Genomic DNA, 57,671 nt, shown 5'->3' with positions numbered 1-57,671 from the left:
TGGAGCGAACCCAGGCGTCCGATGCCAACGCGGCGCACCTGCGCCAGTTGGACAACGTTCTCGTCAGCTACGCCGAGCAGGCACTGCAGAGCTATCTCTGCGCGGCGTCGGCACGGGGCCTGCGCGCGGGTGAGGTCCGGGTTCGCTGGCTGGAATCGCTGCCGATTGCCGCCTCCGATGTCGAGCCGACCTCTGTCGCCATCAGTGAATCCTTGCGCGCGACGTCAATGGATCTGGTGGCGTTGTTGCTTGAGCGCGTGAGTGGTCACCGACCTGATCCCCTCGTACACACGGCGCAGGTGCTGGTCTCCTCTCAGGCGGCAGGGGCGCACCTGGATGTCGAACTGATCAACTTCATGCTCAAGCGCATTGCCGAGGACTTCGTCGAACGCTACCTGGATCGGTTTGAGCAGTCACGCGTTGCCCTTGCGCGCCTTGACGACAGGCAGCTGCAGCCGGTTGCGATGGCGCTGGTGCTCAGGGAAGACGCCCTGCGGCTGGACCTGGCCGTGAGGCAGCGCATGGAACAGGTGACGAGCGAGCAGGCGCGCATGGTCATGCAAGTGCTCAACGCTCCGCTCCGTGCGCAGAGAACAGCGTCGGGCCTGTCGATGACCGACGTGTTTTCGCTTTCGCTGGTATACGAGCCCGAGGTCAGGGCCATCCTCAGCGATGCGATGGTGCTCTGGCAGCCGTTTCAGCCCGGCGCAGGTCTGATGTTCTGGAGCAGCCTGCAGGGGTGGGAGTACTTCGCCTCCACGCAGGCATTGATCGACAAACTCAGCAGTCGATTGCGCAGCGGACACAGCGAGCGCTGGCTGGGTTTGTTGGGGGAGCGAGACCGGGCGCTGCTGCGCAATCACCTGCGTACGCAACCGAGCGGGCAACTTCATGTGCGTTTCAATCGTTGCGACGGCCATGCGATCGAGGCGTTACAGCAGAGCGTGTTCAATCGCCAGTTGCAGAATCTTCAGCAGCTGTGCGCCCGGGCCCGGCGTTGTCGGTTTGAAGCCGGGCTCTTTACCGGCGTCGCCCGTGCCACCGAACTGGATACGCAACTGGTCGACATGCTTGACGCGCTCGCGGTCAGGATCGACAACACCCTGTTTGAAGAGCTGTTGCCGGACTGGTTCAAGACCGCCTCGGTCAGCGACATTCGTGCCTATAACGCGATATGGCGTCGTTTTTTTCTCGCCAGCGAAGGCGATGAAGACTTTCTCTTTGGCATCCCGACGCTCTCTGAATACGCGCGCACCAGGCTGCTTGATCAGATGAGCATGGATTTCCCAGGACGCAATCTGGATCCTGACCAGATCAAGGTTACCCAGCGTCGTTACGTGGCCGCGCCTCCCGGCATTGGACAAATTCCTTCAGCGATTCCCGCCGCCACCCTTGAGCACAGCGAGTCACTGACCGATTACGCCATCAATCGCTTCGTTGAATTTCCGGACGCGGCGTTGACCCTCCACTCCACCGAATACCCCGATGTCAGCCGCCTGGTGACACCGGATTATGTGCGCAGGACTGTCCGTCGGCTGGACGTCGGCGCAGGCTTCCGAGCATTGTTGCGGCAGACGTTGAATCCTGCGGATGCCAATTGGGAAAAGCGAAACACCCTCTATGTCAATCAGCTGCCGCCGATGATGCAGGCGGTGGCGATGCAGCATAAGTTGCAAGGAAAACTGAGTTTCAGGGCCTGCGAATTCATCTCGCAGGTGGTTGAAATGCCCGACGGTATCGCCCGCGAACCGTTTGACGGCGAGCGCACGATCATCAGTGCCCTGCGCCTGGTCGCCGATGAAGGCATGACACCGGACCCCGTCAAGGGCGTTTATCTGATCTGCGCCGAGGACCCTGACAGCGGCCCGGTGATTCTGCACGCCGTGTACCACCCGGATTTGGTCTTCCGCGAGTACGCCAGCCTGTCCGCCTTGCTGGCCGATATACGCAGCGACACCACAGTGCAACAGTTGCTGCTCGAACGACTGGACCCGGAAGTACGCAAGCGATACGAACACGGCGGGTTCGTCGAGCCTCATCTGCCGTTCTTTTACCAGGGGCCGGGCGATGTGCCCACCAACACGCCGGGGCCGGTCACGGTTTCGCTCGATGAAGAAAAGGGCAACGCCCTGCAGTTCATGTTTACCGACACCGTCAGCCTGCTGCTGGACATTGGCGCGTCCGACACGGTCACCACCGAGGAGGCCGATCAGGCGTCCCGCAAGTTCCTGGCGTCGCTGGGCCTGGAGCAGGCATTGAGCATCGTGCCCGGCAAGCTCGCCACTCTGGTTGCGTTGTGGCAGAGCCATACGCTGTTTCGTGCATCGGCGGCGTCTGCGGCCGGGCGTCATTGGGGTGAGGCCATCTCGGAGTTTTCCGCGGCGCTGGGCGTGATGGTGACGGCCAGGGAACAGGCCGAAAAGGACGAGTTGATCGGCGGCGACCTGATCACCGACGAGGACTTGAGATCCTCAGACTTTTCCTGGGATGAGGTCACACTCACCGCCCAGCAACTGAAGCGCCTGCAGGCGCTGGAGGCCCGGAACATCTCGCTCAAAAATCTGCGTCGCGATGAATTGTTGAGCCTGTTCATCAACCCGAGCAACGGCAAGGCCTACGCGGCGGTTGCCGGACGGGTATATGAAGTGCGACGCGAGGCCAATAACGGCAGATGGATGATTATCGGCGCAGACCGGACACTCGGCCCGCGCATCAGGCTGGACGACAAGCAGCGCTGGCAGCTGGACATCGAGTCCGGTCTGAAGGGCGGTGGCGGGGCAGTGACCAAGCTGCGCGCACATGCTGCGGACGTCAGCGCCGATGACGTCTTGCTCGTCGAGGCCACTGGCATGCCCGAGATACGCCAGTTCTTCCGCGAACGCGCGCAGCATATCGGCGAGGCTCATCTGCAGGCCAAGCGCTACCTTGAAAACGCGCTGGATAACTTGAACGTGCATAAGCCGGGCGCTCCGCTGCACCCGCGTGTCACGCAAATCATCGGTGACTTTTTTGGCGTCAGTCAGCCCGATCCCGAACTGTTGGTCGAGACCGAGCGCGCGATCAAGGCGCTGTTCGATGAGGTCATGGATGCGTCACTGTCGCCGTATTCATCACCGCGGTTTGTGGTGGGGACCAATCGCGCGGGCCATTCAGGGACCATGGGCTTCGTTATCAAGCGGGACCCGAAAAAGCGCGTGTTCCTGACCGATCGCTATTTCGACGCGCCGCGGTTCCCGCTCACACCCGAGGCGGCCGCCCAGGGTTTCGATTGCCCGGCCCATTACCGTGCCGCGACGTTGATCCACGAACTCTCGCATTTGGTGCTCGATACCCATGACATCGCCTATCTGGAGACCACGGCGCCTTATCCCGACCTGTTACAGGAAAACAACGCCAACAACATCAAGCTGAAAGCGGATATCGAGCGGATGCAAACCTACGGCTTGTCGCACCTGAGTACGCGCAATGAGCTGTTTCTGCAGCTGAAAGAGGACGAGTGGCGTGATTTCGATGAAGATGAGGGCTTTGAACACGGCGCTATCCTCAAGCTTGCGCGCACCAAGACTCTGGACGAGGCCCGTGACGTGTTTCTCAGCGATGCGAGTAAACGAAGCAAGATTCTGCTGGCCAATGCCGATTCGGTGACCCTGCTGATCCTGCGGCTGGGAAGACGCAGCTTTGTCGTGCCTGCCTCTTCGCCGGGCGGCCGCTGAGTGACAAACGCCGAGCTTTGAGGGGCTCGGCGTTCGTTGGGTGGTGAGCAGGCGAGGGCGTGCCGGCGAACCGGCTCACCCTTACAGCGCGTAGAGCCGTAGCTCGCGGGCAATCAGCAAACGCTGGATTTCGCTGGAGCCCTCGTAGATCTGAGTGATCCGCGCGTCCCGGTAGTATCTCTCCACCGGGTAATCTTCCAGGTAGCCGTAGCCACCATGAATCTGCACGGCCTTGGAGCAGACCCACTCGGCCATTTCCGAAGCGAACAGCTTGGCCTGGGACGCTTCCGACAGGCAGGGTTTGCCCGCCGTTCTCAGGCGTGCAGCGTGCAGGACCAGCAACCGCGAGGCGTTGATGCGGGTGTGCATGTCGGCCAGCAGATTGGCGACGCTCTGGTGTTCGATGATCGGCTTGTCGAACTGCACCCGCTCGCGGGCGTACCCCAGCGCGGCTTCGAATGCGGCGCGAGCGATGCCCAGGGCCTGGGCGGCAATGCCGATACGCCCGCCTTCCAGGTTCGAAAGGGCAATCGAAAGACCCTTGCCCCGTTCACCCAACAGGTTCTGCGCCGGAATCCGGCAGTCGTTCAGGGTCACCGCGCAGGTGTCGGAGGCGCGGATCCCCATTTTGTGCTCCATGCGGTCGACGCGGTAGCCGGGATTGTCGGTGGGCACCAGAAACGCCGACAAGCCGCGCTTGCCCAGCTCCGGGTCGGTGACGGCGAAGACGATCGCCAACTGCGCGCGCTTGCCGTTGCTGACGAACTGCTTGGCGCCATTGAGCACCCATTCGCCGTCTTTCAGCTCCGCGCGGGTGCGCAGGTTGTGAGCTTCGGAGCCGGCCTGGGGTTCGGTCAGGCAGAAGCAACCGATGGCCTGGCCACTGGCGAGTTTTTCAAGCCACTGTTGCTTGTGCGCGTCGCTGCCGTAGTTGAGCACCGGCCCGCAGCCCACTGAACTGTGCACGCTCATCAGTGTGCCGGTGGCGCCGTCGGCGGCGGAGATCTCTTCCACCGCCAGGGCGTAGGCCACGTAGTCGATGTAGCTGCCGCCCCATTCGTCCGGAACGATCATGCCAAGCAGGCCCAGTTCGCCCATCTTTGCCACCAGCCCGTCGTCGATCCAGCCGGCTTTTTCCCAGGCCTGGGCATGGGGCGCGATTTCGTTGCGCGCGAAGTCCCGCGCCATGTCGCGGATCATCACTTGTTCTTCGGTCAGTTCAAGATCTTGCATAGGTCAACCCTCATGACCGCTGAAGAAGCTTGCCACCTGCGCGGCATCCAGGGCCTGCACGCTGGAAGGGCTCCATTGCGGTTTCTTGTCTTTGTCGACGATCAAGGCACGAACGCCTTCGATCAGGTCACCGCGTTCAAACCACTGGCGGTCCAGGTGCAGCTCCAGGGCGAAACAGCGCTCCAGCGGCAAGTGCCGGCCGCGGCGCAGTAGCTCCAGGGTCACTGCCATGGCCAGCGGGGAGCGGGTTTGCATCAGGTGAGCGGTGTCGATGGCCCAGGCATGGGTGTCGAAGACGCGCACTTCCAGCAGTTGCTCAATGATGCTCGGGACGTCTGGCAGGGCGAAGAAGTGATCGATGGCTGGCCGCAGCCGAGCCAGCGGCGGGGCGGGCAGATGCTGCACGCCGAGTTTCGCCAGCACGCCCTGCAAGTCCTTGAGCGGGGTCAGGCTCCACTTCAGATTATCCAGCTGCAGATCGAGGTCATCGAGGCGTTCGCCGTCGAGGTACCAGTTCGCCAGACCGCAATACAGCGCGTCGGCGGCCTGGATCTGCACACCGGTGACGCCCAGATAGACTCCCAGCTCGCCGGGGACCCGGGACAGAAAGTAGCTGCCGCCGACGTCAGGGAAATAACCGATCGCCACTTCCGGCATCGCCAGACGGCTACGCTCAGTGACGACGCGCAGGTCTGCACCTTGCGCCAGCCCCATGCCGCCGCCCAGCACGAAGCCGTCCATCAGGGCGACGACGGGTTTGCGGTAACGATGCAGCGTGAGGTCCAACGCGTATTCTTCGACAAAGAAGTCCAGGTGCTCGGTTCGACCGGCGTGGAAGCTGTCGTACAGCGAGCGGATGTCGCCGCCGGCGCAGAACGCCTTTTCGCCGGAGCCGCGCAGGACCACGGCGTAGACGTCGTCATCCTTCGCCCAGGCGTCCAGCTGGAACTGCAGCTGCCGGACCATGTGCAGGTCGATGGCGTTGAGGCCCTGGGGGCGGTTGAGGGTGAGGTGACCAATGTGATTGCGAACGTCGGACAGAACGCTCGCGCAGGCTGATTGCTGGCCCGCGTATTCGGCAGGTAAGACCTGAGCCGTCATCGCTGACTCCCTGTTGATTATTGTTGTGCTCAATCCCCGGCTGAACCGCCGGGGTCCGTGAGGGTGCTAACGGATGCTACCAGCGCCATTTTGCAAATGACACTGGAGAATCCCAAGGGCTTGAACACAACACACCCTTCACGCCTGCAAGCTGAACAACGCCATTTCCGGTGCATCGCTGATCCAGCATTCGCTGACGGTCCACCCTGCACGGGCCGCCAGTTCAGTGAACGACTCGACGGTAAACTTGTGGGAGTTCTCGGTGTGCAGCCGTTCACCGGCAGCGAAACGGAAGGTGTGGCCGGCGACGGTGACGCTCTGCTGTTTGCGGCTGACCAGGTGCATTTCCATGCAGGCTTGATCGGCGTTCCAGACAGCCAGGTGATCAAAGGCGGAAACATCGAAGTCGGCGTGCAGCTCACGACTGATGCGGGTCAGCAGGTTCTTGTTGAACTGCGCGGTCACCCCCTCGGCATCGTCGTACGCGGCCACCAGCGTCTGCTCATCCTTGACCAGATCGACACCGACAATGAAATGGGCGTTTTCACCCAGCACGTCGTGAGCGCTGTGGAGGAAATCCACGGCCTGTTCGTGGCTGAAGTTGCCGATGGTGGAACCCGGGAAGAAACCCACCCGCGTGTGGCCGTCGGCCTCTTCAGGCAGCGTAAGCACCCGGGTGAAATCGTCCACTTGCGGTGCGACGATCAGCGACGGGTAACGCTGACGCAATGACCGTGCGGCCTTGTTCAGCGCGGTTGCACTGATGTCGATGGGCACGTAGACGGCGATATGCGGCGCGGCATCGAGCACCAGGCGCGTCTTTTCACTGGCGCCGCTGCCGAATTCCACCAGCGCTGCGCCGTATGGAATGGTCGCGGCAATCTGCCCGGCGATGCTTTTCAGCAGCCCGGTTTCGGCGCGGGTGGGGTAGTACTCAGGCGTTTCGCAGATGGCTTCGAACAGGTCCGAACCCGCTGCGTCGTAGAAATACTTGGGCGACAGGGTTTTCTCCGGGGCGCCGAGACCGGCCACCACGTCGCGGGCAAACTCGCTGTCGTTGGGGTCAACCACGCCGGGCTGACGGCTGTCACGGGCCAGGCGCAGGCCCGAGACCATCCAGCGCTTGTCGGCGTGGAAGAAGTTGCGGTAGGTCAGGCGGCAGTGATCGGGCGACGTGATGCTGGCACCGCCCCGCAGGACCATCTGATTGACCATGAACTTGCCGTTGTACTCGCCGACGGCGCCCACTGACGGCTTGAAGCCGGGGTAGGCGCTGTAGGCACTTTGGGTCCACTGCCAGGCGACGTCGTCCACTTGCTCCAGCAGACCGGCGCGGGCAGCGGCTTCCCATTCAGCTTCGGTGGGCAGGCGCGCATCGGCCCACAGTGCAAATGCGGCGGCTTCGTAATAACTGATGTGGGTGACCGGCGCCGACGGGTCGATCGACTCAAGACCGCGCAGGCTCATGCGCTTCCAGCCGTTCTCGTCGTGCTGCCAGTACATCGGTGAATTCCAGCCGTGTTCCTGCACCAGCGTCCAGCCTTCGGACAGCCACAACGCAGCGGTGTGGTAGCCGCCGTCGGCAATAAAGCTCAGCCACTCGCCATTGGTCACCAGCCGGTCACTGATCTCAAAGGACTGCAGATAGGTGGTGTGGCGTGGGCCTTCGTTGTCAAACGAAAAGCCGTCGCCGTCGTGGCCGATCTCAGTCAATCCGGCGCTCAGCGGCTTGAAATGACCGCGGCGTCCGGACAGGTCCTTTGGCCAGCGCGGGCTGTAGGCCGGTTTCAGCGACGACAGGCTGAACAGATGAAGGATGTCCATCAGCAGCAATTCCTGATGCTGCTCTTCGTGGGCCAAGCCAAGTTCGATGAGGCTGGTCATTTCGTCGCTCAGCGGCGTCATCAGCAGCGTGGTCATGTTTTCGTCGACGTGCCTGCGGTAGGCCAGGACCTGATCGACGCTCGGCCGGGTCATCAGACCGCGTTGCGGACGCGGATGGCGCGGGCCGACGGCTTCGTAATAGGAGTTGAACAGGTAGCCGAATGTCGGATCGAAGGGCTCGTACGCCGACAGGTTCGGGATCAGCAGAAATGTCTCGAAGAACCACGTGGTGTGCGCCATGTGCCACTTGGCCGGGCTGGCGTCAGGCATCGACTGCACCACCATGTCCTCGGCGCTCAGCGGCTCGACCAGAAATTCGGTACGGTCGCGCACGCTCTGAAAACGCTGGCACAGGGTGTGAGTGGAGGATGTTTCGCGAAGCTGGCGTAATTGGCGCGTCATCAGGTGCTCTCCGGCGTAGCCGATGCCCGGTGGGCCCGGTGGACTGATTCCACGCAGCCAGGCGGTACGGCGATTCAGGGTTTGAGACTCGGGTCGCCCGGAATGTTCAACCGAAATATCCAAACGAAGGATGGCGCTTGTCCACGAGTACGTTGATGCCTTGGATTATCAGCGTTTTGCATGGATTTAACGGCAAGCTTCGAGTGTAACCCCGCCGCCGGCTGATTCGCCCGGTTGGTGACCGATGGCCAACCCGCGCGCCGTCTGCGGTAACCTGCTGGCCAATCGCTGGAAGTGCGCTGCGCACGACGCGTGTTTCGTGGGCAAAACCTGAACCTGCGCGGCGACTCGCAGTCTGCACAACAGCACTTGCGTCACAGACGGCAGTGGCTTTTCAGGCTATGTGTCAGGTGACAAACGAATCACGCCAGATGAATGAACCGGTTTTTGGGGGCGCGCATGAATGATCTATCCAGTCTGCTGGGGGCGCTTGATGAGGCGCAGACCGGGCAGCAGGAAGTGGTGATCGCCACGGTGGTCAAGGTCGAGGGTTCGGCTTACCGACGCCCGGGGGCGCGGATGATCATCGCGCCGATGGGCGAGTCGACCGGTACCGTCAGCGGCGGCTGCCTGGAAAGCGACGTCAGTAAAAAGGCCTGGTGGCTAACGGCCAATGGCAAGCCGTCCATGCGCACATACAGCACGGGCGAGGACGACGACGAGCTCGAAGACGCCGAACTCAGCTTCGGGCTGGGTTGCAACGGCACGGTGCACATCCTTTTCGAGCGGATAGATCCTCACGCCGCGAGTCTGGTGGTCGACGTGCTGCGTGAGGTCAAGGCCAGCGGCTCTGGCGCTGCGCTGGCGACGGTGATCGGCACACAAAGCGAACGTCACACCGCGCTGGGTGAACGGGTGGCGATTCGCTCATCCGGGCAGGTGCAGGTCGAAATGCGCGAACGCTGGCTGGCGACGGCTGTGGCCGAGGACCTGAAAACGGTGCTCGATGCCCGCCGCTCGGCCACCCGTACCTACGACAGCGCGGACGGCGCCGTTGAAGTGCTGCTTGAGTACATCGCAGCGCCGCGTCGACTGGTGGTCTTCGGTGCCGGACATGACGCCATGCCGCTGGTCAGCATGGCGCGGTTGCAGGGCTGGCATATCACGGTGATCGACGCGCGCTCGCATTTCGCCCGGCCCCAGCGTTTTCCGGATGCCGATCAGGTGCTTTCAGCGCCCCTGCAACCGATGCCCGAACTCCATGCGATGGTCGCCGATGCCGCCGTGGTGGTGATGACCCACAGCCTGAGCCAGGACCGTCATTGGCTGGGGCAGGTTCTTGAATCAACGCCGCGCTATATCGGGCAGCTCGGGCCGCGCAGCCGCACCGAGCGTTTGCTCGATGAACTGCCGGAGCGCGCCCGTGAAGCCGCTGCGCAGACCAGCCTGCATTACCCGGTCGGCCTCGACTTGGGCGGCGATGCGCCGCACAGCGTGGCCTTGTCGATCCTGGCGGAGATCAACGCGGTGTTCAACGGCCGCAGCGGCGGGATGCTCAAGCATCGACAGGCAAGCATTCATGCGGTGGATGTGACGTTGGAGCAGGCGCGGGAACTGAGAATGATCAGCTAGTTTTAACGGGGGACCATTCTTGCAGGAATGGCCTCCCTCGCTTCTCAGTGATCTCGGCACGGCATCCATCAGGTTCGCTCAATGAACGACAAGTACAAACCCCACGACTGGGCCCCCCACGAGCGACCAACGTTGCCGGGGTCGCCGTCGACGCCCTTGCACGCAACGCCCAAGCGCTGGGCCTACGCCATCGTCGGCGTGATCGTGGCCTTGACCGGCGGGCTGGGCAACGCGCTGGTGGTCGCCAACCTCCAATACCTGCAAGGCTCGCTGGGCGCCACCCAGGCCGAGATCGCCTGGCTGCCCGCCGCGTACGTCATGACCAATGTGTCGATGAACCTGCTGTTGGTGAAGTTTCGCCAGCAGTTTGGTCTGCGAGCGTTCACTGAAGTATTTCTGGTGCTGTACGCGTTGGTCACCTTCGCCCACTTGTTCGTCAACGACATCGAATCGGCCATCGCCGTTCGCGCTGCCCACGGCATGGTCGGCGCGGCACTGAGTTCGCTGGGCCTGTACTACATGATTCAGGCTTTTCCGCAGAAGTGGCGGATGAAAGCGCTGGTGCTGGGCCTCGGCACGGCGCAACTGGCGACACCGCTGGCGCGACTGGTCTCCGAAGACCTGTTGCAGATTGCCGAATGGCGTGGGCTTTACCTGTTCGAACTGGGCATGTGCCTGCTGTCCCTGGGCTGCGTGCTGATGCTCAAGTTGCCACCGGGCGACCGCTTCAAAGCTTTCGAAAAACTCGATTTTCTGACCTTCGCTTTGCTGGCATCAGGCTTCGCGGCACTGTGCGCGGCGTTGTCGCTGGGGCGCATCGAGTGGTGGCTTGAGGAACCGTGGATCGGCATTGCTCTCGCGTCGTCTATCGTGCTGATCCTGGCCGGACTGTGCATCGAGCACAACCGTACCCGCCCGTTGTTGATCACCCGCTGGCTGGGCAGTGGCCGGATGATCCGCTTCGCCTTCGGCGTGCTGCTGACGCGGATCGTGCTGTCGGAACAGTCCACCGGCGCGGTCGGTTTTCTGCAGGGCATGAACCAGGGCACCGAGCAGTTGCACACGCTGTATATGTTCATGCTGCTGGGCAGCGTCGCCGGCCTGGCGGTCAGCGCACTGACGATCGATCCGCAGCACCTGTTCAAGCCATTGATCATGTCCCTGGCGCTGATGGCGATCGGTTCGAGCATGGACAGCTTTTCAACCAGCCTGACCCGCGGCCCGCAGATGTATTTCAGCCAGTTTTTGCTGGCGTTCGGCGGCACCTTCTTTCTTGGGCCGACCCTGGTACTGGGCATCAGCGGGGTGATGAGCAACCCGCGCAATATGGTCAGTTTTTCGGTGATGTTCGGGATCACTCAAAACGTCGGCAGCCTGATCGGCTCGGCGTTGCTGGGCACCTTTCAGGTCTGGCGCGAGAAATTCCATTCGGCGCATATCGTCGAACACGTCACGCTGATTGATGCTCAGGTGCAGTCGCGCCTGCAAAGCGCGAGCGGGACCTATATTTCCGCCATCGCCGACCCGGCGGCGCGCACCAGTCTGGGCATTCGCTCGCTGGCGACGGCCGCCACCCGCGAAGCCAATACCCTGGCCTATAACGATGTATTCATGCTGATTGCGGTCATCGCGGTGCTGACCATGATCTGGATCACCAGCCGCGCCACCTGGCTGTGGATCACCACCGAGCCGGTCGCGCCGTTTACGCCGGCGACCCCTGCGGCATCTCCCTTAACACCTTCTGGCGCTCAACCTTCATGACAGAACCCGGCAAACCTTCTGGCAACGCTACTGGCGATACAACACCCGGTGATTCGGGCCGCTCCGCACCGTCCTCGGCGATTCCTCCGGCGCCCGCGCCGGCGGTGATGCCGGCCACCACGCAACCGCGTTCGGCGCGTATCCGCCTGGTGTCCTCCATTCTGTTCGGCGGCATCGCTCTGGCGGGCGTTCTCGTCGTGCTCTACGCGTGGCAGTTACCGCCGTTCAGCAGCCCGATCGAAAGCACCGAGAACGCCCTGATTCGCGGGCAAACCACGATCATCGGCCCACAGCTGAGTGGCTATGTGTACGAAGTGCCGGTGCAGGATTTTCAGTGGGTCAAGCAGGGCGACTTGCTGGTGCGCATCGACGACCGGATCTATCAGCAGCACCTGGATCAGGGCATTGCTCAGTTGGGCGTTCAACAGGCCGCACTGGCCAATAATCTGCAGCAACGGCGCAGCGCCGAAGCCACTATCGCCCAGCGGCAGGCCGCTATCGCGAATGCCCAGGCCCAGAGTGACAAGGCCGCAGCCGACCTTCGCCGCGGGCAGGCGCTGGTGACTGATGGCTCAGTGTCGAAAAGCGAATTCGATGTGACCCGTGCCGCAGATGCGCAAGCGAAGGCGGCGCTGGCCGAGGCCAAAGCGGCGCTGGAGATTTCCCGCCAGGACCTGCAGACGGTGATCGTCAATCGCGGCTCGCTGGAGGCCTCGGTGAAGAATGCCGAGGCGGCCATTGAGCTGGCGCGGATCGACCTGACCAACACGCGCATCACCGCACCTCGGGACGGTCAGTTGGGTCAGATCGGGGTGCGCTTGGGTGCGTACGTCAATTCCGGCGCACAGTTGATGGCGCTGGTGCCGCGCCCGCGCTGGATCATCGCCAACATGAAAGAAACGCAGATGGCCAACGTGCGTCTGGGTCAGCCGGTGAGTTTCACCGTCGATGCCCTGGAAAACCTGAAGATGCGCGGCCGGGTGCAGCGCATTTCCCCCGCGGCGGGGTCCGAGTTCAGCCTGCTGCCTGCCGACAACGCCACCGGCAACTTCGTCAAGATCGCCCAGCGCATTCCGGTGCGCATCACCATCGACGACGACCAGCACGACGTCGACCGTCTGCGACCGGGGATGTCGGTGGTGGTCAGCATCGACACCAGCCAGGACGGCGCCGTACCCCCGGACCCGGTGGATGGCAAGGTGGACTCGGTGAACGGTCGCTGAACAGGCCCGCCTGTATCGCCGTGTATCCCGTCCCGTGGCAGATACGTGCCGATTCGTTGACTGATGTTTCCGACACACCGGCGACACCTCCCGCACGTTGAATGGCGGCTGCGAGGCAACACGCCTCGGCCGCTTTTACATCCAACGTGCCCGGAGCCCGCCATGAACTGGAAAAACTTCACCACTGCCTTCCTGTCCGCCACGCTCATCAGCGATGTGGGTGGCCGGCCATGTTTCTGATCGCGTTTCTGGGCGGCATCGTTACGGTGCTCAGCCCCTGCATCTTGCCGGTCATCCCCTTTCTGTTTGCCCGGGCCGATCGGTCGGCGTCGTCGGTGCTGATGACCCTGCTGGGGCTGACCCTGACGTTTGCGCTGGTCTCAAGCCTGGCCGTGGTCAGCAGCGACTGGGTGGTGGCGGCAAACGGTATCGGTCGTGATATCGCGCTGGTCATCCTGACGCTGTTTGCCCTGTCGCTGCTTTCCGCCCGCGTGGGGCACTGGCTGATGCTGCCGCTGGTGGCGCTGGGCAATCGGCTCGACCCGGCTACGCGGCGCCTGTCCGGTCCTTGTGCGTCAGTGGCGATCGGTGTTGCGACCGGTTTGCTGTGGGCGCCCTGTGCCGGTCCGATTCTGGGGATCATTCTCACCGGCGCGATGCTGCAGGGGCCGAATGCGCAGACCAGCCTGTTGCTCCTGGCGTACGGGCTCGGCAGTGCGGTGTCGTTGGGGGTACTGATTTTCGCCGGACGCGGGTTGCTCGCGCGGCTGAAACTGTCGCTGCCGGTCACCGGCTGGCTGCGGCGTGGCGTTGGCTTCGCTGCATTGCTGGTGGCCGTGACCCTTGCCACCGGCTCGCAGAATCAGTTGCTCGCCGGCACCACGTCTGAAGGCGCAGCCGCGGTGGAAAAGGGCCTGCTCAGCGCCGTGCCCAAAGCCATCGACTACGTCGTCACCCGCGTCAACGCCGCCGCTGCACCGAATCTCGGCAGCCAGGGCGCGATGCCTTCACTCTCGGGCGCAACGGCATGGCTCAACTCGCCGCCGCTGGGTGAGGACTCCCTGCGCGGCAAGGTGGTGCTGGTCGATTTTTGGACCTTCGACTGCATCAACTGCCAGCACAGCGTTCCGCACGTCAATGAGTGGGCGAAGAAGTACGAGAAGGATGGCTTGGTGGTGATCGGCGTGCACACGCCTGAATACCCTTACGAACGGGACATCGACAATGTGCGCAAGAACGTCGCCAGGCTGGGCCTGAATTACCCGATCGCTGTCGACAACGACTACGCCATCTGGCGCGCTTTCGACAATCAGTACTGGCCCGCGCATTACCTCATCGACGCCCGGGGGCAGATCCGTTACAGCCACTTTGGCGAAGGCGCCTACGACACTCAGGAGCAGGTCATTCGCCAGCTCCTCGATGAGGCCCATGGAAAGGCTGAAGCGAGAGGCGCTGACGAATGACAGGTCGCGCTTACACCATGCGTCTGACGGTGTTGTCCTTTCGCACAAAGTGGTGCCAGATCGCCGCGATCACGTGCAGGCCGATGACGTAGTAGAAAATCGTCCCCAGCAGGACGTGGTAATGCTCCAGTGTTTCGGCGGTGTCCTTGGAAAGGTCGAACGGCGCCGGAATACTCAGCGAGGTCAGGGGAATTGGCAAGGCGCCACGTTCCAGCAGCACCGTGAACAGACCCAGCAGGGGTTGTGCGAACAGGAAGGCGTACAGCGCGTAATGGGACAACGTGGCGGCCAGACGCAACGCGCCTTCCAGAGGCGGGGTGATGCCGGGCGGCGTGTGGCGGCGGCGCTCGGCGATGCGGAAAAATGCCATGACCAGCACGACAATGCCGACCCAGAAATGCGTTTGCACCACGAAGGTTCGTGCGTCGCTGCCACGGGCGAGTTGGGTACGGCTCAGGATCAGCGCGTAGGCGAGCACAATCAGGATCGCCATCACCCAGTGAAACCAGCGGGCTTTATAGCTGTAGCGTTCGGTAGCGAAAGGTTTGCTCACGGTCAGGTCTCTTGGTCTGTTTTTGTGATCTGGCGCGGCGCAATCACTGCCGCAGCGCTTTCATAACCCAATGGCGGGTGGTCGTCGAGGACAACGTGCGAGTCGACCTGCACTTGGCGCATCACCCGCTTGCGCGTGAAACATGTCCGCAGCGTTATCGCTTCCACTGCGAAACAGTTCCATCCCTCATAATTGGTATGACTAATTATTTCAAAAATCCCGGCTTCGAAAGTAAATGGGCTGACGTGCGTAATACTGATTTGCACTAACTCTGATACTTAAATTAAATGTCATTCGTTTGAGTTAATTCAAATAGTGGGAAAATTTTGAATAATCACTCATCTTAATATTCGTTCTATATGGACCAGCTTCTTATTCTTAATTGGCATTAAAAAACTGGCTAAATCAGTTTGACAGGTCATCTCCACGGATCCATCTTAATGCGTCGACGGCTCAGATTCCTGACTATCAGCTTGAAAAAGCTGGCATTTTGCCCGTATGCAATGGGGGCCTCGATTTTCCTGGGTCTATTGAAAAGGGAAGGGCATTTACATGGATGCTTCGGGCTTTGTTGATCTGTTAAAACGTCATAACTCCGATGCGCAAGTGTGGTTTGATTCGTCGCCGACCGTATATAAAGACTGTGCCAACAAGTTGGTGCGGGATTATCCGGACATGCGCGATGTTATTACCGGACTGTTGCCCGATGAACCGGGTAGTTCAGATGTCGGCGTCAGCGGGGCCACTACCAACCCTTCGCTCATCGGTCAGGCTGTCATGAGCAATGCAGCCCACTACCGTGATTTCCTTCACACCTTGCCGACGTCGATGTCGGTCGAACCCCGGCTGCGACAGCTGTACGACCAGGTGATCATCGACAGCGCTCAACCGTTGCTGCCGCTGTTCAAGCGTTCAAGACACCGATACGGCTGGCTGTCGGCACAAATCGAGGGCGGGCACTGGATGAATCAGGACGCGCTGGTGGCGCGGGGGCTGGAACTGGCGGCGCTGGCGCCGAACATCATGATCAAGATCCCCGGCAGCGCCCAGGGCTATCGCGCCATAGAGCAGTTGGTGGCGCGGGGCTGCTCGATCAACAACACCTTGTGTTTTACCGTTTCCCAGCTGGAGGCCTGCCTCAAGGCCATCCATGCCGGGCGTCAGCGTGCACTCGCCAACGGCGTGAACACGGAGCGGGCGCGTTACGTGGTCAGCTTCATGATTGGTCGGCTGGGTGCGGAAACGGAGTTCGAGCGGCAGGCGCGGGGCAGTCGTATCAACCTCAGCCGCACGGACAAACGCTGGGCGGAGCTTGCGGTGTATCAGGCGATGCAGGCGCTGATGCGACGGCGCGAGACCCCGGCGCAACTGTTGCTGTGCAGCATCAAGGTCGACACCGATGCACGCGGCCGCGAGCATTGCTGGCACCTGCAGCGCACCGGTGCCGACACCACGCTGTACACGCTGACGCCTCAGCTCATCGAGTTTATCGTGCGTCGCCAGCAGGCCGGGCGCAGCATCGTACCGGCCACCGAGTGGGTGCAGATTCCCGGCAAAGTCCTCGATCGTCTTCTGGCCATTCCCTATTTCAACCAGGCGTATTTTGAAGGCGGCCTGACCCAGGACGAATACGCGCGTCATCCGGCGTTCCTCACCGCAGGCAATGACGTGCGCCTGGGCATGCAACGCCTGCAAGGCTTTATCACCGACACCCTGGATCCGCCAGGTTTCGTGCGTCGGTCCGCGTTTCGGCAAGCGGCTCTGGAGGGCCGGGCATGAACCGCATGATTGCCCTGTGGGCCCATCCTCGGTCGCGCTCGACGGTGCTGGAAAGGGTGTTCATCGAACGCGGTGACTTCGAGGTGTTCCACGAGCCTTTTTCGCACATGGCCTTCGACGAGCATTCGGCCATTCCCCATGGCGACCTCAACTGCGGGATACCCCGTGACTACGAAGCGATCAAGGCCCTGTTGCGCAACGCCCGCCAGCGCTCGTCTGTCTTGCACAAGGACATGTGCTACCACTGTCTCGCCCCGTTGAAGGCTGATGCCGAGTTTTTAATGGAGCAGCAGAACGTCTTCATCATTCGCGACCCGGCCCGGGCGATTCTTTCCCATTACGCGATCTTCCCGCAGATGCCGGTGCAGGCGATCGGTCACCAGGCGCTGTACGAAATATTCTGCGAAGTCAGGCGGCTGACCGGCAAAACCCCTTGGGTGATCAACGCCGAGGACCTTGCCAGCCGCCCGGAACATACCGTGCGCAGGCTGTGTGACCACCTGCAGCTGGACTTCATGCCCGATGCCTTGAACTGGAACGCAACATGTCCCGAACAATGGAAGACCTGGCGCGGCTGGCACAAGGACGCGGAAAACAGTACCACCATCACAGCCGGCAGCGCCGACTTCGACGAGCATCCTCTGCACGCTGACTCGCGCTTGCTGACTTACTACCAGCTTCATCGACCTTTTTATGAGCGCATGAATCAGTTCACCGAGCAGGGACAGCCATGAAAAAAATCGTCATCACCGGTGCCGCCAACGGCATCGGCAAGGCCACCGCCATTGCTTGTGTAGAGGCGGGTTATTACGTCATCGCCGCTGACAAGGATCGCCTGGGGCTGCAAGCCTTGCAGGCCCGTCTGCCCACGCATCGGCTGGAAACGCACCTGGCGGACTTTTCTCAGCCGCAGGTCTATCAGTCATTCATCGGCGACCTCTATGACCGCCACCGACACAACGCACTTGAGGCGCTGGTGAACAATGCCGGGATCTATCACGGCAAGAGCGTCTATGACTACAGCGACGAGGAGGTGGAGGAAATATGGGCGGTCAATCTGAAGTCGCTGGTTTACCTGTCGAAGGATTTCGCCCGGCGTGAGCCCGGCGCGACGCACTCGCGCAGCATCGTCAACGTTACGTCGGTTGCCGGTGAGGTCGGCAGTATGGACGCGTTGTACGGCGCGACGAAGGCTGGGGTGATCGGCCTGACCAAGGCCAACGCCTGGAATTTCGCCCCCCGGATCCGGGTGAACGCCGTGTCCCCGGGGTTGATTCGCGACACCTCGATCCATGATCGTATTCCCGATCCCCGCCGCATCGAGTACGAGCGACAGGAAATCATCAAGGAGCCCATCCAGCCAGACGGCGTGGCCGACGTCATTCTGTTCCTGCTCTCGGAAAAGAGCCGTCACCTGACCGGAAAAGTCATCGCAGTGGATAACGGCGCCTACCCGCGCTAGCGATCAGGAACACCGCAGTCCCTCACGCATTTCAGGGAGAACACCATGCACCGCAAGAAACTGCTCATCGTTGGCGGCGGCAATTTGTGCCTGCAAATCCTGCAGGTCATGGCCCCGCGCAATCAGTTCGAATTCCACGTCGCCAGCCGCGATCTCGAAAAGGCCACGCGGATGTGCAACCTGATCCGACTGGCCGCACTTCAACAAAACGTCGCGATTCAGATTCACAGCCATGAGATGGACCTGCGCGAGTCGTGCATCAACCGCAATGCCGAGATGCTGCTGAAGATTCGGCCCGACATCATTATCAACTGTGCCTCGCTGCAATCCTGGCGGGTGATCACGCAATTGCCGGCCGAGCGTTTCGCTGCCCTCGATCAGGCGCAGCTCGGCCCCTGGCTACCGATGCACCTGGCCCCGGCCTACGCGCTGATGCGCGCCGTCAAACAGGCGTGCCCGAAAAGTCTGGTGGTCAACGCGGCGTTTCCGGACGCCGTCAATCCGATCCTCTACAAGGTCGGCATGGCGCCGGATGTCGGCATCGGCAACATCGCCAACCTGGTTCCGGCCACGCGCAGCGCCATTGCGCATCTGACCGACTGCCTGCCGACACAGGTTTGCGCCAAACTCATCGGCCATCACTATTTCAGTCACAGCGTGCCCCGCCATGGCTTGGCGACGCAACGGCACGACGCCAGCTTCAACCTGACCTACTGGATTGATGGCGAAGAGCGCACCGACGAGCACACGGCCGAGGCTATTTTTGGCTGCGTCGCCCGTGAATTCAGTCGGCTCGGCGGCGTTGACGGGCAGTACCTCACCGCCATGTCTGCGGTGACCGTGCTGGAAAACCTGTACGCCGATCACGAGGTGCGGGTTCACGCCCCCGGTCCCCACGGGTTGCCCGGTGGCTATCCGGTCAAGGTCGGCATGGGCAAGGTGCTGCTCGACCTGCCCTACGGCGTGACGCGCGAAGAAGCCATCAAGGTCAACGACGCGGGGCAGCGCCTGGACGGCATCAGCCTGATTCGCGCCGATGGCACGGCGGTGTTCGGCGAGGCGCAGAGGCAAGTCATGCAGCGTGAACTGAATTTCGCCATGGCCGAGATGCGCGTCTGCGATGCCGCCGCCTGGGCGGAGGAACTGGGCAGTAAATACCGGGCGTACGCCGACCCGAGCCACCACACCAACAGCCATCACGCAGGAGTCGCCGCCCATGACGCCGGTTATCGCGCTTTCGCCTGCTGACCTGTCAGGCAGTGCCGAGGAGGATTATGCCCGGCAGTACACGGCGGATTTCGTCGAGCGCTGGGACGAACTCATCGACTGGGACAAACGTGCGGCCGGCGAAGGCTCTTTCTTCTACGATCTGCTGCGCCCCGCCTGTGCCTGGCGGGTGCTGGATGCCGCCACCGGCAGCGGCTTCCATGCCGCCCAGCTGCACAAGGCCGGGTTTGACGTCACTGCCTGTGACGGCAGCCCGACCATGGTGGATCGCGCCCGCCGCAACTTCGCGCGGCTGGGGGTCGACGTTCCGCTCCATCGTTGCGACTGGCAAGCGCTTGATGCCCGTGTATTGGGCACGTTCGACGCGGTGCTGTGCCTCGGCAGCTCGCTGTGCCATTTGTTCGACCGCGAGGCGCGCATCGCCGTGTTGAAGCGGTTTCGGCAGATGCTCAAACCCGGTGGGCTGCTGTTGATCGATCAGCGCAACTTCGAGGCGATTCTAGCCGGCCGTTTCACCTCTTCAGGCCGGTACTACTACTGCGGCGACACCGCCAGTGTCAGCCTTGGCGAGCTGGACGAGTCGGTGTGTGAGTTCGTCTATCGCTTTGCCGACGGGCCGCAATATCGGCTGCGCGTGTGCCCGATTCGTCCGCGCCAGTTGCAGGACGAACTGCGTGCGGCCGGCTTTCGCGCCGTGCACGCCTACGGCGACTTCAAGCCGATCTACGACGTCATGAACGTGGACTTCATCATCCACCAGGCCCACGCCTGACGCCGACTCAAGGAGGAGCATTGTCATGATCACAACCCCCCCTGGCCTGACGCAGCACAACAACCTGGTGCCGTACCCGTTTAGCGAAATTACCTCGGCCAGGCCTGGCGCCAGACCCAGGGTCCTCTGGTTGACCGGCCTGTCGGCGGCGGGCAAATCCACCATCGTCGACAGCCTGAATCCGGTGCTGCGCGCACGCGGGTTGACGACCTGCATTCTGGACGGTGACTCCTTGCGCACCGGTCTGTGCCGCGACTTGAGTTTTTCTGCCGAAGATCGTGAAGAGAACGTGCGCCGGGTGGCGGAAGTCGCGGCGTTGATGGTTGAAGCGGGGCTGACGGTGATGGTGGCGTTGATCTCGCCCACGCGCTCGGCCCGGCAGCTGGCCCGCTCGATTGTGGGCAGTGCGCGGTTTGTGGAGGTGTTTGTCGATGTGCCGCTGGCGGTGGCTGAAGCCCGGGACCCGAAAGGGTTGTACCGGCGTGCGCGGGCGGGGGGAATCACAGGGTTTACCGGGGTGAATTCAGCGTATGAACCGCCGGTGTTTCCCGAGCTGCACATTCGCAGTGATCAGGTTGATGTGGGGCGGGCGGTGAAGATGATTGATGATTGGTTGTTGGCGCGAGGGTAGGCGATGGCCGCATTTGTTGCGATTCAACACCCCCGACGTGCGAATCCGTGATTCCCCTCGCCCAGATCGATCTCCCCCGGCTGAAGGCGGCCCCACTGAAACAACGTATTCATCCGGTGGGGCCTCCTAGAGACGAGCCGCTCCCATAGCCGCTGAGCGTGCAGTTACGTCTGCTTCATGTGCGCTAACGCCTTGTTCGCCTGGTCGGCGCATTTCTTGAAGTCGCCCGATTCATGGGCTGCTTTGGGCTGTTGATGCTCATGGTGACCTGACGAGGTGAAGTCAGTCTCCGTCGCTGCCTTCAGTTTCTCGAGTGCCGCTTCGCACTCGTGGTGATCATCCTTGGCAAACGCAGGTCCTGCGACGATAAGTGCTGCAAGCAGAGTTAAAGAAAGAAAACGCATCGACCACTCCTTTTAAATAGCAGCCTTTAATAAGCGGAAATTAGCGTGATCAACGATGCTTCTTGGCTTCTTTATCCAGATGCTTATCCGCTTTATGACGCTCCTCGTCGTTATGTTTAACGCCTTTATCCACTTCGCTGGCGTCATGCTTGACGCCTTTGTCGGCTTCTTTGGCATCATGATCGATGCCGTTATCCAGCTCACGGTTGTCATGACGAATGCCTTTTGCCAGGTCGTCTTCGGCGAGGGCTAAAGGAACAACGGACGCAGTCATCAGCGCAGTGATGAGCGCAGACGAAACGAGCTTGTGCATGGTAATACTCCTGAGCGAACGTCGAGGTCCTCATGACCCCATCGCTTTTCAGCGTAGACAAAGTCCAGCAAGATGAAAGGGGTTGGCGACCTCATCGGTGGCGGGGCCTCCTCGGTTGGATCTACTCAAAAAAAGACCCGAACAATGACCGCACATTCTCACCTTCAAACATTCATTGATCGCCTCGCGCCAGCGATGGTCCCTGGCCTGGCGATAGCCGTTGGGGACAGTCGGGGCGTGATGTGGGAAGGGGCTGCCGGGTATGTCGATCTTGAGCAGAAAATGCCGGCACATCCCGGCTGCACCTTTGGGGTTGGCAGCATAACCAAGGTGTTTGTCGCGGTGGTCACCTTGCAGCTGGTGGAGGAGGGGCGTATCGGTCTCGATCACACCTTGGCTCAGTACCTCCCGGTGCCGGTGCTGAAAGGCATTGCGAATGCCGAAACCGTGACCCTTCGCCAGTTGCTGTCCCACTACAGCGGCATCGCGAGTTGGGAAGATGACGACCGATGGATTCGTGACGGGAGAGGCGAGCACATTACCCCCGGCAAACGTTGGGCCCATTCTGAGCCACTGGATTACATCCGTGGCGTGGGAGCCGTATTCGAACCGGGTGAAGGTTTCCATTACTCCAACACCAACTACACATTACTGGGCTTGCTCATTGAAGCGGTGACTTCTCAGCCCCTTGAACATGTGCTGAAACAGCGCATTATCAGCCCGCTCAAGATGACCTCGACCGGTCTTGAAGACGCTGAAGGACTCACAGCCTCGGGCATTTCCAGACGCTACCATTGGGCGACCGAATGTTTTCTACAAACGGCCGGCGTCGCGCCTTCCTACCGTTACACAGGCCCAGGCTTGCTGGACGTTTCATCCAGTCAGTTGTCGGTGGAGTGGGCTGCAGGGGGCATCGTGTCTTCAGCATCGGACATCGTGACGTTCATGGCGGCCTTGAAGTCCGGGCGGTTGCTGGGCCCGATGATGCAACGGCAGTTTTTTGCCTGGCTCCCCGCTCAGCCCGGCAGGCAGATGGGGCTGGGTATTTTCCGTGCTTCTACGCCATACGGGCCTGTGATCGGTCATGGCGGGAACGTGCTCGGGTTTAGCGCAACCACGTGGTGGTTCGAAGAAACCGACTGCGTGTTGGCCCTCCTCACAAATGCGGGTTCGATGCACTCAGGGCCCGATGCCTGGTCCGCTTCCAGAATATTTGAATCGACAACGCTGGGAATGGAAGCGCAGGAAGTCTGCAGGCTCGGGCGGGCGTGATCCGGTTAATGTTGTTGCACCAATTTTGGTCAAGTCATGAGCAGGGACATCATCGCTCGACCGATCAGACGCGCATTCCCGTGGAACTCTTCAAGCAAGCTGGCTACTGAGTTTAAGCGCGTACCCGTACATTCCTGATCAGCACGCGACCTCACTGCGCAGCCTCGGAGAACACGTCCATGCTTGAGCTTGATTCCCGCACCAAAGTCATCACTTTTGACTGCTATGGCACCCTCGTTCAATGGCATGACGCCGTACGGCGAGCGGCGGCATCCATCCTTGAGCGACATCTGTCGGCCCCTGCCTCCACGGAAAGCATCGCAAGTTTCGCGGTGCGCCTGCGTGAGATTGCGATGGAGCATCAACAGCAATCGCCCTTTCGCGACTATGAAGCGGTACTCGATGCGAGCCTGAACCAGGCGTTGCGCGAAACCGGTCATGACGCCACGGCGGCAGACCTTGAGACCTTGCTCGCGACCCTGGGAAGGATCGAGCCCCATCCCGACGTACCCGAAGCGCTTGCCCTATTGCGCGAGCATTACCGGATCGCCGTCATCAGCAACACCTCGGATCACCTGATTGCCAACACCATCACCGCCATCGGTACACCGATCGATTTTGTCATCACGGCCCAACAGGCGCGTGCGTACAAGCCCGATCACGCGCTCTTCCACTACGCTTACGCCGCGATGGGTGTTACGAAAGATGAAACGATCCATGTCGCCATGGGCCAGTTCAGTGATCTGAAGGTCTGCCAGGAACTGGGCATTCGGTCCGTCTGGATCGACCGAGAGGGCGAACCACTGGACCCCGCATGGCAACCTGACGCTGTATTGAAAGACCTTTCCGGGCTGCCGCAGTTGCTGATGCCGTCCTGACCTGCCCGCTCGGCTGTCGGTCCCCACGAAGAAAAAGGGCGATAGGGCTGTTCATGCCGATGATCGGCGCATCGATTCTAAGCTGTCAGGAAGTTGCGCACGGCCGACTGTAATCGGTGAGCTTGAAGCGAGCGCACGCCAGCGGTGCCTGCACTACCGTGGGAGGTCACCAGGAGGTGAACATGTTCGAAGGTTTCCAGCTCGCGATGATTGATCTGCCTGAGGCGACGCTACGGGTTCGCTACGGTGGCTCTGGTCCTCCGTTGCTGTTGCTTCACGGTCATCCACGGACCCACACGACCTGGCATCAGGTGGCGCCACTGCTGGCAGACTCTTTTACGGTGATCTGCCCTGACCTCAGAGGTTTTGGGAAGTCCAGCAAGCCCGCCGACGCCCATGACCACGAGGCATTCTCAAAACGAGCGAAAGCGCGTGATTGCATCGCCCTGATGGATCGCCTCGGTTTCGATAAATTTCATGTGGCCGGTCATGACCGGGGCAGCTACGCGGCGTTTCGTCTGGCCCTTGACCATCCCTCTCGGGTGCTGAAATTGGCGATTCTGGATGGCGTGCCCATCCTGGAAGCGCTCGAACGGTGTGGCGCGCGGTTTGCTTCCACCTGGTGGCACTGGTTTTTCTATGCTCAACCCGACAAGCCTGAGCGGGCGATTTTCGCCGACCCCAAAGCCTGGTACGGAGGCAGCGCCGAATCGATGGGCCAGGAGAATTTCGAGGATTTTCAGGCCGCGATCCAGGACCCCGAAACGGTTATCGGAATGCTCGGTGATTATCGCGCAGGCCTCGCCCTGGACCACGTGCATGATAAGGAAGACCGCGAGGCCGGTCGCCGGATTCAATGCCCGCTTCACGTCATCTGGTCCTTGAAGGATGACCTCGAATTCCTCTACGGCGATGTGATTGCTGTTTGGCAGCCATGGGCACAACAGAAGGTCACCGGCATCGGAATCGATAGCGGCCACCACATGGCGGAGGAGGCGCCGGCTGAACTGGCGAGCGCGCTGAAGGCGTTTTTTGCTGCGAAGTGAAGATCGGGACCCCGCTGCAGACCGGACCCTTTATTTCCGCGGAACCGATCTGCCGTTAGGCGCCACACAAGGGCTACCCACTCCCACGCGAACCTCACAGCGATCGCCCCGTTACAACATCCAACACGCCTGCATCCGTGCAAGCGGTCCAGAGTGGGCCTGGGGCACTGCCAACCGACCTTTCAGTTTGGAGAAAAACGTGAAATTACCCGGACTCGGCGCCTCGTCGCCCAAGACACCAGACATCACTCCCCATGCCTCCAAGCCGGACGCCAAGCCGACGCCCGACGCGGGCAAACCCTCGAATACCCCTACCGATTCCGGTAACGGCGGCAGCCGTGCCACCGGCAACTTCAGCAATGTCGCCCAAGGTTCGGGCGCTCTGGCCAGCGGCGGCGCGGCCATTTACCGGGCTGACCAGAGCACGCAGAATTCTCAATACGCCACGCAATCCACCACGGGCGCAGTGAACTATGGCGGCCCTGCCGGGAGTGGCGGGCCGTCGGGTCTGCAAAACCAGTCCCTGGCTCAGCAGAGCCCGGGACTGGGCAACGCCGGTGAGCAGTCGACGCAGAACTCACCGCTTCTGCAGCTGCTGGATAAGTTGATCGGGGCGCTGTTGCAGTCAGTTGGCGGCGGGGCGAGTAAGCAACCTGCCGGCGGCGATGCTGCCCCCACGCACACCAAGGACACGCCTGTGGCCGAGCAAAGCCATAACAAGGACGGTTTAACCGGAGCCGCTGGGCAAGTCGGGAAAGCACTGTGGATGGTGCCCGGTTTGAGTAACGTGATGACTGGCATCGGCGAGTCCGACGGCAGTGTCGGCGGGATGCTCAAAGGCGGCGTCGGAGGCGCAGTGGACACTGCGAAAGGCGCAGCCGTGGGCCTTATCGGCGGTGGCGGCAACCCGGTCGCCATGGCGGCTGGTGCTTATGGCGGGGCGTTGTCTGAAACCAAAGCTGCGCCTGAAGGGGTGCGCAACGCAGCGGGCATGCTCTAAACGATTCCTGCCGCATGTTTCCTCCTTCGGGGGGACATGCCTGGCAGGGATTTCTCGATCAAAACACGTCACCAGACAATGGGTTTGTCGTCCCAGGCCCAAAATGTCCCGCTGTCCTCCGGCCCATGTGCGCCTACCACCTCAAGAATGCGATCCGCCGAGAAACCCGCTTCAAATAGTTGACCCTCAGGCACATTCGCCTGGAATGGCCGGGACAGGTCGGTATCCGTTGTGCCTGGGTGTATGGCGAGGACGGTAGAGGCAGGGTTCAAGCGTTTCAGTTCGATACTGGCCGTGTGCAGCAGCTGGTTGAGCGCCGCTTTGCTGGCTCTGTAGCTGTACCAGCCGCCCAATCGGTTATCGCCAATGGAGCCAACCCTCGCGGACAGCGCCGTGAACGTCGAAGGTTGCCTGCGCAATAACGGAAGCAGGTGTTTGAGCAGCAGGATGGGAGCAAAGGCGTTGGTCGCGAAGCTCGCTTGCAGGCTCGCCAGCGACAGTTGCGCCAGACCCTTTTCTGCTTTGGCGCCGTCCTGATGAAGGATGCCCAGTGCACTGATGACGAGGTGCAGATGATCGCACCCTGCAAGCGTCTCGCTCACCAGTCCTTCGAGGGATGGCTCATCCCGCGCGTCGCAGTCGACTCGTTTCAGACGGTCGCCATAGTGCTCTGCGAGCTTTGCCAGCTCTGTAGCCGTAGTAGCGTTTCGTGATACTGCCCAAACCTGAGACACATCATCGCGAGCCAGCAACGCCGCGCACAGTGCCAGGCCAATACCGCGGCTGGCTCCGCATATCAGCACGTGAGCTTTGCCGTTCAGTTCGGGTATCAAACGCATAAGGCACCTTGAGGAACATGGCTGAGGTGTTTTTATGACTTCGGAACACGGCATGACGTTCAGGTGGGCAGTTGCTGACAGATTGCACACCGTGGCATTGGCGATTGGTGAGTGCCGCTCATCGGGGCATGAACCGCGAGCGCGGTAGATGAACGCACAGGGATGAATTAGCTTGGTTGCAACCCTATTGATCAGCGAGAGGTGAGCTATGTGGCAGAGAGCAACCGTGCCTGCGTGGGTCTTGCTGGGTGGCATTGTGTCCAATAGACATGGGCATGGTGCAACGAGTACGACCGGGGTTACCCACATGGCCATCCAGCAGATGCCTGACGGCAATAATGTCGAGTGGCTTGAGCCCGTTAGCAATGCTCAGTACGACGCCTCACTATGATTATTCGCACATCTGCAACAGTCAGCTTAGCGATGTGTTTATTTGCATGCGCCACCCCAAAGGGCGTGATGACGAAGGAAGTTTCTCAAATGCCTACTTCAGCCGATATACGTGCTGCCTCGCCGGCAATGGCTCACAACAGGGACACCTTGCTCCTGGGTCAAGTGTGGGAACGCACGCAACTGTCTCCCCGCGACCGGAGCCTGGCAACCGTCGCAGTAATGATCGCACGCGGCCAGACTGCCGAGCTTGCCGCGCACTTTGATCTGGCCTTGAAGAATGGAGTGACGCCCCTGGAGCTATCCGAAACAATCAACCACCTTGCGTTCTATTCAGGGTGGGGTAATGCCGCCGGCGCGGCACCGATTGCCACAGAAGTCTTTGGCAGGCACGGCGTAACACCTGACCAACTGGCGCCTGTGTCGCCCGACCTGCTGCCTATCGATCAGATCGCCGAAGAGGCGCGCGCCGCCAGTGTCGATAAGTCCGTCGGGCCGGTTTCGCCCGGGTTGGTGCAATACACCACCAGCGCGCTCTTCAACGATTTGTGGCTACGGCCGGGTCTTGCCCCCAGAGACCGAAGCCTGATTACGGTTACCACGTTGGTGGCGAACGGTCAGGTCGCCCAGATCGGCTACCACCTCAATCGTGCGATGGACAATGGGCTGACGCAGACCGAGGCCTCCGAACTGCTCTCGCACCTTGCTTTCTATGCGGGCTGGCCAAATGCGTTTTCAGCGGTGCCAGCCTTCGATGATGTCTTCAACAAGCGGCAGGAGAGTTAAGTCGCTAGGGGAGCGGTCCCATGGGTTGGAGTTCGCGAATAAGCTCGATGAGCAGTCGCAGGCCTACCGGGACCTGTCGGAAACTTGAGTAATAGATATGAAACCCTGGATCGTGGTGAGTCCAGTCCTCCAACACGCGCTGCAAGGAACCTTCGGCAAGCTGCCGTTTGACCACATAGGCGGGAACGTACATCAAGCCGACGCCGCGCATCGCCATCGCTACGCCGACGCGGGTTTCGTCGATAGTGATCGCGCCTGGCGCGTCTATTTCCATCTGGTGACCGTCTTTCGAGAATTGCCAGTGATAGATGCGGGCATTACCCAGGCGCACGCGCAGGCAGCGATGCTGGTAGAGGTCTTCTGGATGGCTCGGGGTACCGAATCGCGCAAGGTAATCAGCCGTTCCCACCACTGCCCAAGCCACATCGGGGGAGAGTCGTTGAGAAATCATGTCTTCGGGAACCGTCCCGCCGAACCGGATCCCTGCATCATGCCCGTCGCCGATAATATCAACCATTCGGTTGGTCACGGTCAGGTCAATCTCGACGTCCGGATAGCGATCAACGAAAACGGGAAGAACCGGGCCCAGCAATAGCTTTGCGCCGTCGCTCAACACGTTGAGCCGGATGCGGCCGGCAGGCTCATCCCGTAGCCGGTTGAGGGTTTCCAGTGCCTGACCGATGTCGTTGACTGGCGCGCTTATGAGGCCTTGCAACTCCTCGCCTGCGGCCGTCAGGGTCACGCTTCGAGTGGTGCGATTGAGCAGCCTGACGCCGAGCCGCGTCTCCAGTCCTTTCATGGCATGGCTCAGCGCGGAGGCACTGATCCCGACTTCCAGACCCGCCTTTCTGAAGCTTTGATGCCGAGCGATGGCGAGGAAATAAATAATATCTGCCAGGTTCGTGCGGCTGAGCTGCATGGATGACTCCGAAGCGAAGAGCGGTAAGGTCAGCCCACAGCGGGCAGATGATCAATCAGCTTGTCGAGTGTGATGGGGTAATCCCGAACCCTGATGCCGGTAGCGTTATAGACGGCATTGGCAATGGCCGCTGCCGCTCCGGAAATACCGAGCTCGCCGACACCCTTGGCCTTGAGCGGGGTTGCATAGGGGTCTACTTCATTCAGAAAAATGACTTCTTGGTGAGGGATGTCAGCATGCACCGGGACTTCGTAGCCGGCCAAGTCGTGATTAACAAAAAAACCCAGGCGATGATCCACAATCATTTCTTCCATAAGCGCTGCGCCCGCGCCCATGGTCATTCCCCCGATGATCTGACTGCGAGCTGTTTTGGGGTTGAGTATTCTTCCTGCTGCACACACCGCCAACTGACGGCGAATGCGGATTTCCCCTGTCGCAGCGTTGACACCCACCTCGACGAAGTGAGCACCGAAGGTCTGCTGGGCATACTGCTTGGCCAGGTCGCCGAATTCCATCACGTCTTCGGCCAACAGATCGCCATCCCGGGTGGCCTCGGTCAGTCGCAGGTTTTTCGAACCGTCACGAACGTAGCCGTCGCTGAATTCTGTTTTGGCGGGATCGAGGCCTAGCTTCGCAGCAATGACTTCCCTGAGTTTCACGCAAGCAGCATAAACGCCCGCGGTGGACGAGGCTGCTCCCCACTGGCCACCTGAACCCGATGATTCCGGAAATCGCGAATCCCCCAGGTTGACGTTCACCTTATCCATTTCAACGCCCAGCATTTCAGCCGCAGTCTGGGCAATGATCGTGTAAGAGCCGGTGCCAATGTCTGTCATGTCGGTTTCGACGGTGACCAAACCTTTGCGGTCAAGCCGGACTCGAGCACCGGATTTCGTCGTGGGTGCGCCACGAATGGCGGACGCCATGCCCATGCCGATGTACCAGCCGTCGTGCAATTGCTTACCGGGAAGGGGAGTGCGTGTAGCCCAGCCGAAGCGATCAGCTCCGGTGGTCAGGCATTCGACGAGCTGACGTTGGGAGAACGGGCGATCAGGCTGTTCCGGGTCTACCTGAGTGTCGTTCAGAACACGAAATTTCACAGGATCCATACCGAGTTTTTCAGCCATTTCGTCCATTGCGATTTCAAGCGCCATCATGCCAGGTGCTTCACCGGGTGCGCGCATGGCGCTGCCTTCAGCAAGGTCGAGCTGGGCAAGGTACAAACGGGTCATACGGTTCGCGCCCGCATACAACGTTCGGGTCGATGCGGTAGCCGCCTCGGTGCGACCCCCGCGCAGGTTGCCCGACCAACTCTCGTGGCCGATTGCGGTGAGCGTGCCGTCCGTATTGGCACCCAGGCGTATCCTTTGGATCGTCGCCGGCCTGTGCGTCAGGTTGTTAAACATGAGCGGGCGTGGAAGCGCCACTTTTACGGGCCGCCCGGCTGCTCTTGCCGCCAGTGAGGCCAATACGGCGTCACACAGAATGGTGCCTTTCCCGCCAAAGCCGCCACCAATATAGGGCGAGATCACGTGGATGTTGTCTTTGGGAATACCGAGCGTTTTAGCCAGATCCCTGACGCCCCAGTTTATTTGCTGGATAGACGTCCACAGCGTCAGTTTTTCTCCCTGCCACTGAGCGATGGTCGCGTGGGGTTCCATCATCGCGTGGGCATGATCCGGGGTGCTGTAGTGGCCTTCGAGTGTGACAGCTGCCTCCTTGAACGCGCCGTCGAAATCCCCGATGGCCGTCTGTGGAGGAGGGCCAAATGCACCTGGCGCGGGCGTCGTGGCTGACGCTCGCTGCGCGGCCAGATCGTAGGCGCCGGGCTCTCTGACGTAGTAGACGCGCAGCAAAGCCGACGCGGCTCTGGCTTGTTCGAACGTCTGTGCGACGACGATTGCCACTGCCTGGTGATAGTGATCCACCTGGGGACCGGCCAGTGCGCGGTCAACGTAAAATTCGCCTCTGTCCAGCTGACCTGCATTCTCGTGGGTGACGATTGCGATAACGCCGCTGGCTTGGCGTGCTTCGCTGGAATCAATCGAAGAGATCCGGCCCTTACTGATGGATGAGCCCACTACATAGCCGTAGGCGGGAGGACTGACGGCGGCCTGTTGCTCATAGGCATAGGTCGCCGTGCCCGTCGTCTTCAGCCTGCCTTCAACACGGTCTTTTGGCTGTCCAATCACCTTCATTTGGTCGATGGGATTGGTGTTCGCAGGCGTATCAAACTTCATGAGGGTCACTCCTGATCAATCGACCGCGGCCGTGCCATGCCGGTGATTTTGCTTAAGAAGAGGCGCTGGAAAGAGCCAGACCGATCGTCCGTTCTGCCAGTTTGATTTTGAAAGCGTTTTGCGCGGTAGGATGAGCGTCAGCCAGCAAACGCTCTGCGACGGCTTTTGCGCCGTCTGGGAGATGAGCTTCGGCCTCTTCACTTCGCCAGGGTTTGTACGCCACTCCCCCCAGCGCAATCCGACCTGTCTGGTCTGGCAGCACGATCGCTGCGACAGACACCAGCGCAAACGCGTAAGACGCGCGGTCACGAACCTTGTAGTAGATGTGCTTGCCTCCCACGGGTTTAGGCAAGGTCACGGCAGTAATCAGTTCGGCATTTCCCAGGGTGTTTTCAATATGCGGTGTCGTTCCGGGAGCGGTGTACAGATCAGCGAGAGCGATCGTGCGTGTCTGGCCCTTCGGATTGAGGGTTTCCACCCTTGCGCCCAATGCCTGCAGCGCCACCGCCATGTCGCTGGGATGGCTGGCGATACACGCATCGCTGACGCCGATGATCGCTTGCTGCCGACTGGCGCCCCCGATTGCAGAGCAGCCGGCACCGGGGCGCCGCTTGTTGCAGGGTTGATCGGGATCGTAAAAATACGCGCACCGGGTGCGTTGCAATAGATTGCCGGCCGTTGTGGCTTTGTTTCGCAGTTGGCCTGACGCTCCCGCCAGTAGCGCTCTCGACAGTACGGCGTAATCCCGCCGAACTTCGGGGGCGGCGGCCAAGTCGGTGTTACGCATCAAGGCACCAATTCTTATCCCGCCATCCTCTGTCGAGCTGATCTTGTCGAGCGCGAGTCCGTTTACGTCTATCAGGTGCTGTGGCGTTTCTATTTCCAGTTTCATCAGATCGAGCAAGTTAGTGCCGCCCGCGATGAATCGCGAACCCGGGTGACTCGCTGCGGCGTCCACCGCTTGCTGCAGAGAGGTGGCGCGTTCGTAAGTAAAAGATTTCATGCCTCGCCCCCGGCTACTTCTTGAATGGCGTCGACGATGTTGGAGTAGGCCCCGCAACGGCAGATGTTGCCACTCATGCGCTCGCGGATTTCGGCGGTTGTGACAGTGCTTTTAGCCTCTAAATCATCGCTTGCATGGCTGGGGATGTCGGCCTTTATTTCCTCCAGCATCGCGACGGCCGAGCAGATCTGCCCTGGCGTGCAATAACCACATTGGTAGCCGTCATGCTTGATGAAAGCCGATTGGAGGGGGTGCAGGTTGCCCGGCGTGCCGAGGCCTTCAATGGTGGTGATGCTGTCACCTTCGTGCATGACTGCAAGCGTGAGGCACGCATTGATTCGTCGTCCTTCTACTATCACCGTGCAAGCCCCGCATTGACCGTGGTCGCAGCCCTTTTTGGTGCCGGTCAGATGGAGTCTTTCTCGAAGTACGTCCAAGAGGGTGGTGCGGTTATCGACATTGAGCGCAACTCGCTCCCCATGGACTACCAGGTTTACCTGGCTGTCCGGCGGGCTGGGCGCTGCTGCTTTCGTGCCGGCAGCGGCCCGGGCATCATCGACCTTCGTGAACACGGCCGTGACTGCCGTGCCTGCGGTGCCTATCAGCACTTGGCGTCGAGACAACTCTATTCCAGCTCCATTAACGGTGGGGTTCATACGGTTCATCAATGTCTCCGTCACAGTTTTGGTTGCTGAAGCCGGCCGCGGTTAATGACTCCACCCCGATGCATACGCTCTTGAACATGCACTCGGCGAGGAAACAATGCTGCTGGACTATTAAGACGGGAGCCTATGTCACCAGGTTGCCGGTGATAACGGGTGTTTCGAGAATGAATCCGTGAGCAGCGCTCAGCAATCCATGTGTAGAGCGGCCTGGCGGGCCTCACGACTCCAATGCGGACTCACTCGCAGCCGCAGCTCATCGCTCTCGGCTTTCTGATGTGCTAATGATCTGATGTACTAATCAATACCAAAGCCCTGTTGCGTCTGCGCACTCTCATAAATATATGAAAGTCACTCAGACAATGATCGTGTCCGACGTGTTAATTGAAACCGATCCGGTTCAACTCAGCACTCAAGCCAGACGTTGACGGTTTCTGCAAGTACGTGTCTGTAGGGCACGCTCAGACTAAGCGAACTGGTTTTTTGATGGAGGTAGGTGATGAAACACTTCAGGGTTAATTTCCTTGCAATGGCGGGGCTGGTTTTTGTCGCCGCATCCTGCGGTCGGTTAATGGCAGCAGAAGCGAAGTCGCCGCCGGCCTACTATGTTGCCGAATTTGAAATCACCGATCCGGAGGGGATGAGGCCTTACAGCGCTCAGGTGGAATCAACATTCAAGCCTTATGGCGGTCATTTCATCGTCCGTGGCGGCAAGATTACTTCGCTCGAAGGTGTGGCGCCACAGCGTCGACGCGTCGTGATTGAGTTTCCGAGCGTGAATAACGCCCAGGCTTGGTACAACTCTGCCGAGTACACCGCGTTGAGAAAAATCCGCCAGCGCTCGGCCAAGACAGATGTCTACTTGATCGAGGGAGCACTGGCTCCGTAGTCAATTCAGGAAAGTTGTCATCACCCGCATCATCTACTGGTTATTTTTGCGGGAGATGTGGAAACCATCCAACCCAGACGTGCAAGCTCACCCGCAGCAAAAACCAAAATCCTGGCCAATTGTGTGATCCCGTCCCTCCAGCATTCGTCATGAATCCTAACCCCTGCTGCCGTCAGGGGATCGACACCAGGACCCTTCATGCAAACGCTGTTGAACGAGATTCTCGACGAAGTCCGTCCCCTGATCGGCCAGGGCAAGGTGGCTGATTACATTCCCGCGCTGGCCGACGTGCCGGCCCAGCAGTTGGGCATTGCCGTGTATGGCAACGATGGCACCTATCATTGCGCGGGCGATGCACTGGAGCCGTTTTCGGTGCAGAGCATTTCCAAGGTGTTCAGCCTGGTTCAGGCGATCGGCCATTCCGGCGAAGCCATTTGGGAGCGCCTGGGTCATGAACCCTCAGGCCAGCCGTTCAACTCGCTGGTGCAGCTGGAGTTCGAGCGCGGGCGGCCCCGTAATCCCTTTATCAATGCCGGCGCTTTGGTGATTTGCGACATCAATCAGTCGCGCTTCGCCGCGCCGACGTTGTCCATGCGCGATTTCGTTCGGCGGCTTTCGGCTAATCCCCAGGTCTTGATGGATGCCCGCGTGGCGGATTCCGAGTACCAGTTTCGCGCCCGTAATGCGGCAATGGCGTACCTGATGCAGTCCTTCGGCAATTTCCATAACGAGGTTGAAACCGTGCTGCGCAGTTATTTCAGTTGCTGCGCGCTGAAGATGAGCTGCCTGGATCTGGCCCGGGCGTTCTGCTTTTTGGCGAACAACGGGTTCTGCAAGCACAGCGGCGAGCAGATCCTCACCCCACGCCAGACCCAGCAAGTGAACTCGATCATGGCCACCAGCGGGCTGTATGACGAAGCCGGCAATTTCGCCTACCGCGTGGGGTTGCCGGGCAAGAGCGGGGTAGGGGGCGGAATCGTGGCGATCGTGCCGGGGCAATTTACCGTGTGCGTGTGGTCGCCGGAACTCAATGCAGCAGGGAATTCGCTCGCCGGGATGGCGGCACTGGAATTGTTGAGCTCGCGGATTGGCTGGTCGGTTTTCTGATAGCGGGGCTTCGTCGTTTCAGGTTTGCGGAATCATGCAAAAGGGTGAGCTGTTTGCGCGTGGTTCGCTTCGTCGAAAAAACTGATTCGGGCCGTGTCGAGGGCAAAGGGTTACCCGATACAATGCCGCTTTAGCCCTGTCCAGTTCGAACCAGTCTGCGGGATGTTGATGCCGTGGCGATGTCGGGAGATCCGTTTGACTACCAATCCGGTCGATCCTTGCGGCGATGAGCGCCTGTCTCATGTGCTGAATGCCAGTGAGCGGCTGGTGATGGCAGAATCAGTGGATGAGGTTGTTGCCGTGCTCCGCGATGTGGCGCGCGCCACGGTCGGCGCGGATGGCGTCGCGATCGTTATTCAGGATGACGGGCACTGTTCCTACATAGCGGAAGATGCGGTCTCACCGCTCTGGCAAGGCCAGACTTTCCCGGCCGATCACTGTATTTCAGGGTGGGTCATGCATCGCGGCGAGACCGTTGCGATCCCTGACGTACGGGCCGATCCACGTATCCCGCAGGACGCCTACGCGCCGACGTTCGTCCGTAGTCTGGTCATGGCACCTATTGGTCGACCTGTTCCGGTCGCGGCACTCGGCGCCTACTGGTCGCAGGTCCGCACTCACGACGACGATACGGTCAAACGCCTGGAAAGCCTGGCGCGTCTGGCAACGATTGCCATCGAGAATGCCCGCCTGACCCAGGCACGCAATCGCGCGGCAGCACGGGGGGCCGCCCAGAACCGAATCCTTGAACTGGCGGTTGAAGAAACACCGCTGAACGTCGCGCTGGACGCGATTGTCCGCGAGGTGGAGGCGCTGTCCCCGTCCCGTTTTCTGGGCAATATCCTGCTCTTGAACGAGGAGGGCAATCACCTGCAGCATTGCGCCGGACCTGGCCTGCCCCTGGCATTTATCGAGGCTGTCGAAAGCACCCATGTCAGCCCAGGCGCAGGTCCCGGCAGCACGTCTGCGAGCCCGAACCCACGGGTGGCGGTGCCCGACATCGCAAACGATCCTCGTTGGGCCGCATTCCGGGCGCTCGCCGTCGGACACGGTTTGCAGGTCTGCGGGTCCATTCCGATTCGGTCGGCACAGGGCGCCATGCTCGGCACGTTTGTCATGTATCACCCTGAACGGCGCGAGCCGCTGCCGGCGGATATCGAGATCGGCGACTTCTTGGTCAAGACCGTCGGACTGGTCGTGCACCGTGCTCGAGCCGAGGCAGCGATCCGCAGCAGCGAGGCGCGCTACCGCCAGATCGTCGAAGGCGCAGAGGACTTTGCGATCATCACCTTCGATGCCCAAGGCAAGGTCACGGGTTGGAACATCGGCGCTCAGCGTGTTGTCGGCTACCGTGCCGAGGAAGTCATGGGCCGCGACGGCGATCTTTTCTTCACCGAAACCGACCAGGCCGAGCGAGTGTTCCAGAGCGAGCTCGCACTCGCGGTGGAACAGGGGCGGGCCGTCAACGAGCGTTGGCACGTTGATAAAAACGGTGCGCGCTTCTGGGGCTCGGGACTGATGATGCCCCTTGTCATGGATCAGGGCGGTTTCGTGAAAATCTTCCGCGACCGCACCGCCGAGCATCAGGCGGAAGCGGCGCTGCAGGAGAGCGCGGCGAGACTGAGCTTTTTTGATGAACTCGACGCTCGCCTTTTCAGCATCCGCCGCGCCGAAGACGCTCTGCTCGTTGCGACCGAGTTGCTCGGGCGCCGGCTCAACGTGTCGCGCTGCGCCTACGCGGATGTCGACGTCGATAACGACCGCTTCTGGATTCGCAGCGACTACAACGCGGCTGGCATCCAGAGCTCGGCCGGAACCTACAGCCTCGATCTTTTTGGCCCGCGGGCGGCGGCTGACATGCGCGAAGGCCGAACGCTGATCGTGCACGACGTCGGCGCAGAGCTCGGCCCCAGCGAAGGCCTCGAGATGTTTCGGGGCATCGGCGTTGACGCCATCATCTGCTGCCCGCTGGTCAAGAATGGCCGGCTGACGGCCATGATGGCGGTTCATCAGGATCAGCCTCGCGACTGGCTGCCCTCGGAAGTCATGCTCGTCAGGGAAGTCGTCGAACGCTGCTGGGCGCATGTCGAGCGGGTGGGCGCCGAGATGCGCATGCGCGAAAGCGAAGAGCGTCTGCGCCTTGCCGTCGAACACGCCGACATCGGCTTCTGGGACGTGGACATCGTTCACGACACGCTGATCTGGCCGCCCAGAACCAAAGCGATGTTCGGCATCCAGGCTGACGTGCCAGTCACGATTCAAGACTTTTATGACGGTTTGCATCCCCATGACCGGGACGCAACGATCGAGGCGTTCACGGCGGCCATCGACCCCGAACGCCGCGCCCTTTATGACGTCGACTACCGCACCATTGGCAGGGACGATGGCGTGATTCGCTGGGTCGCCGCCAAGGGGCGCGGCGTGTTCGACGCCGCCGGCCGCTGCCTGCGCGTCACCGGCACGGCTGTCGAGGTGACCGCGCGCAAGGAGGCCGAAGAGGGGCTGCGGGAGCTGAACGCCACGCTGGAAGGACGAATTGCCAATGCCATCGCCGAGCGTGAAGAAGTCCAGGCGGCGCTGCGCCAGAGTCAGAAGATGGAAGCCATGGGGCAGCTCACCGGTGGCGTGGCCCATGACTTCAACAACCTGCTCACCCCGATCGTCGGCACCCTCGACATGCTCCAGCGCCGAGGCGTGGGCGGTGAACGTGAGCAGCGGTTGATCTCCGGCGCCGTGCAATCCGCTGATCGCGCCAGGACACTCGTTCAGCGGTTGCTGGCCTTCGCTCGTCGTCAACCGCTGCAGCCGGTGTCGGTCGATGTGGCGAAACTGGTGAACGGCATGGGCGATCTCGTCGCCAGCACCACCGGGCCGCAGATCCGGGTCGTGGTCGATGCTCCGCCTGATCTGCCAGCGGCGATCGCGGACCCGAATCAGCTTGAGATGGCGCTTCTGAATCTTTCCGTGAACGCCCGCGACGCCATGCCAGAGGGCGGGACCATGCGGATATCTGCCTGCACCGAGTGGGTGAGCAGGGACCACCGTTCCAGGCTGCCGACCGGCGACTACCTGTGCCTGTCCGTTGCGGACACCGGCATTGGTATGGATGCGCCCACCCTTGCGCGGGCGGTGGAACCGTTCTTTTCGACCAAGGGCGTCGGCAAAGGCACTGGGCTGGGTCTGTCGATGGTGCACGGCCTGGCGTCCCAGCTGAACGGCGCGCTGACCATTCAGAGTTCGCCAGGGCTTGGGACAAACGTAGAGCTCTGGCTACCACGGAGTATGACCCTGCCGACCTCGGCATCACGTATCGACGACGCGCAGGAACGGCACTCGCTGCGAGGGATCGCGCTGCTTGTAGACGATGAAGAGCTTGTGCGGGCCAGCACGTCGTACATGCTGGCCGACCTGGGCTACCGGGTCATCGAAGCCTCGTCTGGCGAGGAAGCCCTGCAACTGCTTGGGACCGGCCAGCACGTCGACCTGATCATCACGGACCATCTCATGCCCGGCATCAGTGGTACCGACCTGGCCAGACGGGTCCGTAACGCTCGACCCGGGACTGCGATCCTGCTTGTATCGGGGTATGCGGAACATGAAGGGCTGGACCCGGATTTGCCGCGCCTGACCAAACCGTTCCGCAAGAGCGAGCTGGCGGCGAGTCTTTCTCAGCTTGGCGGGACGTCTTGAGGCGGGTGTGAGCTTGAGGTGAGTGGGATTTCAAAGGTTGCAAAGCTAATCGAACGGTTACCCGGTGTCTGGAGGTATCCTTTCGTAGATGAGGCATGGCCTCTGAAACATGATGATATTCGCCGCTTCATTGATCAAATTTAAGGTACGGCGTAGCATCGGCGACGCCACTACTCATGAGGGAGAGCCACAATGGCTACGATCCAGCAGAAGCGATCTGAACCGGTCGCCGATCGACCAAAACCTCGCGTCAGCACAAGCGGTGTGAGCCTGAGCGAGGCACTGACACAGGCGATCAAAGCCAGTGACGAAAAAAACGAATACTTTGTTCAGCATGGCAAACTGCCGCTGACTAAGTGAGGGGTTTTGCATCCACGCGTTGAAGTAACAGAGCTCTTTAAAGAAGGTGTCTCCGATTGGGGTGTCATCTACACTGCTTTCTACAACTATAAGCTTTGCGGCATTTTACCCAATGAGTTTGGCCGCGACGGCTACATCCACCCCCTCCCGCTGCACCACATCCAGTTCACCGTTGACCCTGCCATCACCGCTCGATGGGCGAAGATTAGCGACCCTTTCTATCGCACTGTTCGCCGGGGTGTAGAGGCAGATCGAGACCACTGGCTTGTTTATGCGTTTGACGAGCCTGGCTGCAGATACCTCTTGGTTGATATTTACGGCCCCGATGCTCACCAGTGTCCTGAGCGTGACCCCTACTTGCGAGATTTGAAAGTCGAAATCGTCGACCCTTGGCTCAATGGCGTCCTTAGGTGTTATGAGCCTCCGGAGGATGACTGAACCGGTTTGCTCATTCCTCCTCACCCCACAACCGTCCGAAATTTCAGCAACCCCTCACATCTCTGCCATGATTCCCTCACCGCCTCAAGCTGAGGGCATTCCATGTCTATCGGACAACTGAAGATCAACGCCATCCGCCTCGTCGGCGGGTCGGCTGTGCTGGATTACCTCAATACCTGTGACGGCCGCCGCCCGGGCACGGGGTTGCTGGAGGTCGTCGACAAGCTGGGCAACCTGGAGGACATCGTCCACTGGTTCCGCCACGCCGACCTGATCGACGATCTGGAGCACCAGCACTTCGTTGCCGTCGTGCGCCGTTCTTCCTGGCACACGGTGACGGCATTTGAACAATTGATCGATTTCCGCGAAGCGCTGTATCGGTTATTGCTTCCTATGGCGCTGGACCACAGCGCCGATCAAGTCAGCCTCGATGCGTTGAATCAGGCGCTGGCCGACACGGCCGACCAGCGCCTGCTGGTATTGACGCCAGCGGGTGTGATCTGGCGCTGGCGTGTCGGCGATGATCTGGGCTCGATGACGGCCGGGTTTATCGGCCGGCTTGCGGTTCAGGCATCAGAGCTGCTCACCTCCGGCGATCTGTCGCGTCTCAAGGCGTGCGCCACCCCGGACTGCGACTGGCTGTTCCTCGACACCTCTAAAAACGGCCGTCGCCGGTGGTGCCAGATGAATGTCTGCGGCGCGCGGGAAAAGGTCAAAAGGGCCATGGCCGCGTCCTGAGTGCAGCCTGCGGCAATCTGCGCGACGACGCCCGCAAAAAGCCAGGGAACCTGCCGGGTTCCCAAGCTTCTTATCTCTAGTTCAGAAGTGTCGCGGCAGGTGCCGTGGCAGGACACGAGAGAGCGCAGGCATGGGCGACATCCGTATCGGCATTTCAGGCTGGCGTTACACGCCATGGCGCGGGGATTTCTATCCCGACGGCCTGACGCAGAAAAACGAGTTGAAATTCGCCTCCAGGGCTGTGAACAGCATCGAGATCAACGGCTCGTTCTATTCATTGCAGTCGCCTGACCTTTATGCACGCTGGTACGACGATACGCCGAAGGGTTTTGTCTTCAGCGTCAAGGGCCCGCGTTACATCACCCATGTCCGCCGTCTCAAGGAAATCGACGAGCCTGTCGCCAACTTCTTCGCCTCCGGTGTTTTTCAGCTCAAGGAAAAACTGGGGCCAATCCTCTGGCAGTTCGCGCCCAACTTCAAATTCGACGCCGAGCGCTTCGAGCACTTTCTCAAACTGCTGCCCCACGACGGTAAAGCCGCCAAGGCCTGCGCCAGCAAATGCGCAGAACGGCTGCAGCAGCCGGGTTATCTGGACATTCCGGCGCGCCTGAAGCTGCGTCACGCCGTTGAAATCCGCCATGAAAGCTTTCTGGTGCCTGAGTTTGTCGCGCTGCTGCGCAAATACAAGGTGGCGCTGGTGGTCGCGGACACCGCCGGCAAGTGGCCCCACGTTGAAGACCTTGCCACGGATTTCGTCTACGTGCGCCTGCACGGTGACAAGGAACTCTATGCCAGCGGGTATTCCGACGAGGCGATCAGGCACTGGGGTGATCGCATCGATGCCTGGCAACGGGGCGCGCAGCCCAAGGATGCTCAGTTGATCGTGGACAAAGCCCCCCGAGCACGAAAGTCCCGCGACGTTTATTGCTATTTCGACAACGACATCAAGGTCCGCGCCCCTTACGACGCGCGCCGGTTGCTTGAACGTTTCAATCTCACTGAAAACCTGGAAGTTGCGCCAGGCGATTTGCATGGAGCCACGTTGTGACCAGTGCCCTGATCCCCGAAGACCTCAACGGCCGACGACAAAGCGCGTCGGCCTCAGTCACGCTCAACGTGCTGACCATGAACATGCACATGGGCTTCGGTTTCCTCAATAAACGCTTCATCCTGCCGGAACTGCGTGACGCAGTGCGCTCAGTGTCGGCCGATATCGTTTTCCTGCAAGAAGTCCACGGCGAGCATCAGGACCACGCGCAGAACGTGAAGAACTGGCCGACCACTTCGCAGTACGAATTCCTTGCCGACAGCATGTGGAAGGACTTTGCCTACGGCCGCAATGCCGTGTATCCCCATGGCCACCACGGTAATGCGCTGCTGTCCAAGTACCCGATCCTCCGCCATGACAACCTCGACATCTCGATCCACGGCACTGAGGAACGCGGCTTGCTGCATTGCGTGCTGGACGTGCCGCATTTCGGCGAGCTGCACGCAGTGTGCGTGCACCTGGGCCTGAAAGAGGTTCATCGTCAGCAGCAGCTGAAATTGCTCGCCGACCTGGTGGGGCGTCTACCGGCCGATGCGCCGGTGATTGTGGCGGGGGATTTTAACGATTGGCGGCAGAAGGCCGATGATGTGTTGAATCCTGCCGGGCTGCGCGAGGTTTTTGTTGAATCATTTGGCGCGCCGGCGAAAAGCTTCCCGGCGCGCTTCCCGTTGTTGCGCCTGGACCGCATTTACGTGCGCAACGCGCACATCCGGTCGCCCAGGGTGATGTCGAATCGTCCCTGGTCGCACCTTTCCGATCATGCGCCGTTGGCGGTGGAGGTAACGCTTTGAGGGGTATGAGAGCGATGGGCGCCATGTGTGGCCTTTGGCGGGACGGCAACTCGGTGGAGTTGCTGATCAATGGCGAAGACTTCTTCGCCCGGGTGTTCGACGCCATTCGTGGGGCGCGCGAAGAGGTGCTGATCGAGACCTTCATCATCTTCGAAGACCGCGTCGGCGAGGGTTTGCAGCAGGCCGTAATCGAAGCGGCCAGCCGTGGCGTGCGGGTGATTATTACGGTGGACGACTACGGCACCAGCGACCTGAGCACCGCGTTCGTCAGCAAGATGATCGAGGCCGGCGTGCAGATTCAGCTATTCGACCCGCGCCCTAAACTGATGGGCATGCGCACTAATCTGTTCCGGCGCCTGCACCGCAAGGTGGTGGTCATCGACGGCGAGACGTCGTTCATGGGCGGCATCAACTACAGCGTCGACCACATGGCCGACACCGGCATCACCGCCAAGCAGGACTACGCCGTGCTGGTGCGTGGGCCGATTGTCGCCGACATCTATCGCTCGACGCTGAGCATGCTCGGCCCGGCCGTGCGCAAGACCTTCACGCCGCTCAAGCCGGTGACGCGTCAGGCCGGCAGCGCGCGGATGCTTCTCGCCGAACGCGACAATCGTCATCACACCACCGATATCGAAGAGCAATACCTGTTGGCGATGCGTAATGCGACTCAGCGCATCACCATTGCCAACGCGTACTTCTTCCCCAGCTACCGGTTCTTGCGTGAACTGCGCAACGCAGCCCGTCGCGGGGTGAAGGTCACGCTGATCCTTCAAGGCAAGCCAGACATGCCGTTTGTGCGCGTGTGCTCGCGCCTGACCTACACCTGGCTGCTGCGTGAAGGCGTGGTGATCCATGAATACAAACAACGGGCGCTGCACGGCAAGGTCGCATTGATCGACCACGAATGGTCCACTGTGGGTTCCAGCAACCTCGATCCGCTGAGCCTCGCGCTGAACCTGGAAGCCAATTTGTTCATCCGCGACCATGCATTGAACCAGCGCTTGCACGAACACCTGCGCGACCTCGCGGTGGCCCACAGCAAACAGGTCAACCTCAAGGGCCTGGCAAAAGGGCAATGGTGGCGTGCGCCGATGATTTTCCTCAGCTTCCACTTCCTGCGGCACTTCCCGGCGATTGCCGGTCTGTTCCCGGTACACGGCCCTCGGCTGAAACCCCTGCGCGCACCGGAAACACTGCCGGAAGCCGCCGCCCTCAAAAACGACCTGCCGACCGATCAGGAAAAATCCTTATGACAGGCGTCTCCCAAGCGTCCACCCACGAGCAGAAACCGACCGAGGCCAGCAAGAATCGTCCGTGGCTGAAGTGGGCCAAACGTGCGTTTACGCTGTTCTTCTTCATCGCCGTGCCGGTCTTGCTGTTCACGCTGATGAAAAACCTCGACTGGAACGAGGTGATGCACGCTCTGGAGTCCTACAAGCTCAGCACCCTGGCGCTGGGCTTCGTCATCGCCGCTGGCAGCTACCTCACGTACTGCTGCTTCGACGTCCTGGCCCGGCGCTACACCGAACACAAATTGGCCATAAAACAGATCATCCCGGTGACGTTTGTTTGCTATGCCTTCAACCTGAACCTGAGTTCATGGGTCGGTGGCATTGCGCTTCGTTATCGCCTGTATTCGCGGCTGGGCCTGGACGTGCCGACCATCACCCGGATCCTCAGCCTGAGCCTGATCACCAACTGGCTGGGCTACATGCTGCTGGCGGGGTTTGTCTTCGCGGGTGATTTCGTCGACCTCCCGGAAGGCTGGAAGATCGGCGACACCACGCTGCAACTGATCGGCTTCGTCTTGCTGGCCGTCTGCCTGGCGTACTTCCTGGCCTGCCGTTTCTCCAAAAAACGCACCTGGACCCTTCGCAAGCAACAACTCGTCCTGCCCTCACTCAACCAGGCACTGCGCCAAGCCTTGCTGGGCGCGCTGAACTGGGGACTGATGGCGCTGCTCATCTACGTCCTGCTGCCGGAAAAAGCCTTCTACCCGGCGGTGCTCGGGATCCTGCTCATCAGCAGCATCGCCGGCGTCATCGCCCACATCCCCGCCGGGCTCGGTGTGCTTGAGACGGTGTTCATCACATTGATGCAACACCAATTCAGCAAAGGCCAACTGCTCGCTGCGCTGATCGGCTATCGGGTGATCTACTTCCTCATCCCGCTGATGATCGCGCTGGTGGTGTATGTGGTACTGGAGAAGCGCGCGAAGGCCATGCGGCTCAGGAATGAAGGGCAGTTGTGAGTGGGAAGGGTGACGCGGGAGCTCGGGGACTGATGAATTTGCAGTGAGGCGTCGTAAATAAATCAGTCGCTCAACTCAGTCCAAAAAGTGTTGCCCGGACTGGCCCCTTCCCGGCTAAAGCCAGTCCTACAAAAACACCGCGTTCACTCAGTGGAACCGGTGTCGGGTGACGCGGAGCGTCACGGTATGCATGCCCACGCGGAGCGTGGGCACGATCAGCGAAGATCCTGAAATCGCCAGCGCCTGAACTGGCCTCCCCGGCTAAAGCCGGTCCCACAAAAAGCAGCGCGTGCAGTCAGTAGGACCGGCTTCAGCCGGGAAGCTTTTGCTTTTGATCTCATACAGAGAAGGTTCAAACACCGCCAAACGCGACTTTGGTGCAGGCCGAACGCAGACGACGCGGAGTGGGCCGAGCCGCATGGATGCGGCGAGAGCGCCGCTAGGACATGGATGTCCGTTCGGCGCGGGCCCACGGAGCGTCGTCGGAGTGAGGGTACCCTGACGAAGGAAGGGCCCAACCAGGAGCAAGCACCCTTGGTTACTTGGGGTGCTTTTCCAAGTAACTCGCCGAAGGCGAAATGTTTGCCGTTAGGCAAACGCACTTGATCTTAAGGGTCAATCGCGGCCCGCGAACATCCTCACGGCATCCACCGCATCATTCGTCCCCGAGCTGATCTGCACAATCGCATCCCCCGCCTGATCCGCCAGACCCACACCCTTCACCGCCGTACTCCGCGTATTGTCCATACTCACAATCGCCTGCCGCGTCTCGGTCTGAATCACCTGAATCATCTCCGAAATCTCCTGCGTCGAACGGCTTGTGCGTCCCGCCAACTGCCGAACCTCATCGGCCACCACCGCAAAGCCACGGCCCTGATCACCGGCCCGGGCCGCCTCGATCGCCGCATTCAACGCCAGCAAATTCGTCTGATCCGCAATACTGCGAATCGTATTCACAATCGCCGTGATCTGCTCCGACCGCTCACCCAACTGACCAATGATCCGCGACGAATCATCGATATTCTGCGAGATCTGACGCATCTCACTGGCCGCCTGCTGGATCACCAGCGTGCCCTGCTCGGCAAACTTCTGCGTCTGCACCGAAATGTGATACGCCTGCGCAGCGCTGTGGGAATCCTGCTCGTGCTTTTCGATGCGCGCGGTCACGTCCGACGCAAACTTGACCACCTTCCACAGCTTGCCGGCGGCGTCGTACACCGGGTTATAGGACGCTTCCAGCCAGAGCGTCTGGCCGTGCTTGCCGACGCGCTTGAACTGATCGCTGAAAAATTCACCCTTGTTCAACCGACGCCAAAAGTCCTGATACTCGGTGCTTTTGGTGAACTCAGGGGGGCAGAGCAACTTGTGGCTTTTACCCAGCAGCTCTTGCCGGCTGTAGCCCAGCAAGCGCAACAGGTTGTCGTTGGCAGCGATGATCGTGCCGTCCAGGTCGAACTCGATGACTGCCATGGCGCGGTCGATGGCCTGCAGCTTATTGTGGGTTTCACTCTCGGCCTGAAGCTTGGTGGTGACGTCCATCGCGTATTTGACCACCCGGGTGACCTTGCCGTCCGAGTCCCTGACCGGGTTGTAATTGGCCTCCAGCCATACGGTGCTGCCATCGCCCGCCACGCGCTGGAACGTCGACGAGACGAATTCGCCGTTGCGCAGGCGCGACCACAATTGCGCGTACTCGGGGCTGCGGGCGTGCTCCGGCGTGCAGAACATGCGGTGTTCCTTGCCGATGACCTGCTCGGGCCGGTAGCGCATGGTTTTGAAGAAGTTGTCGTTTGCCTTGAGCACCACACCGTTCAGATCGAATTCGATGCTGGCCATAGAGCGATTGATCGCCTCCAGCAGACTGGCCTGATGGGCGACGGTCAGTTGCAGGTCCTGGATGATTTTGTTCTTGGACGAGTCGAAAAACATGATGGCGGCTCAGGCAAATGGATGAGGAGCGGTCCTATCCATGACCTTGCGAGCGCGAGGCAGCTCAGATGCGTGTTCCGTGTGCAGTGCAGCTGATCATCACGCACGTAATGTTAAAAAGCCATAACAAAGTTATACGGTTCGTCGGGTTTGTACAAGTTGTCAGATGTCAGTCATCGAAGCCGGCCTGTTCGGAAATCTCGTCCACCTTCAACTCCAGGCGGTAGGCCACGGCAATGAACAGCGCCTGACACAAACACAGCGTGGCGCTGAGGGAGCGAAATGCAAATGAACTGCCTTCGTTGACGAGCAGCACTGCATTGGCGCGCTTGGCCAGAGGCGACAGATTGCTGTCAGTAATGATCAACGTCTTGGCCTGATGATGCTGGGCGATGCGCAGACAGTGCTGTGTTTCCTTGCCGTAGGGCGTGAAGCTGATGGCGATCACCAGATCGTTGGCGCGTACGCTGCGCATCTGCTCTCGATAACTGCCGCCGAGCCCGGAAATCAGATGGATGCGCTTGTTGGTGTGTTGCAGGTTGTAGACCAGATAGTCGGCGACGGCGAACGAACGTCGTACCCCGACCACGTAGATATTGTCGGCGTTGACCACCAGGTCCACGGCGTTCTCAAAGGCCTCGTCGTCCAGTTCCAGCGCCAGGCGCTCCAGCCCCGACAGGGTGGCGTTTACGCATTCGCGGGCCAGGTCGCCTGCGCTGGCCTTCTGAGATTTGTTGGCGATCATGCTGCGAATGCGTTGCTGGTAGTTCTGCACCGGCGTGGCTTTGTGGGTGTAGGCCTCGCGGAACAGCGCCTGCATTTCGCTGAAGCCGCTGAAGCCGAAGCGCTGGGAGAACCTCACGATGGCGGAAGGATGCACTTCGCATTCCCGAGCGATGTCGCTGATGCGGTCGACCATGATCCGGTCGCTCTGCTGGCTCATGTAGCTGGCAATGCGCTTGAGCTGGCGCGGCAGGCTTTCGTAGTCGGCCGTGATCAACTTGAGCAGTGCATCGGCGGTCTCCGGCGCGGTAACGGCCGTTGCACCGTCGGCTCCGGTATCGAGCGAGCCTGGCTGATCAAGGCTGGACATAAATGCGAATCCTTTGGCGGGGTGTTGCGTTGTGGAGTGTTCAGGACGACAGGCAGGCAGTTTTGCAGGCTGCGACCCGCATTGCAAAGTGGAATAAATATTCCACATGAAAATAATTTAGAAAAATTCATTGATCAAGCCTCGGCGGCGTTCTAGTCTGCACCCACGAACTCGCTTGCAGGCACCTCGCTTTCAAGCGGGTCCACAATCAAATCAATAACAATAAAAGAAGAGGGCCGGCATGGGCCAGACTCGTTTTGCCACTGGGCGTCAGCTGGACGTGATTTGTCTCGGGCGCCTTGGCGTCGATCTCTACGCGCAGCAGATCGGCGCGCGCCTGGAGGACGTGAGCAGTTTCGCCAAATACCTCGGCGGCTCCTCCGCCAACATCGCGTTCGGCACCGCACGGCTGGGCGTGAAGTCGGCCATGCTGACCCGCGTCGGCGACGATCACATGGGCCGGTTTCTGGTGGAATCCCTGGCGCGGGAGGGCTGCGACGTCAGCGGCATCAAAGTCGACAGTGAACGCCTGACCGCCATGGTCCTGCTCGGCATCAAAGACCGCGAAACCTTTCCGCTGGTGTTCTACCGCGAGAACTGCGCCGACATGGCGCTGCAACCCGAAGACATCCACGAAGCGCAGATCGCCTCCAGCAAAGCGCTGCTGATCACCGGCACGCACTTCTCCACCGATCAGGTGTTCCGCGCCAGCAGTCAGGCGCTGGACTACGCCGAAAAACACAACGTCAAACGTGTCCTCGATATCGATTACCGCCCGGTGCTCTGGGGCCTGGCCGGCAAAGCTGACGGCGAGACGCGCTTCGTCGCCAACGACACCGTCAGCCAGCACGTGCAGCGCATCCTGCCGCGCTTCGACCTGATCGTCGGCACCGAAGAAGAATTCCTCATCGCTGGCGGCTCGACCGATTTGCTCAGTGCCTTGCGCCGTGTCCGCGAGCTCAGTGCCGCGACCCTGGTGGTGAAGCTCGGGCCCCAAGGCTGCACGGTGATTCACGGGGCGATACCGGAGAAGCTGGAAGACGGCGCAATTTACCCCGGCGTGCGCGTGGAAGTACTCAATGTGCTGGGCGCGGGCGACGCGTTCATGTCCGGCTTTCTCAAGGGCTGGCTCAACGACGAGAGCGACGAGCGCTGCTGCCAGTTGGCCAATGCCTGCGGCGGTCTGGTGGTGTCGCGCCATGCCTGCGCGCCGGCCATGCCGACGCTGGTCGAGCTGGAATACCTGTTCAACAGCCCGGTGCCGATTACCCGACCCGATCAGGACGCGGTGCTGCAGCGACTGCACCGCGTCAGCGTGCCCCGTCGGGAATGGCAGCCGCTGTTCATCTTCGCCTTCGATCACCGCGGGCAACTGGTAGAACTGGCGCAAAAGGCCGGGCGCGATCCGGCCTGCATCGGCCAGCTCAAGCAGTTGTTCGTTCAGGCGGTGGCCCGGGTCGAGGCCGATTTGCACAAGCGCGGCATTGCCGCTGATGTTGGGGTGCTGGCGGATCAGCGCTTTGGTCAGGATTCGCTGAATGCCGCCAGCGGCCGCGGCTGGTGGGTGGCCCGGCCGGTGGAAGTCCAAGGCTCGCGGCCGCTGGCATTCGAGCATGGGCGTTCGGTCGGCAGCACGCTGCAAAGCTGGCCGCAAGAACAGATCATCAAGTGCCTGGTGCAATACCACCCGGATGACGAGCCTATGCTGCGACTGGAGCAGGAAGCGCAGTTGTTGGGCCTGTATCAGGCGGCGCTGGCCAGCGGTCACGAACTGCTGCTGGAGGTTATCCCGCCCAAGGATCATCCTTCGACTCATCCGGACGTCATCCTTCGTTCTCTCAAGCGCCTCTACAACCTCGGCATTTACCCGGCCTGGTGGAAAATCGAGTCGCAGCCCGCGGAGGTCTGGGAGCAGCTCGACGCGCTGATCCACGAGCGCGATCCGTACTGCCGGGGCGTGGTGTTGCTGGGGCTGAATGCGCCCGCCGAAACCCTCGCGGTCGGCTTTCGTGAGGCGGCCAAAAGCACCACCTGCCGGGGTTTTGCCGTAGGCCGCACGATCTTTCACGAGCCCAGCCGAGCCTGGCTGGAGGGCGAAATCGATGACGCGGACCTGATCACGCGGGTGCAGAGCAATTTCGTTTTCCTGATCGAGTCCTGGCGCGACGCCCGGGCTTGAAGTCAGAACCTGAGGCCTGTGCGTTCAGTTGAACGTGATAACAACAATAAAGGTGCAGCCATGCCCGCTTCTGCAATCCGAATTGGCATCAACCCGATTTCCTGGAGCAACGACGACCTGCCGGCCCTCGGCGGCGAAACGCCTCTGAGCACTGCGCTCAGTGAGGGCAAGGAGATTGGCTATGAGGGCTTCGAGCTCAACGGCAAATTCCCGAAGACCGCTCAAGGCGTGGCCGATGTGTTGCGCCCGTATGACCTGGCGCTGGTGTCAGGCTGGTATTCCGGTCGACTCGCCAGCCGCTCGGCGGCCGAAGAAATCGACGCCATCGCCAGTCACGTCGAACTGCTTAAACACAACGGCGCCTCGGTGCTGGTCTATGGCGAAGTGGCCGATTCGATTCAGGGCCAGCGTATCCGGCTGGTCGAGCGGCCGCGCTTCCACAGCGCCAGCGCCTGGCAGGCCTACGCCGACAAGCTAACAGAGCTGGCCCGGTTTACGTTGTCCCATGGCGTGCGTCTGGCCTATCACCACCACATGGGCGCGTACGTGGAATCGCCGCAGGACATCGACACGCTGATGGCCCTGACTGGCGATGAAGTCGGCCTGCTGTTCGATTCCGGCCACTGCTATATGGGCGGCGGCGAACCGCTGCAGTTGCTGAGCCAGCACATTGATCGCGTCTGCCATGTGCATTTCAAGGACGTGCGCAAGCCGGTGGTGCAGCTGGCGCGCAACAACTTGTGGAGCTTTCCGGACTGCATCGTCAACGGCACCTTCACCGTGCCCGGCGATGGCGACATCGATTTCGCCGCGCTGCTGGACGTGTTGATGCAGGCCGGTTACCAGGGCTGGCTGGTGGTCGAGGCGGAACAGGACCCGGCCGTCGCGCCGAGTTATGCCTACGCGAAGAAGGGCTATGAAACCCTGCGCACGCTGCTGGCCGCCGCGCAGGTGAATGACGTGGCTAACCAACAGAACGCACTTCAACAACCCCTTGAACAGAGGAGCCTGTGAACATGAATCTCTTGGTCAAGAGCAGGGCCGAAGGGCGCGACGTGGTCGCGCTGGCCGACGGCGTGCTGACGTACGTCGGCTTCTCCGCCCACCGATTGAGCGTCGGCGAACGGTTGCCAGTGAGTACGGGCGACAAGGAAATCTGCCTGGTGCTGCTCAGCGGCCGCATCAGCGTCAGCGGCGAGGCGCCGGGGCAGGGCGGTTTCAACTGGGAAAACCTCGGCGATCGGCAATCCGTGTTCGAGGACAAATCGCCCTTCGCCGTGTACCTGCCACCGGGCAGTCAGGCCGAAGTCACGGCGTTGAGCGCGGTGCAGATTGCCGTGTGCGCCGCGCCAGGCGATGCGTCCAAAGACCTGCCGGCGCGCGTGATCACTCCCGACACGATGAAACGCAGCGTGCGCGGCCGGGCGGCCAACACCCGTTACGTCTGCGACATCCTTCCCGATTCCGAACCGGCGCATTCGCTGCTGGTGGTGGAAGTGCGCACGCCCTCGGGCCACTCGTCGAGCTACCCGCCGCACAAGCACGACACAGATGATTTACCCCACCAGAGCTTTCTCGAAGAAACCTATTACCATCAGGTCAACCCGCCCCAGGGCTATGTGTTCCAGCGCGTGTACACCGACGATCGCAGCATCGATCAGGCCATGGCCGTGGAGAACAATGACCTGGTCACGGTGCCCAAGGGCTATCACCCGGTCAGCGTGCCGTACGGTTACGAGTCCTATTATTTGAACGTGATGGCCGGGCCGAAGCGCGCCTGGCAATTCCATAACGATCCGCAGCACAGTTGGCTGCTCGACTTGTAATTCCCCGCTTATTTTAAGGAGCCCGCAATGAGCACTGCCCCAATCATCGGCCACTACATCAATGGCCAGATTCACGACAGCGCCGAGCGTTTCAGTGATGTGTTCAATCCGGCCACTGGCGCCGTGCAGGCGCGGGTGGCGCTGGCGGAGCTGAAGACCGTTGATGAAGCCGTCGCCGCGGCCCAGGCGGCGTTTCCCGCGTGGGCGGATCAGTCGTCCCTGCGGCGTGCGCGGGTGATGTTCAAATTCAAGGAATTGCTCGACCAGCACCATGACGAGCTGGCCGCCATGATCTGCCGCGAGCACGGCAAGGTGTTTTCCGATGCCAAGGGCGAAGTGGTCCGTGGCATCGAGATCGTCGAGTTCGCCTGTGGCGCGCCGAGCCTGTTGAAAAGCGACTACAGCGACAATATCGGTGGCGGCATCGACAACTGGAACCTGCGTCAGCCACTGGGGGTTTGCGCCGGCGTCACGCCGTTCAACTTCCCGGTGATGGTGCCGCTGTGGATGATTCCCATGGCGCTGGTCACCGGTAACTGCTTCATCCTCAAACCGTCCGAGCGCGACCCGTCGGCGAGCCTGTTGATGGCGCAGCTGTTGAAACAGGCGGGCCTGCCGGACGGCGTGTTCAACGTCGTGCAGGGCGACAAGGTGGCCGTGGATGCGCTGCTGCAACACAAGGGCATCGAGGCGATTTCATTTGTCGGCTCCACGCCCATCGCCGAATACATTCACCAACAGGGCACGGCCCACGGCAAGCGGGTGCAGGCCCTCGGCGGTGCGAAAAACCACATGATCGTCATGCCCGATGCCGACCTGGATCAGGCCGCCGACGCATTGATCGGCGCGGCCTACGGTTCGGCCGGCGAGCGCTGCATGGCGATCTCCATTGCTGTGGTGGTAGGAGACGTGGGGCAGAAACTCATCGACAAACTGCTGCCGCGCATCGATGCGCTCAAGGTCGGCAACGGCATGACCGCCGATTCGGACATGGGCCCGCTGGTGACCGCGGTGCACAAGGCCAAGGTCGAGGGCTACATCGCCCAGGGCGTGCAGGAGGGCGCGAAGCTGATCGTCGACGGGCGCAACTTCACCGTGCCGGGTGCGGAGCAGGGCTTCTTCGTCGGCGCCACGCTGTTCGATGAGGTAATGCCGGAGATGACTATTTATAAGGAAGAAATCTTCGGGCCGGTGCTGGGCATCGTCCACGTGCCGGATTTCGCCTCGGCGGTCGAGCTGATCAACGCCCACGAATTCGGCAACGGCGTGTCGTGCTTCACCAGCGACGGCGGGATCGCCCGGGCGTTCGCGCGCAACATCAAGGTCGGCATGGTGGGCATCAACGTGCCGATCCCGGTGCCGATGGCCTGGCATTCGTTTGGCGGCTGGAAGCGCTCACTGTTCGGCGATCACCATGCCTACGGCGAAGAAGGCCTGCGCTTTTACAGCCGCTACAAGAGCGTCATGCAGCGCTGGCCGGACAGCATCGCCAAGGGCGCCGAATTCAGCATGCCGACGGCGAAGTAGAGAATTTGCGCTGACCGTCTGCCGCACGCGGTCACTCCCACAGGAATCATCGCTGAGTCTGAATATTCAGCTGAGTCAGCCAACTCGCCAACCGCGCCCTAGGCTTTCATCACCGCCAATAACAACAAGGTGCAAGCATGACCACGACTCGATTGACCATGGCCCAGGCCCTGGTGAAGTTTCTCGATAACCAGTACGTCGAGGTCGACGGCGTGCAGAGCAAGTTCGTCGCCGGAGTGTTCACCATTTTTGGTCACGGCAACGTCCTTGGCCTGGGCCAAGCGCTGGAGCAGGACAGCGGCGACCTCATCGTGCATCAAGGGCGCAACGAACAGGGCATGTGCCACGCCGCCATGGGTTTTGCCAAGCAACACCTGCGGCGCAAGATCTACGCCTGCAGCTCATCGGTCGGCCCCGGCGCCGCCAACATGATCACCGCCGCGGCCACCGCGTCGGCCAACCGCATTCCGCTGCTGTTGCTGCCCGGCGATGTCTACGCCAGTCGCCAGCCCGATCCGGTGCTGCAACAGATCGAGCAGTTCCACGACCTCAGCATCAGCACCAACGACGCCTTCAAGGCCGTCAGTAAATACTGGGATCGCATCAATCGCCCCGAGCAACTGATGAGCGCGGCCCTCAACGCCATGCGCGTGCTCACCGACCCTGCCGAAACCGGCGCGGTCACGCTGGCGCTGCCCCAGGACGTGCAGGCCGAAGCCTACGATTACCCCGATTCATTCCTGCAGAAACGTGTGCACCGCATCGACCGCCGTCCGCCCACCGAGGCGATGCTCAGCGACGCCGTGGCGCTTCTCAAAGGCAAGCGCAAACCGCTGCTGATCTGTGGCGGCGGGGTGCGCTATTCCGGCGCGGCTGCAGAGTTGCAGGCGTTCGCCGAGCGCTTCGGCATTCCGTTCAGCGAAACCCAGGCGGGCAAAAGCGCCATCGTCTCCGCCCATCCGCTGAACATGGGCGGTATCGGCGAGACCGGCAGCCTGGCGGCCAATACCCTGGCGCGAGAAGCAGACCTGATCATTGGCGTCGGCACCCGTTACAGCGACTTCACGACCGGCTCGAAATCCCTTTTTCAAAACCCTGACGTGCAGTTCCTCAACCTCAACGTCGGCGCCTTCGATGTGCAGAAGCTCGATGGCGTGCAGGTGCTGGCCGACGCGCGCCTGGCGCTGCAGTCGTTGGCGAGTCAGTTGGGCGACTACCGCGCGCAATGGGGCGAGCAGCCGCGAGAGGCGAGGGCCGCCCTGGACGCGGAAGTGGATCGGCTGTACGCCGTGGAATACCAGACCGAAGATTTCGAGCCGGAAGTCAGCGGCCATCTCGACCCCCAGGTGCTGCGCGATTTCATCGAAATGACCGGTTCGTGCCTGACCCAGAGCCGGGTGCTGGGGGTGCTCAACCAGCAATTGCCCGCGGACGCGGTGATCGTCGCGGCGGCCGGCAGTCTGCCCGGCGACTTGCAGCGGGCCTGGCGCAGCACCAGTGTCGAGAGTTATCACGTCGAGTACGGCTATTCCTGCATGGGCTACGAGGTCAACGCCGCATTGGGCGTGAAAATGGCGGCGCCGACGCGTGAGGTGTACGCGCTGGTCGGCGACGGTTCCTACATGATGCTGCACTCGGAGCTGGCCACGTCGATTCAGGAACGGCGCAAGATCAACGTGGTGCTGCTCGACAACATGGCCTTCGGCTGCATCAACAATTTGCAGATGGGCAACGGCATGGGCAGTTTCGGCACCGAGTTCCGGTATCGCAATCCCGAGACCGGTCAGCTGGATGGCGACTTCGTGCCGGTGGATTTCGCCATGAGTGCCGCGGCCTATGGCTGCAAGACGTACAAAGTCAGCAACGCCCGGGAGCTGGAAGCGGCACTGGCCGATGCCCGCACGCAGACCGTTTCGACGCTGATCGACATCAAGGTGCTGCCGAAAACCATGATCCATGGCTACCTGTCGTGGTGGCGCGTGGGCGTGGCGCAGGTCTCGACCACAGGCACGACTGCCGAAGCGTACGAGCGACAAAAAACGGCGTTGGCCAAGGCCCGTCAGTATTGAACAGGCTCCAGCAGGAACAGGAATTCCACACATGAAAATCGGACTCATCGGCTACGGCAAAGGCGGGCGCTACTTTCACGCGCCGCTGATTGCTAGCCAGCCCGGCGTGACGTTTGCCGGCGTGGTCACCCGTTCGCCGGAACGCCGTCAGGACCTGCGCAACGACTACCCCAAGGTCCCGGCCTTCGACAGCCTGGCCGATCTGGTCGCCGCCGGTGTCGATGCGGTGGTGATCTCGACGCCGCTGGCTTCCCGGCGTGCATTGATTCTTGAGGCCATTGAGCTCGGCGTCCCCGTGGTCAGCGACAAGCCGTTCGCGCCGGATGCCCAGGCTGCAAAAGAGCTGGTGGACGCCGCCGAACGCCGAGGCGTGCTGTTGGGCGTGTACCAGAATCGTCGCTGGGACTCCGACTTCCTCACCGTGCGCAAGCTGATCGATCAGGGTGTTCTCGGCAACGTCAGCCGCTTCGAGTCGCGGGTCGAGCGCTACTCGCCTTCCTCCGTGGGCAAGGAGAGCGGCGGCGGTATTCTCCGCGATCTCGGCAGCCATCTGGTGGACCAGGCGCTGCTGCTGTTCGGGCCGGTGAAACGGGTGTACGCCGAGCTTGAGTTCGCGACGCCTGAGCAAAAGATCGATCACGGTTTCTTTATTTCCCTGACCCATGCCAACGGCGTGGTTTCGCACCTCTGGGGCAACTGCCTGCAAAACGCCCAGGGCCCGCGATTTCGGGTCAATGGTTCACGGGGCTGCTATACCGTGGAGGGCCTTGACGGTCAGGAAGCTGCTGCGCTGGCCGGGTTGTCTCCCCGATCCGAAGGCGAGCGCTGGGGCGTGGAAGAACATCGACGCTGGGGCTGGTTTGAGCAGGGCGAGCACCGCGAGCGGGTCCCGTCGGAGCGTGGCTGCTGGACCGAGTTTTACCGGCAGTTGCAAGACGCGGTGATGAATCAGGGGCGTAATCCGGTGGATGCCAACGATGCGGTGGCCTCGGCCAGGGTGCTGGATGCTGCGAGGACTAGCGCAATGGAGGGCCGGGTGGTGATGCTGTAAAAAGCGCACGCGGGTGCCCTGTGAGGCACTGCGCCACACCCTCCGATAGTTCGGACGTGGCGCATCAAAACGAAAATAGAAATTAATTCTAAAAGCTGTTGAAGTAGAAATTATTTTCCAATAGAGTCCTTTCCAGGTTGCCGATTCTCGCCGTCAGCGCCTGAGGTCGGGTCTTCCGGCAGCAGGCCGAACGAGCGACACAAAAACAAGAAAGCCAATCGCAGACAGGTACCGCCGATGAATATCTTCAAATCAGCCGCCAAGGCTTGCCGTCCCTTCTTACTCGCGCTTCCCGCCCTTCGCCACGCTGCTTCCCACGCAGCTTCCCGCACGCTGGGCAACGCAGCCCCCGCGTTCGAATCCGCCCTCGAAACCATCGCCCGCGTGCTCTGCGTTCAAAGCCGCGGCGTTGTGGTGTGCGGGGCATCGGGCGGGTCGGTCGCGCACCTTGCAGACACGGCGCCAACCGCTCCGCGCTAAGTCTCAGCACCTCCAGCAGTCGTCAGCCCTGCCATTACAACAACAAGAATCTGGAGACAGACCGTTCATGAATACCCAAGTCCGTTTTACCTCACTCGCCCTGGCCCTGATGCTGAGCAGCGGCGCCGCCCTGGCCGCCGACCTGAAGATCGGCGTGTCCATGTCGCAGTTCGATGACACCTACCTGACCTACATGCGCGAGGACATGGACAAGAAAGTCAAAGCCATGGGCGGCGTCGACCTGCAGTTTGTCGATGGCCGCAATGACGTGAACAAACAGCTCGATCAGGTGCAGGAGCTGATTGGCAAGAAGGTCGACGCACTGATCGTCAACCCCGTCGACACCGAAGCGACCAACCGCATCACCAAGATGGCCACAGCGGCCGGCATTCCGCTGGTTTACGTCAACCGCCGCCCGGACGATCCGAAGCTGCCTGCAGGCGTCGCCTCCGTGACCTCCGACGACAAAGAAGCCGGGCGCATGCAGATGGAATACCTGGCCAAGAAAATGGACGGCAAAGGCAACGTCGTCATCTTGCTCGGTGAACTGGCCAACAACTCGACCCGCGACCGCACCGCAGGGGTCAAGGAAGTCCTGAAAAACTACCCCAATATCAAGGTGACCCAGGAGCAGACCGGCGCCTGGCAGCGGCAGAAAGGCATGGACGTTACCAATGACTGGCTGACCCAGGGCGGCGATTTCAAAGCGGTCATCTCCAACAACGACGAAATGGCCATCGGCGCCGCCATGGCCCTGAAGCAGGCGGGCAAAAAGGGTGAGGTATTTGTGGCCGGTGTCGACGGCACGCCGGACGGCCTGAGCGCTGTCAGGAAAGGCGACCTCTCGGTCTCGGTGTTTCAGGACGCCAAGGGACAGGGTGAGGGCGCGATTGATGCGGCCGTGAAACTGGCGAAGAAGGAAACGCTGCCCGAACAGGCCATCGTGATTCCCTTCAAGCTGATAACGCCGGACAACGTCAACACCTTCAAATAACCGCTCACCTCACAACGACTGACACGCGGCAGAGCATCCCCTCCGTGCTGCTGCCGCCCTGTCACTCGAGGAGCCTGTGACCATGTTCGCTTCCGCTTCCGCAACCTCTTCGGCCCCAACCAATCCGCCCGTTTCCGGGACGGCGGACGACGCCGAGCATCCCTATCTGCTGGAAATCACCAACATCAGCAAGGGCTTCCCCGGGGTGGTGGCACTGGACAACGTGCAACTGCGCGTGCGGCCCGGCAGCGTGCTGGCGCTGATGGGCGAGAACGGCGCGGGCAAGTCCACGCTGATGAAGATCATCGCCGGCATCTACCAGCCCGACACCGGCGAAATCCGCCTGCGCGGCAAACCGGTGGTGTTCCAGTCGCCACTGGCGGCGCTGCAATCGGGCATCGCGATGATCCATCAGGAACTCAACCTGATGCCGCACATGAGCATCGCCGAGAACATCTGGATCGGCCGTGAGCAGCTCAACGGCCTGCACATGGTCGATCACCGCGCGATGCATCGCTGCACGGAAGAATTGCTCGAACGCCTGCGCATCAACCTCGATCCGGAAGAAATGGTCGGCAACCTGAGCATCGCCGAACGGCAGATGGTCGAGATCGCCAAGG

47 protein-coding genes and 3 pseudogenes (2 of these 50 cut by a window edge) are annotated in these 57,671 nt (G+C 61.0%); 35 read left to right on the top strand and 15 right to left on the bottom strand.

The genetic code is table 11. The features are described 5' to 3' along the window. Window positions 1–3,713 carry the 3' portion of a hypothetical protein gene (locus AC3ISG_RS17655; protein ID WP_489297578.1) on the top strand. It extends 1,585 nt beyond the left edge of the window, so the window shows 3,713 of its 5,298 coding nt (coding positions 1,586–5,298); its start codon lies beyond the left edge, outside the window; it ends in the stop codon at window positions 3,711–3,713. Between the two features lie 81 nt (window positions 3,714–3,794). Here AC3ISG_RS17655 and AC3ISG_RS17650 read toward each other — a convergent pair whose 3' ends face one another. The 3 genes from AC3ISG_RS17650 to egtB form a co-directional block, all read right to left on the bottom strand. Further along, window positions 3,795–4,946 carry an acyl-CoA dehydrogenase family protein gene (locus AC3ISG_RS17650; RefSeq protein WP_489297577.1) on the bottom strand — a complete coding sequence of 384 codons (1,152 nt, stop codon included), beginning with the start codon at window positions 4,944–4,946 and terminating at the stop codon, window positions 3,795–3,797. 3 nt (window positions 4,947–4,949) lie between these two features. Further along, window positions 4,950–6,047 (bottom strand): enoyl-CoA hydratase/isomerase family protein, encoded by a 1,098-nt coding sequence (locus AC3ISG_RS17645; protein WP_489297576.1) that lies wholly within the window; start codon window positions 6,045–6,047, stop codon window positions 4,950–4,952. A 138-nt stretch (window positions 6,048–6,185) separates the two neighbouring features. After that, the gene (gene egtB, locus AC3ISG_RS17640; RefSeq protein WP_489297575.1) at window positions 6,186–8,333 is read right to left on the bottom strand and encodes an ergothioneine biosynthesis protein EgtB; all 2,148 of its coding nucleotides are present in this window, start codon (window positions 8,331–8,333) and stop codon (window positions 6,186–6,188) included. 459 nt (window positions 8,334–8,792) lie between these two features. Here egtB and AC3ISG_RS17635 point away from each other — a divergent pair, with 459 nt between their 5' ends. The 4 genes from AC3ISG_RS17635 to AC3ISG_RS17620 all read left to right on the top strand — a co-directional run bounded on the left by AC3ISG_RS17635 (window position 8,793) and on the right by AC3ISG_RS17620 (window position 14,412). Beyond that, entirely contained in the window at window positions 8,793–9,965 is a 1,173-nt protein-coding gene (locus AC3ISG_RS17635; RefSeq protein WP_489297574.1) for an XdhC family protein, read from the top strand. A gap of 81 nt (window positions 9,966–10,046) precedes the next feature. Then, window positions 10,047–11,726: an MFS transporter gene (locus tag AC3ISG_RS17630; RefSeq protein ID WP_489297573.1), complete on the top strand. Its 1,680-nt coding sequence runs from the start codon at window positions 10,047–10,049 to the stop codon at window positions 11,724–11,726. Between the two features lie 107 nt (window positions 11,727–11,833). Continuing rightward, window positions 11,834–12,949, top strand: a complete 1,116-nt coding sequence (locus tag AC3ISG_RS17625) for an HlyD family secretion protein (protein ID WP_241043635.1) — start codon at window positions 11,834–11,836, stop codon at window positions 12,947–12,949. A gap of 230 nt (window positions 12,950–13,179) precedes the next feature. Further along, complete coding sequence (locus tag AC3ISG_RS17620; RefSeq protein ID WP_489297572.1) at window positions 13,180–14,412, top strand: cytochrome c biogenesis protein DipZ; 1,233 nt, start codon at window positions 13,180–13,182, stop codon at window positions 14,410–14,412. Between the two features lie 10 nt (window positions 14,413–14,422). Here AC3ISG_RS17620 and AC3ISG_RS17615 read toward each other — a convergent pair whose 3' ends face one another. Both AC3ISG_RS17615 and AC3ISG_RS17610 read right to left on the bottom strand, forming a co-directional pair. Next, window positions 14,423–14,965, bottom strand: a complete 543-nt coding sequence (locus AC3ISG_RS17615) for a cytochrome b (protein ID WP_277395270.1) — start codon at window positions 14,963–14,965, stop codon at window positions 14,423–14,425. 2 nt (window positions 14,966–14,967) lie between these two features. Further along, window positions 14,968–15,231 (bottom strand): hypothetical protein, encoded by a 264-nt coding sequence (locus AC3ISG_RS17610; protein ID WP_163023154.1) that lies wholly within the window; start codon window positions 15,229–15,231, stop codon window positions 14,968–14,970. 409 nt (window positions 15,232–15,640) lie between these two features. Here AC3ISG_RS17610 and AC3ISG_RS17605 point away from each other — a divergent pair, with 409 nt between their 5' ends. Genes AC3ISG_RS17605 through cysC form a run of 6 tightly spaced genes read left to right on the top strand, consistent with a single transcriptional unit; the run spans window position 15,641 to window position 20,836 of the window. Further along, window positions 15,641–16,744: a transaldolase family protein gene (locus tag AC3ISG_RS17605; protein ID WP_489297571.1), complete on the top strand. Its 1,104-nt coding sequence runs from the start codon at window positions 15,641–15,643 to the stop codon at window positions 16,742–16,744. Then, a complete protein-coding gene (locus tag AC3ISG_RS17600) occupies window positions 16,741–17,478 on the top strand; it encodes a sulfotransferase-like domain-containing protein (protein ID WP_489297570.1) in 738 nt (245 codons plus the stop codon). The genes AC3ISG_RS17605 and AC3ISG_RS17600 overlap by 4 nt, the downstream gene beginning before the upstream one ends. Then, window positions 17,475–18,206, top strand: a complete 732-nt coding sequence (locus AC3ISG_RS17595; RefSeq protein WP_489297569.1) for an SDR family NAD(P)-dependent oxidoreductase — start codon at window positions 17,475–17,477, stop codon at window positions 18,204–18,206. Before AC3ISG_RS17600 ends, AC3ISG_RS17595 begins: the two co-directional genes overlap by 4 nt. A 45-nt stretch (window positions 18,207–18,251) precedes the next feature. Further along, on the top strand, window positions 18,252–19,454 hold the full coding sequence (locus tag AC3ISG_RS17590; RefSeq protein ID WP_489297568.1) for a hypothetical protein: 1,203 nt from the start codon (window positions 18,252–18,254) through the stop codon (window positions 19,452–19,454). Further along, window positions 19,423–20,205 carry a class I SAM-dependent methyltransferase gene (locus tag AC3ISG_RS17585; RefSeq protein WP_489297567.1) on the top strand — a complete coding sequence of 261 codons (783 nt, stop codon included), beginning with the start codon at window positions 19,423–19,425 and terminating at the stop codon, window positions 20,203–20,205. Before AC3ISG_RS17590 ends, AC3ISG_RS17585 begins: the two co-directional genes overlap by 32 nt. Before the next feature lie 25 nt (window positions 20,206–20,230). Next, the gene (cysC, locus tag AC3ISG_RS17580) at window positions 20,231–20,836 is read left to right on the top strand and encodes an adenylyl-sulfate kinase (protein ID WP_489297566.1); all 606 of its coding nucleotides are present in this window, start codon (window positions 20,231–20,233) and stop codon (window positions 20,834–20,836) included. Window positions 20,837–21,000: 164 nt separating this feature from the next. Here cysC and AC3ISG_RS17575 read toward each other — a convergent pair whose 3' ends face one another. Beyond that, window positions 21,001–21,240, bottom strand: a complete 240-nt coding sequence (locus tag AC3ISG_RS17575; protein ID WP_489297565.1) for a hypothetical protein — start codon at window positions 21,238–21,240, stop codon at window positions 21,001–21,003. 49 nt (window positions 21,241–21,289) lie between these two features. Further along, window positions 21,290–21,553 carry a hypothetical protein gene (locus AC3ISG_RS17570; protein WP_489297564.1) on the bottom strand — a complete coding sequence of 88 codons (264 nt, stop codon included), beginning with the start codon at window positions 21,551–21,553 and terminating at the stop codon, window positions 21,290–21,292. A gap of 144 nt (window positions 21,554–21,697) precedes the next feature. On the opposite strand from AC3ISG_RS17570, the gene AC3ISG_RS17565 reads away from it, so the two are divergent. The 4 genes from AC3ISG_RS17565 to AC3ISG_RS17550 all read left to right on the top strand — a co-directional run bounded on the left by AC3ISG_RS17565 (window position 21,698) and on the right by AC3ISG_RS17550 (window position 25,749). After that, window positions 21,698–22,825 (top strand): serine hydrolase domain-containing protein, encoded by a 1,128-nt coding sequence (locus AC3ISG_RS17565; protein WP_489297563.1) that lies wholly within the window; start codon window positions 21,698–21,700, stop codon window positions 22,823–22,825. 179 nt (window positions 22,826–23,004) lie between these two features. Next, on the top strand, window positions 23,005–23,703 hold the full coding sequence (locus AC3ISG_RS17560) for a haloacid dehalogenase type II (RefSeq protein WP_489297562.1): 699 nt from the start codon (window positions 23,005–23,007) through the stop codon (window positions 23,701–23,703). Window positions 23,704–23,885: 182 nt separating this feature from the next. Next, window positions 23,886–24,749, top strand: a complete 864-nt coding sequence (locus AC3ISG_RS17555; RefSeq protein ID WP_489297561.1) for an alpha/beta fold hydrolase — start codon at window positions 23,886–23,888, stop codon at window positions 24,747–24,749. 199 nt (window positions 24,750–24,948) lie between these two features. Next, window positions 24,949–25,749 (top strand): hypothetical protein, encoded by an 801-nt coding sequence (locus AC3ISG_RS17550; protein WP_489297560.1) that lies wholly within the window; start codon window positions 24,949–24,951, stop codon window positions 25,747–25,749. 68 nt (window positions 25,750–25,817) lie between these two features. Here the strand turns inward: AC3ISG_RS17550 and AC3ISG_RS17545 are convergent, their stop codons facing one another. Next, window positions 25,818–26,588 (bottom strand): SDR family NAD(P)-dependent oxidoreductase, encoded by a 771-nt coding sequence (locus AC3ISG_RS17545; protein WP_489297559.1) that lies wholly within the window; start codon window positions 26,586–26,588, stop codon window positions 25,818–25,820. Window positions 26,589–26,853: 265 nt separating this feature from the next. Between AC3ISG_RS17545 and AC3ISG_RS17540 the strand changes: the two are divergent. Together AC3ISG_RS17540 and AC3ISG_RS17535 are read left to right on the top strand one after the other, a co-directional pair. Continuing rightward, window positions 26,854–26,979 (top strand): annotated as a pseudogene (locus tag AC3ISG_RS17540) ((R)-mandelonitrile lyase); the annotation flags it as partial. Next, complete coding sequence (locus AC3ISG_RS17535) at window positions 26,976–27,764, top strand: carboxymuconolactone decarboxylase family protein (protein ID WP_489297558.1); 789 nt, start codon at window positions 26,976–26,978, stop codon at window positions 27,762–27,764. The pseudogene AC3ISG_RS17540 and the gene AC3ISG_RS17535, both read left to right, overlap by 4 nt. Window positions 27,765–27,768: 4 nt before the next feature. Here the strand turns inward: AC3ISG_RS17535 and AC3ISG_RS17530 are convergent, their stop codons facing one another. The 4 genes from AC3ISG_RS17530 to paoA are packed head-to-tail and all read right to left on the bottom strand — an operon-like array spanning window position 27,769 to window position 32,591. Next, window positions 27,769–28,683 (bottom strand): LysR family transcriptional regulator, encoded by a 915-nt coding sequence (locus tag AC3ISG_RS17530; RefSeq protein ID WP_122624768.1) that lies wholly within the window; start codon window positions 28,681–28,683, stop codon window positions 27,769–27,771. 29 nt (window positions 28,684–28,712) lie between these two features. Further along, window positions 28,713–30,923 (bottom strand): aldehyde oxidoreductase molybdenum-binding subunit PaoC, encoded by a 2,211-nt coding sequence (paoC, locus tag AC3ISG_RS17525; protein WP_489297557.1) that lies wholly within the window; start codon window positions 30,921–30,923, stop codon window positions 28,713–28,715. Between the two features lie 52 nt (window positions 30,924–30,975). Further along, entirely contained in the window at window positions 30,976–31,926 is a 951-nt protein-coding gene (locus AC3ISG_RS17520) for an FAD binding domain-containing protein (RefSeq protein WP_489297556.1), read from the bottom strand. Beyond that, window positions 31,923–32,591 carry an aldehyde dehydrogenase iron-sulfur subunit PaoA gene (gene paoA, locus AC3ISG_RS17515; protein ID WP_489297555.1) on the bottom strand — a complete coding sequence of 223 codons (669 nt, stop codon included), beginning with the start codon at window positions 32,589–32,591 and terminating at the stop codon, window positions 31,923–31,925. The genes AC3ISG_RS17520 and paoA overlap by 4 nt, the downstream gene beginning before the upstream one ends. A 496-nt stretch (window positions 32,592–33,087) precedes the next feature. Between paoA and AC3ISG_RS17510 the strand changes: the two genes are divergently transcribed. The 10 genes from AC3ISG_RS17510 (at window position 33,088) to AC3ISG_RS17465 (ending at window position 43,903) form a co-directional block, all read left to right on the top strand. Next, the gene (locus tag AC3ISG_RS17510; RefSeq protein ID WP_489297554.1) at window positions 33,088–33,477 is read left to right on the top strand and encodes a DUF1330 domain-containing protein; all 390 of its coding nucleotides are present in this window, start codon (window positions 33,088–33,090) and stop codon (window positions 33,475–33,477) included. 198 nt (window positions 33,478–33,675) lie between these two features. Beyond that, a complete protein-coding gene (gene glsB, locus AC3ISG_RS17505; RefSeq protein ID WP_122624772.1) occupies window positions 33,676–34,584 on the top strand; it encodes a glutaminase B in 909 nt (302 codons plus the stop codon). 270 nt (window positions 34,585–34,854) lie between these two features. After that, window positions 34,855–38,274 (top strand): PAS domain S-box protein, encoded by a 3,420-nt coding sequence (locus tag AC3ISG_RS17500; RefSeq protein WP_489299553.1) that lies wholly within the window; start codon window positions 34,855–34,857, stop codon window positions 38,272–38,274. Window positions 38,275–38,466: 192 nt separating this feature from the next. Beyond that, the gene (locus tag AC3ISG_RS17495; RefSeq protein ID WP_163022152.1) at window positions 38,467–38,634 is read left to right on the top strand and encodes a hypothetical protein; all 168 of its coding nucleotides are present in this window, start codon (window positions 38,467–38,469) and stop codon (window positions 38,632–38,634) included. A 6-nt stretch (window positions 38,635–38,640) separates the two neighbouring features. Then, a complete protein-coding gene (locus tag AC3ISG_RS17490; RefSeq protein ID WP_272631067.1) occupies window positions 38,641–39,072 on the top strand; it encodes a type II toxin-antitoxin system YafO family toxin in 432 nt (143 codons plus the stop codon). A 102-nt stretch (window positions 39,073–39,174) separates the two neighbouring features. Then, window positions 39,175–39,810, top strand: a complete 636-nt coding sequence (locus AC3ISG_RS17485) for a CGNR zinc finger domain-containing protein (RefSeq protein ID WP_122624774.1) — start codon at window positions 39,175–39,177, stop codon at window positions 39,808–39,810. 130 nt (window positions 39,811–39,940) lie between these two features. Then, complete coding sequence (locus AC3ISG_RS17480; RefSeq protein ID WP_489297553.1) at window positions 39,941–40,858, top strand: DUF72 domain-containing protein; 918 nt, start codon at window positions 39,941–39,943, stop codon at window positions 40,856–40,858. Beyond that, window positions 40,855–41,649: an endonuclease/exonuclease/phosphatase family protein gene (locus AC3ISG_RS17475; RefSeq protein ID WP_420793028.1), complete on the top strand. Its 795-nt coding sequence runs from the start codon at window positions 40,855–40,857 to the stop codon at window positions 41,647–41,649. The genes AC3ISG_RS17480 and AC3ISG_RS17475 overlap by 4 nt, the downstream gene beginning before the upstream one ends. Before the next feature lie 23 nt (window positions 41,650–41,672). Then, window positions 41,673–42,905: a cardiolipin synthase ClsB gene (gene clsB, locus AC3ISG_RS17470; RefSeq protein ID WP_241043632.1), complete on the top strand. Its 1,233-nt coding sequence runs from the start codon at window positions 41,673–41,675 to the stop codon at window positions 42,903–42,905. Then, window positions 42,902–43,903, top strand: coding sequence for a lysylphosphatidylglycerol synthase domain-containing protein (locus AC3ISG_RS17465; RefSeq protein WP_122624777.1), 1,002 nt, complete (start codon window positions 42,902–42,904; stop codon window positions 43,901–43,903). Before clsB ends, AC3ISG_RS17465 begins: the two co-directional genes overlap by 4 nt. Before the next feature lie 615 nt (window positions 43,904–44,518). On the opposite strand, the pseudogene AC3ISG_RS17460 reads toward AC3ISG_RS17465, so the two are convergent. The 3 genes and pseudogenes from AC3ISG_RS17460 to AC3ISG_RS17450 all read right to left on the bottom strand — a co-directional run. Beyond that, a pseudogene (locus AC3ISG_RS17460) lies at window positions 44,519–44,950 on the bottom strand (methyl-accepting chemotaxis protein); the annotation flags it as partial. 105 nt (window positions 44,951–45,055) lie between these two features. Continuing rightward, a pseudogene (locus tag AC3ISG_RS17455) lies at window positions 45,056–45,739 on the bottom strand (PAS domain-containing protein); the annotation flags it as partial. Window positions 45,740–46,001: 262 nt separating this feature from the next. Continuing rightward, window positions 46,002–46,925 carry a MurR/RpiR family transcriptional regulator gene (locus tag AC3ISG_RS17450; protein ID WP_122624779.1) on the bottom strand — a complete coding sequence of 308 codons (924 nt, stop codon included), beginning with the start codon at window positions 46,923–46,925 and terminating at the stop codon, window positions 46,002–46,004. Window positions 46,926–47,166: 241 nt separating this feature from the next. Here AC3ISG_RS17450 and AC3ISG_RS17445 point away from each other — a divergent pair, with 241 nt between their 5' ends. The 8 genes from AC3ISG_RS17445 to AC3ISG_RS17410 all read left to right on the top strand — a co-directional run. Next, the gene (locus AC3ISG_RS17445; RefSeq protein WP_489297552.1) at window positions 47,167–49,104 is read left to right on the top strand and encodes a bifunctional 5-dehydro-2-deoxygluconokinase/5-dehydro-2-deoxyphosphogluconate aldolase; all 1,938 of its coding nucleotides are present in this window, start codon (window positions 47,167–47,169) and stop codon (window positions 49,102–49,104) included. A gap of 60 nt (window positions 49,105–49,164) precedes the next feature. Next, window positions 49,165–50,118: a myo-inosose-2 dehydratase gene (gene iolE, locus AC3ISG_RS17440; protein WP_489297551.1), complete on the top strand. Its 954-nt coding sequence runs from the start codon at window positions 49,165–49,167 to the stop codon at window positions 50,116–50,118. Window positions 50,119–50,120: 2 nt separating this feature from the next. Then, window positions 50,121–50,930 carry a 5-deoxy-glucuronate isomerase gene (gene iolB, locus AC3ISG_RS17435; RefSeq protein WP_489297550.1) on the top strand — a complete coding sequence of 270 codons (810 nt, stop codon included), beginning with the start codon at window positions 50,121–50,123 and terminating at the stop codon, window positions 50,928–50,930. Window positions 50,931–50,957: 27 nt separating this feature from the next. Further along, a complete protein-coding gene (locus AC3ISG_RS17430) occupies window positions 50,958–52,457 on the top strand; it encodes a CoA-acylating methylmalonate-semialdehyde dehydrogenase (RefSeq protein ID WP_489297549.1) in 1,500 nt (499 codons plus the stop codon). Window positions 52,458–52,594: 137 nt separating this feature from the next. After that, window positions 52,595–54,526 (top strand): 3D-(3,5/4)-trihydroxycyclohexane-1,2-dione acylhydrolase (decyclizing), encoded by a 1,932-nt coding sequence (gene iolD / locus AC3ISG_RS17425; RefSeq protein ID WP_489297548.1) that lies wholly within the window; start codon window positions 52,595–52,597, stop codon window positions 54,524–54,526. Window positions 54,527–54,557: 31 nt separating this feature from the next. Beyond that, window positions 54,558–55,577, top strand: coding sequence for a Gfo/Idh/MocA family protein (locus AC3ISG_RS17420; protein WP_489297547.1), 1,020 nt, complete (start codon window positions 54,558–54,560; stop codon window positions 55,575–55,577). A 547-nt stretch (window positions 55,578–56,124) separates the two neighbouring features. Further along, on the top strand, window positions 56,125–57,051 hold the full coding sequence (locus AC3ISG_RS17415; RefSeq protein WP_272631090.1) for a sugar ABC transporter substrate-binding protein: 927 nt from the start codon (window positions 56,125–56,127) through the stop codon (window positions 57,049–57,051). 82 nt (window positions 57,052–57,133) lie between these two features. Continuing rightward, window positions 57,134–57,671: the 5' portion of a sugar ABC transporter ATP-binding protein gene (locus AC3ISG_RS17410; protein ID WP_272631092.1), read on the top strand. The gene runs 1,031 nt beyond the window's last position; 538 of the gene's 1,569 nt are visible here — the first part of the coding sequence; it begins with the start codon at window positions 57,134–57,136; its stop codon lies off the right edge, out of view.

This window comes from Pseudomonas sp. GL_135 (genome assembly GCF_057834665.1).
The sequence above is the reverse complement of the archived record's forward strand: the minus strand, read 5'-3'. Positions and strand labels throughout refer to the sequence as shown.

Bases quoted from the DNA above. Each gene is read 5' to 3' on its own strand.
- AC3ISG_RS17650 (WP_489297577.1), bottom strand. From the start codon at position 4,946: ATGCAAGATCTTGAACTGACCGAAGAACAAGTGATGATCCGCGACATG.
- AC3ISG_RS17645 (WP_489297576.1), bottom strand. From the start codon at position 6,047: ATGACGGCTCAGGTCTTACCTGCCGAATACGCGGGCCAGCAATCAGCC.
- egtB (WP_489297575.1), bottom strand. From the start codon at position 8,333: ATGACGCGCCAATTACGCCAGCTTCGCGAAACATCCTCCACTCACACC.
- AC3ISG_RS17635 (WP_489297574.1), top strand. From the start codon at position 8,793: ATGAATGATCTATCCAGTCTGCTGGGGGCGCTTGATGAGGCGCAGACC.
- AC3ISG_RS17630 (WP_489297573.1), top strand. From the start codon at position 10,047: ATGAACGACAAGTACAAACCCCACGACTGGGCCCCCCACGAGCGACCA.
- AC3ISG_RS17625 (WP_241043635.1), top strand. From the start codon at position 11,834: ATGCCGGCCACCACGCAACCGCGTTCGGCGCGTATCCGCCTGGTGTCC.
- AC3ISG_RS17620 (WP_489297572.1), top strand. From the start codon at position 13,180: ATGTTTCTGATCGCGTTTCTGGGCGGCATCGTTACGGTGCTCAGCCCC.
- AC3ISG_RS17605 (WP_489297571.1), top strand. From the start codon at position 15,641: ATGCGCGATGTTATTACCGGACTGTTGCCCGATGAACCGGGTAGTTCA.
- AC3ISG_RS17600 (WP_489297570.1), top strand. From the start codon at position 16,741: ATGAACCGCATGATTGCCCTGTGGGCCCATCCTCGGTCGCGCTCGACG.
- AC3ISG_RS17595 (WP_489297569.1), top strand. From the start codon at position 17,475: ATGAAAAAAATCGTCATCACCGGTGCCGCCAACGGCATCGGCAAGGCC.
- AC3ISG_RS17590 (WP_489297568.1), top strand. From the start codon at position 18,252: ATGCACCGCAAGAAACTGCTCATCGTTGGCGGCGGCAATTTGTGCCTG.
- AC3ISG_RS17585 (WP_489297567.1), top strand. From the start codon at position 19,423: ATGACGCCGGTTATCGCGCTTTCGCCTGCTGACCTGTCAGGCAGTGCC.
- cysC (WP_489297566.1), top strand. From the start codon at position 20,231: ATGATCACAACCCCCCCTGGCCTGACGCAGCACAACAACCTGGTGCCG.
- AC3ISG_RS17575 (WP_489297565.1), bottom strand. From the start codon at position 21,240: ATGCGTTTTCTTTCTTTAACTCTGCTTGCAGCACTTATCGTCGCAGGA.
- AC3ISG_RS17570 (WP_489297564.1), bottom strand. From the start codon at position 21,553: ATGCACAAGCTCGTTTCGTCTGCGCTCATCACTGCGCTGATGACTGCG.
- AC3ISG_RS17565 (WP_489297563.1), top strand. From the start codon at position 21,698: ATGACCGCACATTCTCACCTTCAAACATTCATTGATCGCCTCGCGCCA.
- AC3ISG_RS17560 (WP_489297562.1), top strand. From the start codon at position 23,005: ATGCTTGAGCTTGATTCCCGCACCAAAGTCATCACTTTTGACTGCTAT.
- AC3ISG_RS17555 (WP_489297561.1), top strand. From the start codon at position 23,886: ATGTTCGAAGGTTTCCAGCTCGCGATGATTGATCTGCCTGAGGCGACG.
- AC3ISG_RS17545 (WP_489297559.1), bottom strand. From the start codon at position 26,588: ATGCGTTTGATACCCGAACTGAACGGCAAAGCTCACGTGCTGATATGC.
- AC3ISG_RS17535 (WP_489297558.1), top strand. From the start codon at position 26,976: ATGATTATTCGCACATCTGCAACAGTCAGCTTAGCGATGTGTTTATTT.
- AC3ISG_RS17530 (WP_122624768.1), bottom strand. From the start codon at position 28,683: ATGCAGCTCAGCCGCACGAACCTGGCAGATATTATTTATTTCCTCGCC.
- paoC (WP_489297557.1), bottom strand. From the start codon at position 30,923: ATGAAGTTTGATACGCCTGCGAACACCAATCCCATCGACCAAATGAAG.
- AC3ISG_RS17520 (WP_489297556.1), bottom strand. From the start codon at position 31,926: ATGAAATCTTTTACTTACGAACGCGCCACCTCTCTGCAGCAAGCGGTG.
- paoA (WP_489297555.1), bottom strand. From the start codon at position 32,591: ATGAACCGTATGAACCCCACCGTTAATGGAGCTGGAATAGAGTTGTCT.
- AC3ISG_RS17510 (WP_489297554.1), top strand. From the start codon at position 33,088: ATGAAACACTTCAGGGTTAATTTCCTTGCAATGGCGGGGCTGGTTTTT.
- glsB (WP_122624772.1), top strand. From the start codon at position 33,676: ATGCAAACGCTGTTGAACGAGATTCTCGACGAAGTCCGTCCCCTGATC.
- AC3ISG_RS17500 (WP_489299553.1), top strand. From the start codon at position 34,855: ATGGCAGAATCAGTGGATGAGGTTGTTGCCGTGCTCCGCGATGTGGCG.
- AC3ISG_RS17495 (WP_163022152.1), top strand. From the start codon at position 38,467: ATGGCTACGATCCAGCAGAAGCGATCTGAACCGGTCGCCGATCGACCA.
- AC3ISG_RS17485 (WP_122624774.1), top strand. From the start codon at position 39,175: ATGTCTATCGGACAACTGAAGATCAACGCCATCCGCCTCGTCGGCGGG.
- AC3ISG_RS17480 (WP_489297553.1), top strand. From the start codon at position 39,941: ATGGGCGACATCCGTATCGGCATTTCAGGCTGGCGTTACACGCCATGG.
- clsB (WP_241043632.1), top strand. From the start codon at position 41,673: ATGTGTGGCCTTTGGCGGGACGGCAACTCGGTGGAGTTGCTGATCAAT.
- AC3ISG_RS17465 (WP_122624777.1), top strand. From the start codon at position 42,902: ATGACAGGCGTCTCCCAAGCGTCCACCCACGAGCAGAAACCGACCGAG.
- AC3ISG_RS17450 (WP_122624779.1), bottom strand. From the start codon at position 46,925: ATGTCCAGCCTTGATCAGCCAGGCTCGCTCGATACCGGAGCCGACGGT.
- AC3ISG_RS17445 (WP_489297552.1), top strand. From the start codon at position 47,167: ATGGGCCAGACTCGTTTTGCCACTGGGCGTCAGCTGGACGTGATTTGT.
- iolE (WP_489297551.1), top strand. From the start codon at position 49,165: ATGCCCGCTTCTGCAATCCGAATTGGCATCAACCCGATTTCCTGGAGC.
- iolB (WP_489297550.1), top strand. From the start codon at position 50,121: ATGAATCTCTTGGTCAAGAGCAGGGCCGAAGGGCGCGACGTGGTCGCG.
- AC3ISG_RS17430 (WP_489297549.1), top strand. From the start codon at position 50,958: ATGAGCACTGCCCCAATCATCGGCCACTACATCAATGGCCAGATTCAC.
- iolD (WP_489297548.1), top strand. From the start codon at position 52,595: ATGACCACGACTCGATTGACCATGGCCCAGGCCCTGGTGAAGTTTCTC.
- AC3ISG_RS17420 (WP_489297547.1), top strand. From the start codon at position 54,558: ATGAAAATCGGACTCATCGGCTACGGCAAAGGCGGGCGCTACTTTCAC.
- AC3ISG_RS17415 (WP_272631090.1), top strand. From the start codon at position 56,125: ATGAATACCCAAGTCCGTTTTACCTCACTCGCCCTGGCCCTGATGCTG.